General features: G+C 45.1%; 47 protein-coding genes (1 of these 47 only partly in view). 39 read left to right on the forward strand and 8 right to left on the reverse strand.

What is annotated here, in order from left to right; genetic code table 11:
* Positions 1–180 precede the first annotated feature (180 nt).
* The 14 genes from J2T19_RS11115 to J2T19_RS11180 all read left to right on the forward strand — a co-directional run bounded on the left by J2T19_RS11115 (position 181) and on the right by J2T19_RS11180 (position 14,704).
* Positions 181–723, forward strand: coding sequence for a 3D domain-containing protein (locus J2T19_RS11115; protein WP_370874861.1), 543 nt, complete (start codon positions 181–183; stop codon positions 721–723).
* 93 nt (positions 724–816) lie between these two features.
* Positions 817–1,023, forward strand: a complete 207-nt coding sequence (locus tag J2T19_RS11120; protein ID WP_235540651.1) for a hypothetical protein — start codon at positions 817–819, stop codon at positions 1,021–1,023.
* Positions 1,024–1,232: 209 nt separating this feature from the next.
* Positions 1,233–2,276, forward strand: coding sequence for a cell wall-active antibiotics response protein LiaF (gene liaF, locus J2T19_RS11125; RefSeq protein WP_307215642.1), 1,044 nt, complete (start codon positions 1,233–1,235; stop codon positions 2,274–2,276).
* A 3-nt stretch (positions 2,277–2,279) separates the two neighbouring features.
* Positions 2,280–3,317: a sensor histidine kinase gene (locus tag J2T19_RS11130; protein ID WP_307215644.1), complete on the forward strand. Its 1,038-nt coding sequence runs from the start codon at positions 2,280–2,282 to the stop codon at positions 3,315–3,317.
* Positions 3,314–3,976, forward strand: coding sequence for a response regulator (locus tag J2T19_RS11135; RefSeq protein ID WP_307215646.1), 663 nt, complete (start codon positions 3,314–3,316; stop codon positions 3,974–3,976). Before J2T19_RS11130 ends, J2T19_RS11135 begins: the two co-directional genes overlap by 4 nt.
* Positions 3,977–4,125: 149 nt before the next feature.
* Positions 4,126–5,790 carry a S1C family serine protease gene (locus tag J2T19_RS11140; protein ID WP_307215648.1) on the forward strand — a complete coding sequence of 555 codons (1,665 nt, stop codon included), beginning with the start codon at positions 4,126–4,128 and terminating at the stop codon, positions 5,788–5,790.
* A gap of 135 nt (positions 5,791–5,925) precedes the next feature.
* Positions 5,926–6,615 (forward strand): response regulator transcription factor, encoded by a 690-nt coding sequence (locus J2T19_RS11145; protein ID WP_056698500.1) that lies wholly within the window; start codon positions 5,926–5,928, stop codon positions 6,613–6,615.
* Position 6,616: 1 nt separating this feature from the next.
* Positions 6,617–8,077: a sensor histidine kinase gene (locus tag J2T19_RS11150; protein ID WP_307215652.1), complete on the forward strand. Its 1,461-nt coding sequence runs from the start codon at positions 6,617–6,619 to the stop codon at positions 8,075–8,077.
* Positions 8,078–8,146: 69 nt separating this feature from the next.
* Positions 8,147–9,100, forward strand: a complete 954-nt coding sequence (locus J2T19_RS11155; RefSeq protein ID WP_239292848.1) for a 4-hydroxy-3-methylbut-2-enyl diphosphate reductase — start codon at positions 8,147–8,149, stop codon at positions 9,098–9,100.
* Positions 9,101–9,378: 278 nt separating this feature from the next.
* On the forward strand, positions 9,379–10,443 hold the full coding sequence (gene aroF / locus J2T19_RS11160; protein ID WP_307215654.1) for a 3-deoxy-7-phosphoheptulonate synthase: 1,065 nt from the start codon (positions 9,379–9,381) through the stop codon (positions 10,441–10,443).
* Positions 10,444–10,848: 405 nt separating this feature from the next.
* Positions 10,849–12,273, forward strand: a complete 1,425-nt coding sequence (glnA, locus tag J2T19_RS11165) for a type I glutamate--ammonia ligase (protein WP_307215657.1) — start codon at positions 10,849–10,851, stop codon at positions 12,271–12,273.
* A gap of 232 nt (positions 12,274–12,505) precedes the next feature.
* Positions 12,506–13,597, forward strand: coding sequence for a 3-phosphoserine/phosphohydroxythreonine transaminase (serC, locus tag J2T19_RS11170; RefSeq protein WP_307215953.1), 1,092 nt, complete (start codon positions 12,506–12,508; stop codon positions 13,595–13,597).
* A 216-nt stretch (positions 13,598–13,813) separates the two neighbouring features.
* On the forward strand, positions 13,814–14,278 hold the full coding sequence (gene trmL / locus J2T19_RS11175; RefSeq protein WP_239292290.1) for a tRNA (uridine(34)/cytosine(34)/5-carboxymethylaminomethyluridine(34)-2'-O)-methyltransferase TrmL: 465 nt from the start codon (positions 13,814–13,816) through the stop codon (positions 14,276–14,278).
* 171 nt (positions 14,279–14,449) lie between these two features.
* On the forward strand, positions 14,450–14,704 hold the full coding sequence (locus J2T19_RS11180; RefSeq protein WP_024629045.1) for an AbrB/MazE/SpoVT family DNA-binding domain-containing protein: 255 nt from the start codon (positions 14,450–14,452) through the stop codon (positions 14,702–14,704).
* A gap of 115 nt (positions 14,705–14,819) precedes the next feature.
* Here the strand turns inward: J2T19_RS11180 and J2T19_RS11185 are convergent, their stop codons facing one another.
* Positions 14,820–15,734: a serine hydrolase domain-containing protein gene (locus tag J2T19_RS11185; RefSeq protein WP_307215659.1), complete on the reverse strand. Its 915-nt coding sequence runs from the start codon at positions 15,732–15,734 to the stop codon at positions 14,820–14,822.
* A 305-nt stretch (positions 15,735–16,039) separates the two neighbouring features.
* Between J2T19_RS11185 and J2T19_RS11190 the strand changes: the two genes are divergently transcribed.
* From J2T19_RS11190 to J2T19_RS11220, 7 genes are all read left to right on the forward strand, one after another.
* Positions 16,040–16,168 (forward strand): hypothetical protein, encoded by a 129-nt coding sequence (locus J2T19_RS11190; protein ID WP_307215661.1) that lies wholly within the window; start codon positions 16,040–16,042, stop codon positions 16,166–16,168.
* Positions 16,169–16,204: 36 nt separating this feature from the next.
* Positions 16,205–16,969, forward strand: coding sequence for an alpha/beta hydrolase (locus J2T19_RS11195; protein ID WP_307215663.1), 765 nt, complete (start codon positions 16,205–16,207; stop codon positions 16,967–16,969).
* Between the two features lie 10 nt (positions 16,970–16,979).
* Positions 16,980–17,939, forward strand: coding sequence for an ABC transporter permease (locus tag J2T19_RS11200; protein ID WP_056698475.1), 960 nt, complete (start codon positions 16,980–16,982; stop codon positions 17,937–17,939).
* 17 nt (positions 17,940–17,956) lie between these two features.
* Entirely contained in the window at positions 17,957–18,859 is a 903-nt protein-coding gene (locus tag J2T19_RS11205) for a carbohydrate ABC transporter permease (protein WP_145047950.1), read from the forward strand.
* Between the two features lie 92 nt (positions 18,860–18,951).
* A complete protein-coding gene (locus J2T19_RS11210) occupies positions 18,952–20,547 on the forward strand; it encodes a type 2 periplasmic-binding domain-containing protein (RefSeq protein WP_307215668.1) in 1,596 nt (531 codons plus the stop codon).
* A 121-nt stretch (positions 20,548–20,668) separates the two neighbouring features.
* Positions 20,669–22,834, forward strand: a complete 2,166-nt coding sequence (locus J2T19_RS11215) for a glycoside hydrolase family 3 N-terminal domain-containing protein (RefSeq protein WP_307215670.1) — start codon at positions 20,669–20,671, stop codon at positions 22,832–22,834.
* Positions 22,835–22,969: 135 nt separating this feature from the next.
* A complete protein-coding gene (locus J2T19_RS11220) occupies positions 22,970–23,986 on the forward strand; it encodes a LacI family DNA-binding transcriptional regulator (RefSeq protein WP_307215673.1) in 1,017 nt (338 codons plus the stop codon).
* A gap of 374 nt (positions 23,987–24,360) precedes the next feature.
* Here J2T19_RS11220 and J2T19_RS11225 read toward each other — a convergent pair whose 3' ends face one another.
* Both J2T19_RS11225 and J2T19_RS11230 read right to left on the reverse strand, forming a co-directional pair.
* Positions 24,361–25,425: a phosphodiester glycosidase family protein gene (locus tag J2T19_RS11225; protein ID WP_307215675.1), complete on the reverse strand. Its 1,065-nt coding sequence runs from the start codon at positions 25,423–25,425 to the stop codon at positions 24,361–24,363.
* Positions 25,422–25,832: a uroporphyrinogen-III C-methyltransferase gene (locus J2T19_RS11230; protein WP_128101110.1), complete on the reverse strand. Its 411-nt coding sequence runs from the start codon at positions 25,830–25,832 to the stop codon at positions 25,422–25,424. The genes J2T19_RS11225 and J2T19_RS11230 overlap by 4 nt, the downstream gene beginning before the upstream one ends.
* A gap of 433 nt (positions 25,833–26,265) precedes the next feature.
* Between J2T19_RS11230 and J2T19_RS11235 the strand changes: the two genes are divergently transcribed.
* The 3 genes from J2T19_RS11235 to J2T19_RS11245 all read left to right on the forward strand — a co-directional run bounded on the left by J2T19_RS11235 (position 26,266) and on the right by J2T19_RS11245 (position 29,167).
* Positions 26,266–26,922: a response regulator transcription factor gene (locus J2T19_RS11235; protein ID WP_307215677.1), complete on the forward strand. Its 657-nt coding sequence runs from the start codon at positions 26,266–26,268 to the stop codon at positions 26,920–26,922.
* A 144-nt stretch (positions 26,923–27,066) separates the two neighbouring features.
* A complete protein-coding gene (locus J2T19_RS11240; RefSeq protein ID WP_307215679.1) occupies positions 27,067–28,290 on the forward strand; it encodes an aminotransferase-like domain-containing protein in 1,224 nt (407 codons plus the stop codon).
* Positions 28,291–28,540: 250 nt separating this feature from the next.
* Positions 28,541–29,167, forward strand: a complete 627-nt coding sequence (locus J2T19_RS11245) for an FMN-dependent NADH-azoreductase (protein ID WP_056698444.1) — start codon at positions 28,541–28,543, stop codon at positions 29,165–29,167.
* A gap of 135 nt (positions 29,168–29,302) precedes the next feature.
* On the opposite strand, the gene J2T19_RS11250 is transcribed toward J2T19_RS11245, so the two are convergent.
* A complete protein-coding gene (locus tag J2T19_RS11250; RefSeq protein ID WP_307215683.1) occupies positions 29,303–30,151 on the reverse strand; it encodes a DUF2161 domain-containing phosphodiesterase in 849 nt (282 codons plus the stop codon).
* Positions 30,152–30,510: 359 nt separating this feature from the next.
* Here J2T19_RS11250 and J2T19_RS11255 point away from each other — a divergent pair, with 359 nt between their 5' ends.
* From J2T19_RS11255 to J2T19_RS11275, 5 genes are all read left to right on the forward strand, one after another.
* Complete coding sequence (locus J2T19_RS11255) at positions 30,511–32,406, forward strand: PrkA family serine protein kinase (protein ID WP_307215684.1); 1,896 nt, start codon at positions 30,511–30,513, stop codon at positions 32,404–32,406.
* 451 nt (positions 32,407–32,857) lie between these two features.
* Positions 32,858–33,856, forward strand: coding sequence for a globin-coupled sensor protein (locus tag J2T19_RS11260; RefSeq protein ID WP_307215686.1), 999 nt, complete (start codon positions 32,858–32,860; stop codon positions 33,854–33,856).
* Positions 33,857–33,991: 135 nt separating this feature from the next.
* Positions 33,992–34,996: a LacI family DNA-binding transcriptional regulator gene (locus tag J2T19_RS11265; protein WP_239292257.1), complete on the forward strand. Its 1,005-nt coding sequence runs from the start codon at positions 33,992–33,994 to the stop codon at positions 34,994–34,996.
* A 219-nt stretch (positions 34,997–35,215) separates the two neighbouring features.
* On the forward strand, positions 35,216–38,509 hold the full coding sequence (locus J2T19_RS11270; protein ID WP_307215690.1) for an endo-1,4-beta-xylanase: 3,294 nt from the start codon (positions 35,216–35,218) through the stop codon (positions 38,507–38,509).
* A 290-nt stretch (positions 38,510–38,799) separates the two neighbouring features.
* A complete protein-coding gene (locus J2T19_RS11275) occupies positions 38,800–41,262 on the forward strand; it encodes a bifunctional diguanylate cyclase/phosphodiesterase (protein WP_307215693.1) in 2,463 nt (820 codons plus the stop codon).
* A gap of 193 nt (positions 41,263–41,455) precedes the next feature.
* Here J2T19_RS11275 and J2T19_RS11280 read toward each other — a convergent pair whose 3' ends face one another.
* Together J2T19_RS11280 and yhbH are read right to left on the reverse strand one after the other, a co-directional pair.
* Positions 41,456–42,892, reverse strand: a complete 1,437-nt coding sequence (locus J2T19_RS11280) for a SpoVR family protein (RefSeq protein ID WP_307215695.1) — start codon at positions 42,890–42,892, stop codon at positions 41,456–41,458.
* A complete protein-coding gene (gene yhbH / locus J2T19_RS11285) occupies positions 42,889–44,055 on the reverse strand; it encodes a sporulation protein YhbH (RefSeq protein ID WP_056698424.1) in 1,167 nt (388 codons plus the stop codon). Before yhbH ends, J2T19_RS11280 begins: the two co-directional genes overlap by 4 nt.
* A gap of 395 nt (positions 44,056–44,450) precedes the next feature.
* Here yhbH and J2T19_RS11290 point away from each other — a divergent pair, with 395 nt between their 5' ends.
* From J2T19_RS11290 to J2T19_RS11330, 9 genes are all read left to right on the forward strand, one after another.
* Positions 44,451–45,788: an MFS transporter gene (locus J2T19_RS11290; protein WP_307215955.1), complete on the forward strand. Its 1,338-nt coding sequence runs from the start codon at positions 44,451–44,453 to the stop codon at positions 45,786–45,788.
* A 429-nt stretch (positions 45,789–46,217) separates the two neighbouring features.
* Positions 46,218–47,492, forward strand: a complete 1,275-nt coding sequence (locus J2T19_RS11295; protein ID WP_370874859.1) for a sulfotransferase family protein — start codon at positions 46,218–46,220, stop codon at positions 47,490–47,492.
* The gene (locus tag J2T19_RS11300; protein ID WP_307215700.1) at positions 47,489–49,420 is read left to right on the forward strand and encodes an asparagine synthase-related protein; all 1,932 of its coding nucleotides are present in this window, start codon (positions 47,489–47,491) and stop codon (positions 49,418–49,420) included. The genes J2T19_RS11295 and J2T19_RS11300 overlap by 4 nt, the downstream gene beginning before the upstream one ends.
* A 64-nt stretch (positions 49,421–49,484) precedes the next feature.
* Positions 49,485–49,625 (forward strand): paeninodin family lasso peptide, encoded by a 141-nt coding sequence (locus J2T19_RS11305; protein WP_174715277.1) that lies wholly within the window; start codon positions 49,485–49,487, stop codon positions 49,623–49,625.
* Between the two features lie 219 nt (positions 49,626–49,844).
* On the forward strand, positions 49,845–50,789 hold the full coding sequence (locus tag J2T19_RS11310) for an aldolase (protein ID WP_307215703.1): 945 nt from the start codon (positions 49,845–49,847) through the stop codon (positions 50,787–50,789).
* Positions 50,786–51,085 (forward strand): lasso peptide biosynthesis PqqD family chaperone, encoded by a 300-nt coding sequence (locus J2T19_RS11315; RefSeq protein WP_307215706.1) that lies wholly within the window; start codon positions 50,786–50,788, stop codon positions 51,083–51,085. Before J2T19_RS11310 ends, J2T19_RS11315 begins: the two co-directional genes overlap by 4 nt.
* A gap of 3 nt (positions 51,086–51,088) precedes the next feature.
* Complete coding sequence (locus J2T19_RS11320) at positions 51,089–51,583, forward strand: lasso peptide biosynthesis B2 protein (RefSeq protein WP_307215708.1); 495 nt, start codon at positions 51,089–51,091, stop codon at positions 51,581–51,583.
* Positions 51,573–52,760, forward strand: a complete 1,188-nt coding sequence (locus tag J2T19_RS11325) for a nucleotidyltransferase domain-containing protein (RefSeq protein WP_307215709.1) — start codon at positions 51,573–51,575, stop codon at positions 52,758–52,760. The genes J2T19_RS11320 and J2T19_RS11325 overlap by 11 nt, the downstream gene beginning before the upstream one ends.
* Positions 52,761–52,764: 4 nt before the next feature.
* On the forward strand, positions 52,765–54,681 hold the full coding sequence (locus J2T19_RS11330; protein ID WP_307215711.1) for an ABC transporter ATP-binding protein: 1,917 nt from the start codon (positions 52,765–52,767) through the stop codon (positions 54,679–54,681).
* Between the two features lie 167 nt (positions 54,682–54,848).
* On the opposite strand, the gene cysC is transcribed toward J2T19_RS11330, so the two are convergent.
* A complete protein-coding gene (gene cysC / locus J2T19_RS11335) occupies positions 54,849–55,487 on the reverse strand; it encodes an adenylyl-sulfate kinase (protein ID WP_307215713.1) in 639 nt (212 codons plus the stop codon).
* A 341-nt stretch (positions 55,488–55,828) separates the two neighbouring features.
* On the opposite strand from cysC, the gene pdaA reads away from it, so the two are divergent.
* The gene (gene pdaA, locus J2T19_RS11340) at positions 55,829–56,608 is read left to right on the forward strand and encodes a delta-lactam-biosynthetic de-N-acetylase (RefSeq protein ID WP_307215715.1); all 780 of its coding nucleotides are present in this window, start codon (positions 55,829–55,831) and stop codon (positions 56,606–56,608) included.
* A gap of 219 nt (positions 56,609–56,827) precedes the next feature.
* Here pdaA and J2T19_RS11345 read toward each other — a convergent pair whose 3' ends face one another.
* Positions 56,828–57,671: the 3' portion of a DegV family protein gene (locus J2T19_RS11345; protein WP_307215718.1), read on the reverse strand. It continues 5 nt past the right edge of the window; only the last 844 of its 849 coding nucleotides appear in the window; the start codon falls outside the window, past its right edge — the gene reads right to left on this strand; the stop codon is at positions 56,828–56,830.

Consider the following 57,671-nt stretch of genomic DNA (forward strand, 5'->3'; position numbering starts at 1 on the left):
TGTGTGGTAGCCGCCGGATTAGTCTTAGGTATAAATCAGGCAGAGGCGTATACATTCGAAGAGGAAAACGAAGTGAGGCATGTTGAAAACCGCTACAGTAGTAGTCCAAATGTGGTAGAAGTAGAAAAGCAAGAAATCAGACTGCCTGAGAAATATAGTGCTCAAGCTCAGTTAACGACAATGGTCTACATGGGTTTATTGTGGTCTCCACAGCCGATTGTCATTCCTCAACCTGTGGCCCCTGGCAAACAAGTTGTTCTGGATCCGTCCATGCCTGTTATGGCGCCTCGTTCAGAGCAAGTGCTTGGCACACAAAAGGTAACGGCAACGGGTTATACCGCTGGAATTGAGTCGACGGGAAAAGGGCCTAAGCACCCTCAATATGGGATTACATATTCTGGTGTGAAGGTAAGGCGAGATAAGGAGACCGTCTCCACAATCGCTGCCGATCCCAAATTGTTTCCTTTAGGTTCTATCCTTTATATTCCTGGTTATGGCTATGGGATCGTGGCAGATACAGGGTCAGCCATTAAGGGCAACAAAATTGATCTTTATTTCCCTACAACAAAGCAGGTGTACAAGGAGTGGGGTAAGAAGGATGTAGAGGTTCAGGTAATCAAGCAGGGCGGCGGAAAATGTACGGAACAAATGTTGGACGAGCTGTCGCAAGCGATTGATGTGTATAAATCGGTGCCTGATTCATGGCTTGATAAAGCGGTATGATTTTGGAAGTTTCGATCAATGAATAAGCGGGGGGCTCTCTTCACATAATACTCTCTGGGGACGAACCCCACGACTCAGCAATGAGACGTAAATATGAAGAGAGAGGTGATTGTTGTGGCTAAGAAATCCCAAGGTTACAAAACGCCAAACGAGAAGTACAATGCGGAGTTTGGTCAAGAGAACGTAGCGAGCAAAATTAAACAATCCGAGCAAAACAAAGTGAAGGATAATTTTCAAACACCTGATGAAAAATATAACGCTGAGTTCGGCGTAGAAAACACAGGCAAAACACAAAAGTAAGCTGCACAACAAACACCTTGGAGCATGTTCTCCAGGGTGTTTTATTATGTGTATATACTTCAAGTACATATTGGGAAATGACTTAAAAAACCATAAATATCCTGTGGACTCGGTCTAGAGACTGAGATGACTTCCATCTGCCGCCGCTGTTATCAGAGCCTCGTCTGAGGTACACTGGATACAGAATACAGACGAAGGAGACATGAGCGATGAAACGATCTACGCGGGACCGCTGGTGGGTGGGTATACCCCTCATAGCTATTGGTGCAATGATCTTGTTCAGACAATTGGGATATGACATTGATATAGGATACATTTTTAGAACCTACTGGCCGTTGTTTTTAATCTGGTGGGGAGCCAAAGGAATTTCTGAAATCCGGCGCAATGGGGGCTACGCTTTTATCGGTCCTGTTATCGTATTGTTGATCGGGGGTTACTTTCTTGCACGCAACTTGGGATGGATCGACTATTCAATGGGAGAGTTTATCCGCTATTTGATTCCAGTAATGCTGATCGGCGGAGGATTGTTTGTACTGGTCGGACCCCGGCGACGTGATCGAAAGCATCATGACAAAATGCAGTCACCTCCACCACCTGAACAACCTTATCAGCCATTGTCACCAGAAGATCTAGAGATGCAGTCGACATTCGATGAACAATTTGAGAAAACATTTGGCAAACCAAAGCAAGAACAGAAGCATGATCCATATGGTTCTTACCATACAGACCAAGAACATTTGAATTCTTATGAGCATCAACAATATAAAAAGCACAGCACACAAGATTCATCTCACAAAAAATATGGGAAATTCGATTCGAGTGATCCATATGGTCAGCACTCCAACGATTATGGGAACTACGACGGCTATGGCGATACGATTAATAAGTCTGCCTTCATTGGCGATCTGTACATGGGGCAAGAAGTATTTACGCTGAAGCCAATGAACATCTCCGCATTTATTGGGGACACGGTGATTGATTTGACGAAAGCACAGATCCCGTATGGGGAGACCAAGATTGTGATCTCGAACTTTATAGGGGATGTCAAAGTATTCGTACCAGAGGATATGGATCTTGGAGTAACCGTGACAACCAATTCCTTCATTGGTGATATGTCATTGCTCAACCAGAAACGTGGTGGTTTCATGAGCAGTGCTCAAGCTGAAACTGCACATTATCGTGAAGCAGGCAAAAAGGTGAGAATCATTGTGAGCGTATTTATTGGTGATGTCAAAGTTAATAAGGTGGGTTAATGCATGATTCGAACGATTCTCAAAGCGAATAAATGGGAACTAATGATGTATTTTGCACTAACCGGTCTAATTACACTTGGCGGCTTCTACTTATTATATGGAGAAGTGCTCTCCGGAGAGAGCCGTCAACGTGCTTGGACTTATGTTGGTGTAGTTGTGTTAGCCACCATTGTTACTGGATATATTGCCGCTCTGCGGCTACAACGCAAAATTGATCTGTTAGATCTCAACATGCTGAAAGTATCTAAAGGTAACCTGACGGTTCGTATGCCTGAAGCAGACGATGCTTCATTTGGTCGGGTATACCAAGAATTCAATGTAATGATGGATTCTATTGAGAAAAAAATGAGGTTGCTTCAGCGCCTCGGTGAGCAAGAAGTCATTGAGAAGGAACAGGCCTCAGAGCGAGCTGTTATTGAAGAACGCAAACGAATGGCAAGAGACCTGCATGATACAGTAAGTCAGCAGTTATTCGCGATGCATATGTCGGCTTCATCACTGCCGCGTCTACTGGAGATGAATCCGGAACAGGGTCGGAACGTGCTGGATCAACTCATTCAGATGTCCCATATTGCACAGCGGCAGATGCGAGGGCTTATTGCACAACTTCGACCAGTCGAACTGGAGGGACGTGATCTATCTGCCGCACTGGATAGCTGGTTTCCTGATTATTGCAGACAGAATGGCCTCAAAGGTGTGAAAGAGCTGGAACTGGATGGCGGAATTTCGGATGCCATTGAGCACCAGCTATTTCTTGTTATTCAGGAGGCTGTTGCGAATGTGGTGAAGCATGCCGAAGCAGGACTTGTTAGTTTGTCGATCCGAGAAAGTGAACATCAGATCAGCATGAGCATTAGCGACGATGGGCAAGGTTTCTTGCAACAAGCTGAACGTCCAGGATCTTATGGGTTATCCACGATGCGTGAGCGGGCTGAGAAGCTTGGAGGACAGGTACAGATCATATCGAAGCCGGGAGCGGGAACAACGGTACGGGTGTTCATCCCGAAATTCCCGAATGAATCAGAGGGGGAGACCGAATGAGCGGAAAAGTGAAGGTAATGATTGTGGATGATCATGATATGGTTCGCATGGGGTTGAAGACGTATCTCATGTTGGAGCCGACATTTCATGTGATTGGAGAAGCGGGTAACGGGGAAGCGGCACTGCACCATCTGCGTAAGCTGGATGAGAATGAAATGCCGGATCTAATCTTGATGGATCTGATGATGCCCGTAATGAATGGTGCAGAAGCAACGCAGGCCATCATGAATGAATTCCCGACTATGAAAATTGTAATGCTGACGAGTTTCCTTGAAGATGATCTGGTTGTACAGGCCATTGAAGCGGGTGCTGTAAGTTATGTGTTGAAAACGGTATCTGCTGAGGAGCTGATCTATGCCCTGCAAGGTGCTTACCGTGGAATGCCAGTCATGACAGGAGATGTGTCACAGGCGTTGACCCGTGGGATCAGGCAGCGTACCGCTCGGGAAAGTGAGTCCGGTCTCACCGAACGAGAAAAAGAAGTGTTGCTGTTAATTGCAGAAGGTAAGACAAATAAGGACATCGGCGAAGAATTACATATTAGTATCAAAACCGTCAAAACACATGTCAGCAACCTATTGATGAAATGTGAGATGGATGATCGAACACAACTGGCAATCTATGCTCATCGTCAAGGATGGGTGAAGACGAAAGACTAACATGCCGACTGGATGGGGAAAATGAACTTATTATCATAGGCTTTTATCTCCTTTTTAATTGTTTTTAAGGTACAGTTAAGGTTTAAAGTACAAAATAAGGACAGTTAAAGAATATCTCTTACGAAGAAGAGATTGGGAGGTAGAGAGGCATGGACGAACGTAATTATAGATCAAGCCGTCAAGACGAGGAAAACGAAACAAAGCAAACGGAGAACCGCAACTCTTCCGGAACGGACGATTCCTCATATTATTATTCTTATGGACCTTTTCAGTCCGTGAATCAGGAAGATACAGCAAGTCATCAAGGGGATACGAACCAGCGTGCAGAAGGTGACGTGCAGATTACAAGACCTGATCCTGTGAAGCCGGTACCTTCGTATTACAGCCAAGGGTCTTCCGAAGACGCTAGTCGAGGTAAAGCAGGAAGCGGTGGTGGAAATAGCGGAAACGGCGGCAACGACGGTAAAGGTGGGAATTGGAACTATAACAATCGTCGGCCTCGCTCGTCCGTCAGATCCCTTATGTTCTCTTTCATTGCAGGGATGTTAGTTATTACTGTTCTAATGTACGTGGCGGACACAACGAACATGTTTACACCGCAAGCATCGATGACAAGTGCCCAAAGCGAGAGCGCAAGCAAAGAGTCTACAAACACGGGTGGAGGCAACAATGTAACGGCATCGCTCTTGCCTACAGGTAAAACGGATGTGTCATCCGTTGTGACGAATACTAGCCCGGCTGTAGTCAAGATCGAGACATTGGCGAAGCAATCCACTCGTAGTGGTGGCTACCAAGGTGGTTCTACAATGAGTGATCCACTATATCAATATTTCTTCGGTAATGGTGGAAGGAATGGCAGTCAGGACCAAAATCAGCAGCAACAGCAACAAGGCAGCAATCAACTTGTCCCAATGGGCATTGGTTCTGGATTTATTTTTGACAAAGAAGGCTACATCCTGACGAATCAGCACGTAGTCCAAGGTGCAGATGTTATTCAGGTAACTTTAGAGAATAATAGTAAGCCTTATGAAGCTAAACTGCTGGGAAGTAGCTTCGATCTTGACCTAGCTGTACTGAAAATTGAGAAAAACAGTGGCGATGCTGATTTCCCTGTAGCTCCATTAGGTGATTCCAACAGCACACAGGTCGGTGAATGGCTTGTGGCGATTGGTAACCCTGAAGGATTCGAGCACACTGTTACTGCAGGTGTTCTGAGTGCGAAAGAACGTACGATTAGCATTCCAGACCAAGAAACAGGCAAGACACGTGAATACAGTCACTTGCTGCAAACAGATGCATCTATCAACCCTGGTAACTCCGGTGGTCCATTGCTCAACCTTAATGGTGAAGTCATCGGTATGAACGTTGCCGTGAGTGCAGATGCGCAGGGTATTGGGTTTGCTATTCCTTCGAGTGTAATTTCGGAAGCAGTGAAATACCTGAAAGAAAACAAAGAAGTTCCAAAAGAGCCAGTACCGTTCATCGGTGCATCTCTGATGGCACTCACACCTGAAGTTGCTAAACAAATGGGGACTGACATTACTGAAGGTTCTGTAGTAGCAAGCACGATCTATCAATCTCCGGCTTATCAAGCAGACCTGCGGGCATATGACATCATTACAGGTGCCAATGGTACGCCGTACAATACAAGCCAAGACTTGATTGATTTCATCAAGAAACAGGAAATTGGTAGTGAAGTAACGTTGAACGTCGTTCGTGACGGTAAGAAAATGGATATCAAGATCAAGATTGGTAACAAAAACGATTACGACACTTCACAAACTTCAAATGAGCAGCAACAAACGCAACCTTAATCGTTGAAAGACGGTTGTTGCAAAAGCAGATAAGCGGAAGGGTTTGAGGGCCCTTTCGCTTTTTTTGCCTCAAGATGCAGATTGTGCTTCTGCCTGTTACAATAGGAATAAAATGTAGGATAAAGGAGAAAGACCATGCGCTCAACTATTCTGATTGTTGATGATGATGAAAAAATCGTGTCCATGCTTCGTCGGGGGCTGGCATTTGAAGGTTATGAAGTACAGACGGCTTCCAATGGAGCTGAGGGTCTCAGTAAACTGATGGATAAGGAACCGGATATTGTCGTTCTAGATGTTATGATGCCCCAGATTGACGGATTCGAGGTATGCCGGAGATTACGAGAAGCGGGCAGTAAAGTGCCAGTTCTCATGCTAACGGCCAAAGACGAAGTACAGAGCCGGGTAACAGGGCTGGATACGGGAGCGGATGATTATTTGGTTAAACCATTTGCCCTTGAAGAGCTGCTTGCTCGTGTTCGTGCTCTGCTACGCCGTAAAGCGGACATTGTGGATAAACAGGACAACCGACTTGTATACGAGGATATCATTCTCGATAATGATTCCCGTGAAGTGTTGCGTGATGGACAACGGCTAGAACTTACTGCCAAGGAGTTTGAGCTTTTGAATTTATTTATGCAAAATCCAAAAAGAGTGTTATCCCGTGATCTCATTATGGACAAAATCTGGGGCTATGATTACAGCGGCGAATCTAATGTTCTAGAAGTATATATCGCGATGTTAAGACAAAAAACTGAAGAGTATGGAGGCAAACGCTTGATCCAGACGATTCGGGGAGCGGGTTATATCCTAAGAGGTGATTCCTGATATGTCCATTCGGTTAAGATTAACCGCATGGTATTCGGGTATTTTGGCAGCCGTGCTTATTTTTTGGGCCGTTGTGATTTATGCTTTTGTATATTTTAATTCTTACCAGGAAGTAGAGCAGCAATTAAAGGTTAAGAGCCAACGAATTACCGAGCAAATTGGTGTTAATCCGCTCTCCCAATCGCTTGATCTTGATCCGTTTACAGAGAGCCAACTTCAAGAAGCTCAGATCTATATTCAACTGGTGGATTATCAGAGCAGATCCGTAAAAATATCAGGAAACATGGAGAAGGCTGGCATTGACTTTCCCATTGTGGAGCTTCAGAACATTCGAGAAGAGCGGGGTATATCCAAAATATACGTGCATGGTACTCCTTTTCTTGTGAATCAACAGCCGTTGTCCCTTCAAGGAACGAATGAAATTAGGGGACTTCTGCAAGTAGGAGCGAATGTTACTTCCCAGGAGCGGCTTCTGGAAGCACTTCGTAATATCTTGATCTTTGGCTGGCTTGTGGCTATGGCTCTTGCCATTACATCAGGGCTTATTTTGGCTCGTAAATCCATGCGGCCGTTGGTTAATGTCATTGATGCTGCGAATCAGATTCAGTCAGGAAATGATCTTAGTGTCCGTATTCAATACACCGGTCCGAAGGATGAAATCGGTCGTCTCATTGAAACGGTAAATAACATGCTTGAACGAACCGAATTATCCTTCCGGGGTCTGGAGGAGACCAATGCGGCTCAGCGACGATTCGTATCTGATGCATCGCATGAGCTACGTACACCACTTACGACGATACGGGGTAACGTAGACTTCCTCAAGAAGCTGTGGGATCAGGAGAGTACGGATCGTCCGAATCTTGATGAAGAAACAGTTAAAGAGATGTCGCTTGAGGCGATTGAGGATATGGCAGATGAGGGGAAACGGATGAGCCGACTGATCAGTGACATGTTATCACTGGCGAGAGCGGATACCGGTCAGAAGATTGAGCTGAATCCAATTCCATTGCAGATTCTAGTGCAGGAAGTGGCTCGCAGATCCCAATTCCTAGATCGTCAGTCTGAATGGCGTCAGGGCGATTTATCAATCCTAAACGGGATCTATGTCAATGGCAGCAAAGATTATTTGCAGCAAATGCTGTTTATTTTTATTGAGAATGCGTTTAAATACACTCCGGAAGGGTCAGTCACACTTGACGCTATATTGTACAAAGGTCAGGTAGGGCTGCGCATTAGTGATACAGGCATTGGTATGGAGCGAGACGAGGTACCGTTTATCTTTGACCGTTTCTATCGTGCAGATGAATCACGCGGGGCGACACCAGGAATTGGATTGGGGCTATCGATTGCTAAGTGGATCATTGAAGAGCATCATGGCTCGGTAGAAGTCGTCACTAGACGTGGAGAAGGTACCACATTTATTATCTGGTTGCCTGTTGTCTTTGCTCCCCCTATCGAATAAAGGTATAATAGAGTGGACTGCAATTACATCGGCAAGCTTGCCGAAGAAAGAAAGCGGGTGGCAACCAAAGTGGAAGTATTGCGAATTTCGCCAAGGGGATATTGTTACGGAGTTGTGGATGCCATGGTTTTGGCACGTCAGGCTGCACGTAATCTAGATCTACCCCGGCCTATATATATATTGGGAATGATTGTTCACAACAAACATGTGACAGATTCCTTTGAAGATGAAGGCATCGTTACACTGGATGGACCTAATCGGATGGAAATTTTGAGTCAGGTGGAGAGTGGCACTGTTATTTTTACAGCCCATGGTGTATCTCCAGAAGTCCGTAAGCTGGCACGTGATAAAGGATTGACTACAGTGGATGCGACTTGTCCAGATGTTACGAAAACTCATGACCTTATTCGTGAGAAGACGGCTGAAGGGTATCAAATTATCTATATCGGTAAAAAGAACCACCCAGAACCTGAAGGCGCCATTGGTGTTGCTCCAGATCAGGTTCATCTGATTGAAAAGGAAGAAGAGATTGATCAGTTGAATGTACCAAATGGCAAGATTCTGATTACCAATCAGACTACAATGAGCCAGTGGGACATCAAACATATCATGAGTCGTCTTCTGGAGAAGTTTCCAGGTGCCGAAATCCACAATGAAATATGTCTTGCAACACAGGTTCGTCAGGAAGCTGTAGCTGAACAAGCAGGACAATCGGATCTCGTTATCGTTGTTGGTGATCCGCGGAGTAATAACTCAAACCGACTAGCTCAGGTATCCGAAGAGATCGCGGGTGTGACAGCTTACCGTGTGTCTGACGTAGCTGAGATTCAGCAGGAGTGGCTGAAGGGCGTGAACAAAGTGGCGGTTACCTCGGGCGCTTCAACGCCGACACCGATCACGAAGGAAGTTATTACGTATCTGGAGCAGTATGAGCATGATCAACCAGAGACGTGGGAAATTAAACGTACTGTGAATATGAGTAAACTGTTACCACCTGTGCGTGAGAAAACACGTACGACCTAATCCAGAATGAATCTTGCGCTAGTCGTCCATTGCTTTTGGAACCTAGCTCGCAAGATTCTTTTTTTTTGATTAATGTGCAAGCCTATGAGGTCCTTGACGAAGAAGGCAGACTATGATATATTTACTTTAGTGATTAAAAGCTTAAAAGCGAACAAGCGTTTAAGCGTGACAGAGAATTAATAAATAATCAGATGCACTTTATGGAGTGCTTTTATTGTTCGTAATCAGAAACGAACATATTGAACAACCTCACAACCTAGGAAGGATGGGAATATATTATGATCGTTATTGCAGGCAAAGCTACTCCGGAGGAACAGATTCAGGATATTGTAGCCGTAATTGAAAAGGAAGGTCTTCAGGTTCATATTTCACGTGGAGAAGATCGTACAATCATCGGCTTGATTGGCAAAGTAGAACCTAAAATGCAGGAGCAACTTCGTCAAATGAAGGGTGTAGAGAATGTAGTCAAAATCTCGAAATCGTACAAATTGGCAAGTCGTGACTTCCACCCAGAAGATACAGTGATCTCGATTAAGGGCGTTGATATTGGCGGTAAGGAACTTGTCGTCATGGGCGGACCTTGTGCGGTTGAATCCGCTGCACAGATCGATGAGATCGCTGGGCTGGTGAAAGCAGCAGGAGGACAGGTGCTTCGAGGTGGGGCGTTCAAACCACGTACAGGTCCATACAGCTTCCAAGGTACAGGTGTGGAAGGTTTGATCATGATGGCTGAAGCAGGTAAGAAGCATGACCTGTTAACCATCACAGAAGTCATGACGCCAGAATATGTAGATATCTGTGCAGAGTACGCTGATATTCTGCAAGTTGGTACACGTAATATGCAGAATTTTGATCTGTTGCGTAAATTGGGCGAGTGCGGTAAACCTGTACTGTTGAAACGTGGATTCAGTGCGACTTATGATGAGCTGTTAAATGCGGCAGAGTACATTCTTGCTGGCGGTAACCCTAATGTAATGCTCTGTGAGCGTGGTATTCGTACGTTCGAATCGTACACTCGTAACACGCTGGACCTGTCAGCGATCCCTGTATTGCAGTCTCTGAGCCATCTACCGGTCATTTCAGACCCAAGTCATGGTACTGGACGTCGTGAGCTCGTTGAGCCAATGACGAAGGCTTCTGTTGCAGCGGGCGCGAATGGTCTGATCATTGAGATGCACACGGATCCAGATAACTCTATGACAGGAGACGGTGTACAGTCGTTGTTCCCTGATCAATTTGCCAACCTATTGCAGGATCTTGAGAAGTTGGCACCAATCGTAGGTAAAACATTCAACACAGCTAAACAACCAGCAGAGTTCTTCCCAGCTAGAGTTGGCGTATAATTTATAAAAGTCAATAAAATGCGTTTTACCGGGCATCAATAGGGTAATCATTCATATGAATGTATCCTGAGGATGTCCGGTTTTTCATTCTTTTGGGCATTGAATGCATTTATTAATCAATGGTGATAAGAAACATTTATGATGTGAAGTTTTTTCCACAATTTAGGTGTTAATGCACCTGCTTTACCGCATTAAATCGATTAAATATAGCTTGTACTAGTTGTTACATGAAGTTAGAGTATTTATAAAATGTGAGTATAGCTAACATCTTCGCAAAAAATACCTTACATAAGTATTGACGATGTCATGTTTGAGATTTTATAATGACGACAGAAAAAAATTCGAATATGGACATTTTCATTAGTGGGGTTGTTTATTGTTCGGAATATTTGGGAGGACGAATACATGTCGGTTGAAAACGTATTGAAAGCAATTCAAGAGAACAACATCGAGTGGGTAGATTTTCGTTTTGTAGATTTAGCTGGTCGTGCACATCACATCTCGTTGCCAGCTTCGGCTGTTGATGCAGACACATTCGTAAATGGAGTAGCTTTTGACGGTTCTTCTATCCAAGGTTTCCGTGGAATTGAAGAGTCCGATATGGTTATGATGCCAGACCCTGAAGCGACATATGTCGATCCGTTCACAGCACACCCTACATTAAATGTTATGTGTGATATCTTCACACCTGATGGTGAGCGTTATGAGCGCGACCCACGCAGCATCGCTGTTAAAGCAGAAGCTTTCCTGAAAGAAAGCGGCGTTGGTACAGCAGCATTCTTCGCACCTGAGTCCGAGTTCTTCATCTTTGACGATGTACGTTACGAGAGCGGTACGAACAGCTCTTCTTACTATGTTGATTCCGAAGAAGCATCTTGGAACACAAACCGCAAAGAAGAAGGCGGTAACCTGGGCTTCAAAGTTCGCACGAAAGGCGGATATGTTCCAGTAGCTCCAGTGGATACTCAACAAGATATTCGTAGTGAAATGTGTCGTCTCTTGGAAGAAGCAGGTTTGTCGATCGAGCGTCATCACCATGAAGTGGCGACAGCAGGTCAAGCCGAAATCAACTTCCGCTTTGATACGTTGAAGAAAACAGCAGATAACCTGCTTGTATACAAATACATCGTGCACAACACTGCACGTCAATATGGCAAAGTAGCTACATTCATGCCAAAACCATTGTTTGGTGACAACGGTAGCGGTATGCACGTACACCAATCCATCTTCGATGGCGATTCCCCATTGTTCTATGACAAAGCGGGATATGCTAACCTGAGCGAAATGGCTCTGCACTACATCGGAGGTATTCTGTACCATGCTCCAGCGCTGATCGCTTTGACTAACCCAAGTACGAACTCATTCAAACGTCTTGTACCTGGTTATGAAGCGCCAGTTAACTTGGTTTACTCCAAAGGTAACCGTTCTGCAGCGGTTCGTATCCCTGTTGCAGCAGTGACACCTAAAGGTTGTCGTATCGAGTTCCGTACACCTGACTCCACAGCTAACCCTTACCTGGCATTCTCCGCAATGTTGATGGCGGGTCTGGACGGAATCAAACGTAAAATCAACCCAACAGAGCTTGGATATGGTCCATTGGACAAAAATATCTATGACCTGTCCGATGCAGATAAAGAAAACATCCGCAGCGTGCCAGCTTCTTTGGAAGAAGCGCTTGATGCATTGGCAGCTGATAACGAGTTCTTGACTGAAGGCGGCGTATTCACTAAAGAATTCATTGATAACTATATCAACCTCAAGCGTGATGAAGCTAAAGCGGTAGCGATTCGCATTCATCCGCACGAGTACAGCCTCTACTTCGACTGCTAATCCAGTCGGAACGGACTGTTTCTCATTCAGAAAAAGCCTCCGGGATTCGTTCTCGGAGGCTTTTCCTCGAATTGAAATGTTGTAGTGCTTTAACTTTGCAGGGTGATAAAGGAATTTGATAGCTCAGATTGTGTTTTCAGTGCTTATTTCACTTGAAGCATATAGGGAATACTGATATCATAGCGATAATATTTACTTCTTATGTAAGCTATGGATGGAAAGGGCGGGGGATATTTTGACAAAGAGAGCGTATAATTTTAATGCAGGACCAGCGGCACTGCCACTTGAGGTTTTGGAGCGTGCTCAGGCGGAATTTGTTGATTTTCGTAATACAGGTATGTCGATTATGGAGATGTCCCACCGTGGAGCTGTGTACGAATCGGTACATAACGAAGCTCAAGAGCGTTTATTATCTTTGCTTGGCAGCCCGAAAGGCTACAAGGTGCTGTTTCTACAGGGCGGGGCAAGTACGCAATTCGCCATGTTACCTATGAACTTACTCGGTGCGGGTCAGACAGCCAGTTATGTGAATACAGGCAGTTGGGCTAAAAAAGCACTGTCTGAGGCTAAATTAATTGGTGAGGCTCAAGTGGTCGCTTCTTCCGAAGCAGACAAATTCATGAAGCTTCCAGATGTATCGAATCTAAGCCTGCCAGAAAACAGTGCATATGTGCATTTAACATCCAATGAAACGATTGAAGGGACACAGTTCAAGGATTTCCCAGATACAGGATCTGTGCCTCTGATTGCAGATATGTCCAGTGATATCTTCTGTAAGCCATTTGACTTGAATCAATTCGGGATGATCTACGCTGGTGCGCAGAAGAACTTGGGTCCATCGGGGATTACGGTTGTCATTGCTCGTGAAGAGCTAGTGATTGAGTCACCTAAAACAATCCCGACCATGTTCCGTTACAGTACACATGTGGAGAATAACTCCCTCTACAACACACCGCCTTCCTTCTCGGTATATATGGTGAATGAAGTGTTGAAATGGATTGAAGAGCAGGGTGGCCTGGCAGGTGTCGAGCAAAAAAATAAGAAGAAAGCCGAATTGCTCTATAATACGATTGATTCTTCCGGTGACTTCTATCGTGGTTGCGTCGATGTTAATGACCGTTCTTTGATGAACGTTACATTCCGTCTAGCAACAGAGGAATTGGAGAAACAATTTATTAAGGCTTCTGAGCAAGAAGGTTTTGTAGGTCTAAAAGGCCACCGTAGCGTAGGTGGACTGCGAGCATCGATCTACAATGCAGCTCCATATGAGAGTGTGAAAGCACTCACGGACTTTATGAATCACTTCCAACAAACGAACGGGTAAAAAGGAGAGAGTCACAGGATCAACAAGAGTTTGCGCATTAAATTGCGTGTTCAAAAAGGTCGTCATCCTTCGTAATTAAAAGCGGACGTATTGAACAACCTCTTAAAACGTTGCAACTGTACCTTTCCAGAGCCTTCCACATTGACGTGTGGAGGGCTTTTCTTTAAGATTAAAGGATTGTCGTTAAACATGAATGAAAAAGGAGATCGAACCTATATGGCTTTACACATTGTTCTGGTTGAGCCCGAGATTCCTGCGAATACGGGCAATATATCCCGCACATGCGCGGCTACCGGCATCCACCTACATCTGGTTCACCCACTGGGGTTTCGTACGGATGACGCTACACTGAAGCGTGCAGGCTTGGATTACTGGCATGCTGTACACATCGAATATCATGATTCTTTTGCTGAAGTTCAGGAGAAATACCCTGAAGGGCGATTTTTCTATGCAACGACGAAGGCGAAGAATCGGTATAGCGATTTTGAATTCCGTGATGGTGATTTCCTCGTTTTTGGTAAAGAAACCAAAGGACTTCCGCCGGAACTTATTGCTGCTAACCCAGAAACGTGCATGAGAATGCCAATGACAGGTGACGTACGGTCGTTGAATCTCTCAAACTCCGCTGCGATTATCGCATATGAGGCATTGCGTCAACTGGAATTCCCGGGTCTAGATTGACCGGGTTCCATCCTGCTAATAGGTTAGGGATGGTCAAAAAAAACATTTTTCAAAAAAAAGGACAAAAAATGTTTATTTCCAGCAGGATTCGACAAAATGTTGGCGAATCTATAAACTTAGTACAAATGTACCTAGAAATTTAGAGTGAGATAGGAGAGGTGTGCCGTAGCTATGAAGCCAGCTGGAGTCGTTCGCAAAGTTGACCAATTGGGTAGGATCGTATTGCCTAAATCTTTGCGTAAAAGGTATCAAATGAATGAGGGAGATCCTGTAGAAATCCTAGTTCAAGGGGATCATATTATTTTGGAGAGATATCGTCCAAAATGTATTTTCTGCGGATCCATGGAAGAAGTCAATGAGTTCAAAGAGCGTTACATATGCGCACAATGTTTAGATGAAATGACCCAGCTTCCACAGCACGGGTAATAAGATTACGTCATGGAGGAGCACTCCATGGCGTTTTTTCTTTTTGAAGACTAGGCTAACAGATAGATGGGAGAGAGAGAAGTCAAACATATGTAGCTGAGATCCTGAGCATGACTTAAGATAGGATGGGGAGAATCTCAGTCCACACAGCGTTAAGAATCTGTTGCATTTGATCTTCTTCACTATTGATCGAAATGACGGCCTGCTGTGCAGGCAAAATGATACAAAGTTGACCATGAGCACCATCAGCACGGTATGCATCATGCGAACACATCCAGAATTGAAACCCGTAACCTTTACCCCAATCACCGTCTGCAGATGTGATAATCTGTCTACGTGTAGCACATCGAATCCACTCAACAGGTATAAGCTGCTGCCCCTTCCAGTTGCCCTCCTGAAGAAGCAATTGTCCGAATCGACTCAACTCCTCATTGCTAATCCAAAGACCCGCACAACCCAAAGTAACGCCAAGTGGAGAGGTTTCCCAATCGACATCATGTATACCCAGTGGTTCAAATAAACGTGGGGTTAGATAGTCTTTCACGGTTTGGCCAGTTGCTGCTTGAAACAGAGCCGAGATCATGAAGGTGTCCCCACTACTGTAGGTAAATTGTTTCCCTGGCATTCGATCCAAGGGTAGCGACATGTAATATTTGACCCAATCCTTCTCTTCCAAAGAGGTGCGTTCTTCTAAGTGTAGGGGAGGATTGTCATGTCCGGAAGACATACGAAGTAGATCCACTAACATTAACTGCTGTGGCGGAAACATCGTCTCAGTGATGGAGGTGGGACTACTATCGTATGTGAAATAATCGCCAAGTGTTGAATGAAGGTGAAGTAAGCCTTCTTCGATCGCAAGACCAACAGCCATGCATGTAAAGGATTTACTAATGGAATGTTGTAATCGGCGAGTGTCTTGATTGCGATCCCATTGTGCGATGAGATCCCCTTTATGTAATACGCGAGCGGATAACACGTTAAGACGTTCATCCATGATTTTATGAACAAATCCATTTAGCCTATTAGTCATATATAAACCACCTTTCGTAGGATGAAACCCTAGTGAACTAGGTTGGTGAAACGTTTCCGTAATCAAATGCAAAATTAGGGTTTATGTTAGTACATTCCGGGATTGATGTCAATGAATGATGTGCAAACGGTTACGTATAGGCCGTTACCCACCAGAAAAAGTGCCATTTGGCGCAATTTATTGGGTGCGAAACTTGTTTTTTAACAAAAAAAGTGCGAAAAATGTAAAAAGGTTATTGACAGGATTTACTGATCAGGATTATGATTTATTCGAAACGATTCGAAGAAATCGCTTCCAAGTGAATTATGGCTTTTGCAAGTCCATATATATTAAAGTTGATTGAATTTGAAACGATTCGAGAGAATCGTTTCGATAACCCAGCAAACAACAGGGGAATCTACGACATGCTGCAGGCAAGCACCGTAAAAGAGTAGGGTGAAGGCGGCAGTCGATAATGAAAGGGGTTACAAATGGCACATATCACGATCGAAACGGGATCACCTACGTTATGCATGAATACGAGCATACATGTTGTGTCCAGTGACTCTGGAGAGACTTCAGGCGGTACGCTATATCTGCTGCATGGAGCAGGCGATAATGCAAGTACATGGCAGCGTCTGACGACAATCGAAATGTACGCTCAGCAGTATGGCTGTACCATCATTATGCCAGAAGCGAATCGAAGCTATTACACGGATATGGAATACGGCCTGAATTACTTCCACTACATCACTCAGGAGTTGCCTGACTTATGCAAGCGTCAGCTTAATCTGAATTCCGATCCAGCGAAGACGTATGTTGCCGGTTTATCTATGGGTGGATATGGTGCGTTGAAATGTGCACTGACTTATCCAGAACGATATCGCAAAGTTGTCTCCTTATCGGGTGTGACGGATATTCAGAAACGTTTACAAGATCCGATGATGCCTCCAGGCATGATCAAAGAAATGAAAGCGGTTTTTGGTGAACCGTTGGTAGTGAAGCCTAATCAGGATCTATACACCTTGTCAGCCAACTTGCTACAGCAGGGTGGAACTTTACCCGATATTCTGAGTTGCTGCGGCGATCATGATCCATTTGTCGAGATGAACCGAGCATTCGCTGAATATATGCAGGATACCGCTTTTGAATTTCGGTATGTGGAGACACCAGGCACTCATGAATGGAGATTTTGGGAACAGCACCTAAGAACGATGTTTGATTTTCTGTATAACGACAAGACCAAAGTAGAGTGAGGAGATGCAAATGAAACCTGCAGCCGAAGGACCCAGCAAAAAGCTGAAGGGAAACGTGAAAGGCAATTCGCTCTGGAGTGAAATCTGGAAGCACCGAATGACATATACCCTACTGATACCGGGACTTGTCTGGTTGATCCTATTTGCTTACATGCCGATGGGAGGTCTATCTCTGGCATTCAAAGACTACAAGGCAAACTTGGGAATCTGGGGCAGTCCATGGAGCGGATTTGAGAATTTTAAATATGTTTTCCGTGACCCAACCTTTATCGATGCCGTATGGCGAACGCTGTACATCAATATTTTGAAACTGATCATCCAGTTCCCGTTCCCGATCATTCTGGCATTGTTGCTGAATGAATTGCGAATGCGCAGAGGGAAGAAATGGTTCCAAACCGTCCTTACCTTCCCACACTTCCTGTCTTGGATCATTGTATCTGGGGTAGTTATCAACGTGTTGGCGTATGACGGACTGGTAAACAGCGCGCTTGGATTACTCGGACTGCCGACGATTAACTTCTTAGGTTCCGAATCAAACTTTGTACCGATGCTATTATTGACTGATATTTGGAAATCAAGTGGATGGGGCGCAATTATCTTCTTAGCCGCTATCTCCGGTATTGACCAGGATCAGTATGAATCAGCACAGATTGACGGAGCTTCGCGTATGCAGCAGATGTTCCGTATTACACTGCCTAACATTCTTCCAACGATCACGGTTATGTTTATCCTGTCGGTTGGTGGGCTGATGTCTTCCGGTTTCGACCAGATCTTCAACTTGGCCAACGCTGCAACCAAAAATGTATCAGAAGTACTCGATGTATACATCTATCGAATTACGTTCCAGTCTTCAACCGATTTCTCATTCTCGACAGCAGTCAGCCTATTCCGTTCCATCGTGAACATGATTTTGTTGCTTCTCGCTGACCGATTTGCGAAATGGCTTGGCGGAGACGGATTGTTCCGATAGGAGAGGAGGAGTAACGAATGAGTAAGAAAGCGAACAAGAAGCCGAGAATTGGCACTGAAAAAATGACCTTTCTCGATTACATCATATTTGCCATTCTACTTGTGCTTGCCTTGATGATTCTAATTCCGTTCTGGAATGTCATCATGATCTCATTTGCAACACAAAAGGAATATGCTGAAAATCCATTTCTGATGTTCCCGAAAGAGTTCACACTGGATTCGTACCGAGCATTATTCGCTGATGGAAGTATCATTTCAGGGTACAAAAACACACTTATATTGCTGGTGATTGGATTGCCGCTCAGCTTGTTCCTGACAACAAGTATGGCTTACGGCTTGAGCCGCAATAAGTTTCCGTTTAAAAAGTTTCTGTTTTTCCTAGTGCTGTTCACTATGATCTTTAATGGTGGGATTGTACCACTGTATCTCATCATGAAATCGTTGCACCTTACAGGTACATTGTGGTCAGTGATCCTCGCGGGAAGCTTCAGTGCCTTCAATATGATTCTGATGATGAACTATTTCTATACCTTGCCAGAGTCACTGATGGAGTCTGCGAGATTGGATGGGGCGGGTGAATGGAGAATTCTGTTCTCTGTCGTTCTGCCACTGGCGACGCCGATCATAGCTACCATCACGCTCTTCTATGGAGTGGCTTACTGGAACAGTTGGTACGATGCGATGATCTTCTTGCGAAAAGCCGATCAGTTACCATTGCAGAACGTGCTCAGGACGATCATTGTTACGTCTCAGACGAATGCATCGAATGCATCTAGTGTCGATGCAACCCAAGTCAGCAACTTCTCTATGGGTATGAAGATGGCGGCTGTATTTGTAACGATGGTTCCGATTATGTGTTTCTTCCCAATGCTGCAAAAACACTTTGCCAAAGGGGTATTAACAGGGGCAATCAAAACCTGATTATACGTATAGAGTGGTTCAAAATAACGCTGTCTTTTTGAACACTTATGAAACTGATTCAAAATTGAAACTACAAACATGGGGGTAAGAGCATGAACATGAACAAAAAGTTGTCAGTTAAATCGATCTTTGCTATCACACTTTGTTTATTGATGCTGGTGGTGACGGCTTGTTCTAATGGTGGCTCAGAAGGTAGTAACGAAAAGGACGCAGATGGCAATTACAAAGATAACCTGACCATCTCTGTAGCGAACCTGACGGAAATTAAAAACGGAAATTTGGATAATGACTTCCATAAGTTCTGGACAGACAAATTCAATGTAACGTGGGATTACAACTATATCGACTGGGATTCATGGGGCGAGAAGCTTCGTCTGTGGATCAACTCGGGTGACTTGCCGGATGTATCGGTATGGAACTACGTTCACGGGGATGCGCTGAATAACATTGATCAAGGCTTGTTCTACAAGTTCCCGGATGATTGGAAAGAGCGCTGGCCGAATGTTGCCGCAGCTTATAATTTGACAGGGCTTGGCGATAAGTTGGAGGAGCTGACAGGTGGAACGTATCTCCTGCCTAGACCGATTTATTATGAGAACAAACCTGCTGATCCACTTACAAACCAAATCGGTGTCATTGCTCTTCGTAAGGACTGGGCAGAAGCAGTTGGTTTCGAATTGAAGGATGCGTATACCACATCTGAATTGAATGAATATGCGGCACTTGTAAAAGAGAAAGATCCAGGTAAAGTGGGGAACAAGCTTGTACCCCTGTCCTATAACGCTGCTGATGCGATGACAAACATCATTATGCCAAACAGCGTGCATGCGATCACAGACTCTCCATTCTTCAAAGGTGAAGATGGTCAGTTCCACTGGGGACCAGCAGAGCCTGAAACACTTACCGGGCTAAAATTGATGCAAAAAGCATATAAAGATGGTTTGCTTAACCCTGAGTTTTACACATGGAAGAACAATGAAGGTCAGAACAACTTTAAAGTAACAGGCACAGCAGCAGTAACAAGTCTGGGTGGACTTGCTTCATACAGACAAGGTCTAGATTCGGATATTCGCAAAAATCTAGGTGTGGATAGTGATGAGATGGTTCACACGGCAATCGTTCTTGGTGACGATGGCAAATACCGTAACCTGGAGCAAGCCAACTTCTGGTCCGCATTGATCTTCAATCCGGAGATTAGCGACGAGAAATTTGAACGCATCATGGATCTGATTGACTATTCCGCAACCAAAGAAGGACAATTGCTCATCAACATGGGCTTTGAAGGAACCGATTGGAAATACGATGAGAACAATGAATTGGTGAGCTTGCTGCCAGAAGGAACGGTTCTGGAAGATAAGTACCCAGCTCGTTTTGAAGGATTATACCTACTTGGTGATGATTTCAGTGTAGTCAACCCTGCAATCAAAAAGGATTACCGCGATCGTGCCGTGAAACTGTTCGAGGAAAAAGCAAAACTCGGTACAGAGGGTCAATCACTTGCAACATACGACTGGGATGTCAACCTATACGATTCCAAAGCGAAAAGTCAGGCTTCATTCGATTACCAGAACGAATATGCAAACCTGATTCTCAAAAGTGGAGATCTGGAGGCTAACTGGAAAGAATGGGTGAACAGTAAAATGTCTCTGGTTCAACCTTACCTGGATGAGCTGAACGATAAATTTTAAGTGAAGATTCAGGAAGTAGATGGGACATGGTGGAAGTAACCTGTCTCATCTACCCGAACCCGGTGCGTAGTTAAATATGCAGCCGGGTTCTTCAATTCTATGAGGTGTGGAGGAATACATGATGAATAATGAGCAATTGATCGATCTGGTGGGGCAGATGACTTTGGAGGAAAAGACAGCCCAGCTGCTCCAATTAACTTCTAACTTTTATGAAGGGACGGATACGCAGGGGCAGATTACTGGCCCGATGGAAGAGATGGGAATTACCCAGCAGTCTGTGTATGCAAGTGGCTCTATTCTAGGGTTGTCCGGTGCTCAGGCGATTATTGATGTGCAGCAAGCTTATATGGAAAAAAGCCGACTCGGCATACCCCTTTTGTTCATGGCAGATGTCGTGCATGGGTTCAAAACGATTTTCCCCATCCCGCTGGCGATTGGTTGTTCATGGGATACCCAGTTAGCAGAGAAATCTGCTGAGATTGCAGCACGTGAATCCGCGGTCTCTGGTTTACATGTTACATTTGCCCCTATGGTGGATTTGGTTCGCGACCCGCGCTGGGGTCGTGTTATGGAAACGACCGGAGAAGACCCTTATCTGAACAGCTTATTCGCGGCTGCCTTTGTTCGTGGATATCAAGGGGACAATCTACAGGAGGAGACAGACCGACTCGCGGCCTGTGTCAAACACTTTGCTGCATATGGTGCGGCAGAGGGTGGTCGTGATTACAACACGGTGGATATGTCGGAGCGCAATCTTCGTGAGTATTATTTACCAGCTTATAAAGCTGCGCTCGATGCAGGTGTAGAGATGGTGATGGCATCATTCAACACAGTGGACGGGATTCCCGCTAGTGGCAATGAGAAGTTGATGCGTGACATTTTGCGTGAGGAATGGGGATTCGAAGGGGTGCTTATCTCGGATTGGGCTTCCATTCGTGAGATGATTGCCCACGGGGCAGCGGAGGATGATCGTGAAGCAGCATATCGAGCGATTCGTGCTGGTGTGGACATCGAAATGATGACACCTTGCTATGTTCATCATCTACCTGCGTTGATTGCGAGTGGTGAAGTGAGCGAGAAGCTTATTGATGAAGCGGTACTTCGTATTTTGCAGCTCAAAGAAAAATTAGGCTTGTTCGATAATCCGTTCCGTGCAGCCAACCCAGAACGGGAGCGCGAGATTGTGTTCTCGAAGGAACACCGTCAGGTGTCCTATGAGTTGGCTACCAAGTCGGCAGTGCTGCTGAAAAATGCGAATGACATTCTTCCATTAAATCCACAAGCTCACATTGCCCTGATTGGCCCATTTGCCGAAAGTGAAGATATTCTAGGATGGTGGTCATGTGAAGGCGTAAAAGCGGATGCAGTTAAGCTGGGAACAGCATTGCAGGAACGTCTTGGCACAGATCATGTCCATCTTGCCCAAGGCAGTGGTGTGCATACGATCACATCGGAGCAGATTGCAGAAGCGCTAGAAGTTGCAAGCAAAGCAGATCTGATTGTACTTGCGCTGGGTGAAGATTCGGAAATGAGTGGTGAGGGTGGATCACGCACTGATATTCGTTTGCCAGGAGCACAATTAGAGCTTATCAAGCATTTAAGATCCACAGGTAAACCGTTGGCAACTGTCATCTTCAATGGCCGCCCACTTGACTTACATGGCATATGGGAAGAATCGGATGCCGTACTTGAAGCGTGGTTCCCAGGCAGTGAAGGTGGGGCAGCCATCGCTAATGTACTGACAGGTGTGGTGAATCCGTCTGGTCGATTGACGATGTCCTTCCCTCAATCGGTAGGCCAAGTTCCTGTCTATTACAATCATTTTAATACAGGTCGACCATTGAATCCTCAGAAGACGGAGGAGCGCTATGTTTCCAAATATATCGATAGCCCGAATGACCCGTTGCTTCCGTTTGGTTATGGTCTATCTTATACAACCTTCGAGTATGGTTCACTTGATATCTCCAGCCAGGAGCTGAGTAATGAGCTGCCTCTGACCATCAAGGTGAAGGTAACCAATACTGGAGAACGTACAGGCGTGGAGACCGTTCAGTTATATGTGAGGGATGTAACGGGTGAAGTGGTACGTCCAATGCGTGAATTAAAAGATTACGTCAAGCTGGAGCTGGCTCCAGGTGAGACAGGCACTGCAACGTTTACGCTAAGCGAGGCACAGCTTCGCTATCATCACTCGGATCTGAGTTATCGTAGTGACAAAGGCACATTCCACGTCTATGTGGGATCGAATAGCCGTGATACTCAGGAGAGTAGCTTCCAATTAGTGTAGTCCATTAGATGTTGAACCGAGGCTACGGAATGGTCTCGTTTCAACAAGATTCTACTTTGAACATTCAAACAGTATAGAAGACGTCAGGTTCTCTGATCTGGGGAGCCTGATCGATATAACAGAGGAGCGAAGAATGTGGTCAGTATTAAGGATATCGCCAAGAAGGCGGGGGTTTCGATCTCCACCGTGTCGTATGCACTGAATGGCAGCAACAAAGTGACAGATGAAACGAGCTCCAAAATTTTGGCCATCGCCAAAGAGCTGAACTACGTTCCGAATGCTGCTGCACGGACGTTGAAGAAAAGGGAGTCCAAAATTGTAGGTGTATTTCTGACCGATTTTAGCGGAGATGTCTATGGGGACTTGCTTACTGGCATGAAGGCGGTCTGTAATGCACAAGGGTATGACTTAATCGTATGTAGTGGTAGACAGTCTCATCGGATGCTTCCAGAACGAATGATCGACGGAGCCATTATTCTAGATCATACCTTTGCCAGTGAGGAATTGCAGCAGTATGCTGATCGTGGACACAAGATCGTTGTGCTTGACCGGGAGTTAGATCATATGAATATCAATCAAGTTCTGCTGGATAATAAGGCCGGAGCAACGCTTGCGATGGAGCACCTTATTGAACAAGGGCTTACCAAGATATATGTAGTGACAGGTCCGGAAGGCTCATTCGACTCTGTACAGCGTATGAAGGCGGTGAGACAGGTTACAGAGCGTGAACCCAATGTGGAGTGGATGGTGATTACGGGGGACTTCGAGAAAAGTAGCGGAGAAATGGCTGCGAATCAGATCATCCAAGAATATACAAGCCCCGTTGGCGTGTTCTGTTTGAACGATGAGATGGCGATTGGGCTATGTAATCGACTTAACAGCAGTGAGTTGCAGGTTGGACAAGACATCCACGTCATTGGATTTGATAATATTGAACTCAGCAGTTATGTTAGTCCGAGACTCGTTACCATTGATTATTCCAAACGAAAGTGGGGCTCATTGGCGGCAGAGCAATTAATTAAACTTATGGCCGGAGAACCAGTGGAGCATGAACGGATCTATGTGAAACTTGTAGGAGGAGGCTCTGTTCGCAACCAGCCTGAGCATACACCTGTTATAACCGTAGGCGAAAATTCGGCGGCGTACTATTGATGCTGCAGTCCAAAGGTCGCGAGTATATAATCTTTAGCACGCAAAATCTAAGAGACAAGAATTAAAAGAATGATTACATTCTTTATAATCCTTGTCTCTTGTTGTATCGTCTGTATCGAGTCAAGGGCACAAATTTAGACTTGGTAAATTATAGGCAAAGAAAAAAGCCTCTTCACGAAGAGGCTTGGCCATTAGAGACCTTTTGTTTTGTCATTGTTGTAGGATGCAGTTAGGATGCCTGTCATATACAGAGCGAGTACGATTGCGATAATCCAGAATGTCAATGAGAACGACATCTACTTGCCACCTCCTGCACATATCTCAATTTCTTCTATTATAACCAATATGGGAAGAAAAGGAATGCCTATACAGGTTTATTTATAAAATAAAAAGTGAGTAGGTACAGGCCTGAGATTTCCATCCGATGGATTGTTGACCACCCGATTGTTCAGAACCAGTGACGAAGATCCGCCACCGTCTAGATTATATGCGTCAACGACGCCAAGCTTGTACAGCCGACCTTGTAGCTCTTCTAAGGTTGCTCCGGAGCTGCCTTTCTCATTATAACCATCCACGACGATAATCAGTATCTGATCATCCTTGTAATTGCCGATGACAGTACGTGGAGCACGCTTAGGGGATACCTTCCACTTGGCAGGGATAGGCGTTTTACGACCATTTTGAAGCAATACAGGTACAAACGTAGCTCCAAACTGAGGCTGTAGGCGATCTAGGGAGCCTTTGTCAAAAAACTTGCCACCGACGAGCTTACCTGCATCATTCAGTCCTACAAAAAATAAATCTTTAAAACTAGCCTGAAATCCATTCACATACTTTCCATCCATGACGGTTGTACTAAGAGGATAACGTTTGCCCCCGCTATCAGCGAAGCCGCCCGCATTAATTCCAGCAATGGCTCCGGTGCGTCTGACAGCCTGCATGGTCGTCTCTGATTTTCCGGCTTCACTATTGAGAGCCATCTGCATCGCTGTCGGGTCTTTAAGCTTGATTTTCATTGCATAGCCCTTATAAGTGCCCGGATTAACTCGGTACATCTCAATCGTAAGACGGTCACTGTTGATCCGTTCAAATGGTACGCCCAGTTTAGACGAGATCCGTTGATTATAGATCGTCTCTGGGCGAGTGGCTTGTGACGTCGCCTTTTGCACAAGAGCTGACATTGTACTTGTTGTTTGTTTGTATAATTGCGTTGTCTTTTTAATAGAAGAAGATGTTTGAACGGCAGCTTCTTCAGCCCCCGAAAGATCCTGACGAATAGCTTGGGTTTGAGGCGTAATCGTCTCTTCCGGCGGCGTGAGTTCCGCTAGATTAGCGGGCTCAAGCGAAGGACGTAACAACAGCAGACAGAGCATAAGTCCAACAAATGGAGCAAGTGCAAGCATAAAAAAACGATTAACCTGTTTGACGGGTGTAATCATTTGAGCAGATCCATCTTTTTCTGGAGGGTCTCCAGTTGTTTTTTGACTTCGCTCAGTTGGGTATACAATTTATTGCTGTTGTCCGTTTTGTCGCTTGCATTGTCTTTGGTGAAATTCAGCAATTCATTGAAGGATTGCACTTGTCCCTGTAAGTCAGAAACTTCCTTCGAGATCGTTGTTAGCTGCTTTTCATATTCTGATTTCAATGCGTTAATCTGCTGTTGATTATGTGTCTGAAGCTGATCAATCATCTGCCGCTGGAGATGGTTACTATAATAGTAGGTTCCGATTACTCCGAGTGCAATGAGCACAATCCACATGACCAGAAACAGTTTAATTGAAGAACCGGCCTTGCTTTTGGTGCTCCGGGTGTGATGGGTGTCAGAAGGTTGAGCAGAAGGTTTCATATCATCACTCCTGGTTATTTATAGGTACTAAAAAAATTCCAATCCTCATTCTATCACGCCCCTATTGATTACGCAAAAATGAAATTCTTTCAGTAATAGGATAAAAAGAGATTGCATCGGAAGGAAGTCCTAGGATACAATTTCTTATAGATGCAATAAGTAGGAACTTTGGGCAAGTTTTTCGACCTTTTTAGCTAGGAATGCAGGAGAATAATACTATATTGTGATCGTAATAGACGGGATAATTGGGATTTTATCACAATATAGAACGTATGTAGGGCTTGATCAGAGCCTTTTCACTTATTTTTCTTCAAATTTCGACATTGTGCAGCGTATGCTTCTTCTATACGTGGACTGTCGCAGGCAATGGTGAAGAGTGAAGTCGAAGAATAGAAAATCAAATTTGTCCAATACATAACCAGGGGGAACAACAATGAAAAAAGTATGGCAGGTGGTCATCGTAGATATCCACCCCACCAGCATGCTGGGAACGAAATTAATTTTGGAAGAGCAACAGGATCTGCTGGTACGTGGCATGACTTCGACAGGAACAGAAGGACTTGAATTGGTGAAAGCCAATCAGCCTGATCTGGTGCTGATGGATTATCGACTTCCCGAAGGTCAAGCAGATCAATTTATTTCCGAAATAAAAACGGTATCAGCGCACAGTCATATCGTTATTCTCACGGATGAGGATAATGTGAAGTTATTCCGTCATCTAATGAATCTCGGGGCAAGCGGAATGCTGTCCAAGCAGGCTTCCCCTAGCCAACTGATTCATCTGATATCTGGACTGCGCGAAGGTTATGTGTCCATGCCGATGGCTTGGTTGACCAGCGCAGAATGGGCGGAGCCGATTGAATCAAGAGCGGAAGAATTCATCGTAGATTTGACGGAAACAGAACATTTTATTATGGAAAGAATTGTTCAAGGGGTAACCTATGATAAAATAGCGAGTGAGATCAACGTTAGCCGTCGTTCGATCGACAACTATTTGCGTAAAATCTATGTGAAGCTAGACGTGAGCAGTAGAGCGCAAGCTATCGAGCGGTATGCGTTGTGTGCAAGACAGGCCAAATCCATCTCTTGATGAGCCGCATTTTATGACTCTCGCGTTCTAGGATTCGTTAGGTGACATGTACAATCGTCATATTCTATGTTCTTATGGAATAGGTTGTAGTGGCTACGAGCTATGTGCATAGTTCGGAATAGGGACGAAAGGAGAACGAGACCAATGAAATATTTCTTCGCCTCCCGTACAAACAGGCTGTTGTCTTCACCGCTCAGGGATATTCGCAAAATGTCTGACAAGGATTATTTCATTTCTCTAGCGGAGGAGTTGCCAGCAGAGGAATTGTTCCCATTTAAACTGCTGGAAGAGGCGGCTTTGTCTGTATTTAGTTCAGGTCCCTCCGCACTTCAGTATGGTGAGCCGGCTGGATACAGACCCCTAAGAGAGTGGCTGGACAAGGATTGGAACACTCGCAAAGGCATACGAACAGTTCCAGAGCAGATCTTATTAACGACAGGAACGCAGCAGGCCATTGATCTCGTCATGAGATTGCTGTTAGAGCCAGGGGATTCTGTTCTAGTTGAACACCCCACATCTCCTGGCTGCCTCGAAGTTTTGGAGATGCAAGGAGCCACCATTGTGCCTGTGATGGGTGACTCTGACGGAATATTGCCGGATCAATTGGAACGCCATATGCAGCAGGTGAGGCCGAAGCTGCTTTTTGCTGCACCTAGCTTCTGTAATCCTACGGGTACGTTATGGAGCTTGGAGCGACGGGAGGCGGTATTGGACTTATGTTCTCGTTATGGTGTGCTGCTTGTAGAGGATGATTCATACGGTGAATTGCATTTTGATGGACTGCAGACCGAGGATTTCTATCGCAAGTACCCATCGCTCTTCGCGTTGGATACAGCAGATCAGGGTGGACATGTCTTGTACATTGGTTCGTTCAGCAAAACGGTTGCGCCAGCCTTACGCACAGGATGGGCAGCAGGTCATCCAGCTCTGATTCAAGCGATGGCATCGGTTAAACGGATTGCAGATGGACAATCCAGCCCAATGAATCAGCGATTGTTGTATCAACTATTAGCTCATTCTCCTTTTCGCTGGACGGATCATTTATCCTTATTGAACAGGGAATACAAAACTAGGCTGAAGTTGATGCTGGAATTGTTGAAAAGGCCAGGCTGGAAGGGCTCCAATTACGATATACCCCAAGGGGGCATGTATCTATGGGTAGAGTTACCTGAAGGATTGGATAGCGGGGCATTGCTTAGAGCAGCTCTGTTAAAAGGTGTATCTTTTTTACCAGGCTCTCTCTGTTCTACAGGAGAACAAGATCATCGTCATATTCGATTGAACTTCAGTCATCCCGGTCGAGATGAGCTGTTACTTGGCATGAACCTAATCAGCGAGTCCATCGCCGAATTTACGGCGCGTAGTTAATTAAACAATAGAATAAATACAATTATATAGAGAGAGCAAAATATTGGATCTGCACCTGAGATGGTCGTTACACGTACATTTCAGGCTGCGGGTTCTATTCCATATGCGTTCAAAGTAATTACGTTATTGCATCCACTAACATTTTTATATATAATGTGTATTAATAAGTTCTGCTCTTATAAATAGGGGGCGGCAATTTTAATTTAGTGCCTATCGCACTTATCATTTTAATTAACGGGGGAAACCAAACATGGCTAATATTTTATTTGTTAAAGCAAACGACCGCCCTGCGGATCAAGCAGTGAGCGTTAAATTGTATGATGCATTCTTGAGTGCATACAAAGAATCCCACCCAGGTGACACAGTTACTGAGTTGGATCTTTACAATACAGATATCCCTTACTATGGTAACGACGTAATTACTGGTGGTTATAAAGCAGCTAACGGTATCGAAGCAACTCCAGCAGAACAAAAAGCAGCTGCACTTGCTGCACAATTGCAAGATCAATTTTTGGCAGCTGACAAAGTTGTATTTGCATTCCCGCTCTGGAACTTCACAGTTCCTGCTCCATTGGTGAACTACATCTCTTACCTGAGCCAAGCTGGTAAAATGTTCAAATACACTGCTGAAGGCCCTGTAGGTCTGGTTGGCGACAAAAAAGTAGCATTGTTGAACGCACGTGGTGGCGTATATTCTGTAGAGCCTATGGCTTCTGTAGAAATGTCCGTTAAATATGTAACAAACGTATTGAACTTCTGGGGTATTCAAAACCCTGAATTGGTTATCGTTGAAGGACACAACGCTTCCCCTGATAACTCCGAAAATATCGTTAACGCTGGTTTGAAACTGGCTGCTGAAGTAGCTAACAGCTTCTAATTTAGTCGATATGATAAAAAAATGAGCCTGTCGTTCCTTATGAGGAAACGACAGGCTCTTTTTTATAAATGCGGCAGCAATATGCGGCCATTATAATCGTGGTTGAACATACGAGTGGGAGAATCTCCCCGCAGTTCAGTCATTTTTTTGGACTACATAAGATAACATGTCTTCAGCGATGTGCTCCAGCTCCTGTTCCCCCTCATTCGAGAAGGAATTCTCTGAATCATTGTTCCATTCCAATTCATTCATGCGAAGTTCAAGTAGATCCTGTTGGTCAAGCATAAGTGCGTGTGCTGTAAGAGCCTCAATTCCCTTAACGGTGAGCATGTACTTCCCCCGAGACACTCGTTCGAACCAGCCATAATAATTCTTCTGTAGGATCGATGCAGTCGAACCCACGCCTGTCTGTTTAGCAATAATCGCTGGTGAAGCTTCACCTTCATTCCTTAATGCAGTAGCAACACGTAATGCTTTTTCGCGGTAAGCCGTCATTAAGGGTTGGCGTGTGCTACCTCCTGTATTGTAGTCTCCGGTACGTTCGTCGAATTCTCTTAGCAGCCGTTGCCGTCTAACGCCGCCTTTACGAGAAGATGAAGGGAGCACATGATTTAGTATGATGGGTTCACAGAGGACATCAACCAGAGGCGATTTGGTTTTGAAGAATGTAACCGCAATTAAACCGAGCCCCAGTTTGTTGCAGACTGAGGTCAGTTCACTCCAGCGTTGGTTCACCGCTCCTCGTTTACTACGGTTACGTTCTACCGCCAAATATACATTTGGACTTAGTTTCAATCGTTGCATGCCTTGTAGTAGGAGAGAGAGGTTGAAGGACTTTTTCATCTCCACGATTAGAGGCACGTCCTCATTAGCTCGGATACCAACCAGATCACAATGCTTCACTTCGGCTCTCACGGTATACCCTCGCTTCTCGAAGAATGCCTTTATAGGCAGATATAATTCGGTTTCGTATTGAATAGCCATCCTCGCCGCTCCTTTCCTGTGAAGATCCTCTACCTTGCTAAGTGCTGTCCGTTTTCCTGAATTAGAACCTTTATTATAGCATATCCGTTCTTTTTTTTCTGAGGTTCAAGATGTCTGATAGAACAAGGAATGGGTAAAATTAAGACCTGTGAATTGAAAAAAAGAGGTCAACTTATCCAATTTGCCGCATAGGTATGTAATACACTTTTCACAACAATATCAGTCGTTTGGACAGAGGGTGGCGGGACTAATCCGGACCGCAGATGGGTATTCAAGCAGGAGCCGCAATTCTATTGATTTCTTCATACCATTCGGAATGGTTGACAATCACACTAAAGGAGCCATGGGAGGTACCAAGCATGAATATTTTTGAACGCGTTGCGGAACATCGGGCAGAGAGTGACCGTTTGTCATGGAACGGAACATTTGAGGATTACATCGCACTGCTGAGAGAAGATCCGACTCCGGCAATGACGGCTCACGCACGAGTATATCAGATGATTGAATCATTCGGCGTGGAAGAAGTGGGTGGACAAAAACGATACAAGTTTTTTGAACAAGAGATTTTTGGCTTGGATCGTTCCATTGAGAAGCTAGTCGAAGAATACTTCCATTCAGCAGCACGCCGATTGGATGTACGTAAACGGATATTATTACTTATGGGACCCGTCAGCGGAGGGAAATCGACGCTGGTGACGTTATTGAAGCGTGGCTTGGAGAAGTTCTCCCGTACAGAAAAGGGTGCAGTGTACGCGATTGAGGGATGCCCAATGCATGAGGAGCCGTTACATCTCATTCCACTGGAGCTTCGACCAGAAGTAGAGAAGGAAATAGGTGTTCGAATTGAAGGCAACCTATGCCCTTCCTGCCAGATGCGGCTTCGCACAGAATATGGCGGAGATATTAGCCGCGTGAAGGTGGAACGAGTCATCATTTCGGAAGATAACCGGGTTGGGATTGGAACATTCAGTCCATCTGATCCGAAATCTCAGGATATCGCAGACCTCACAGGAAGTATCGACTTCTCCACAATAACCGAGTTCGGTTCAGAGTCTGACCCGCGCGCTTATCGATTCGATGGGGAATTAAATAAAGCAAACCGGGGACTCATGGAGTTTCAGGAGATGCTGAAATGTGATGAGAAATTCCTCTGGAACTTGTTATCGTTAACGCAAGAGGGTAACTTCAAGGCTGGTCGATTTGCGTTAATCAGTGCGGATGAAATGATTGTCGCACATACGAATGAATCGGAGTACAAATCGTTTATTTCCAACAAAAAGAACGAGGCACTGCAGTCCCGGATGATTGTGATGCCAATACCTTACAATCTGAAGGTGTCTGAGGAAGAGAAAATTTATGAGAAACTCATTCAACAAAGTGACATGAAGCATGTTCACATTGCGCCGCATGCGCTGCGGACAGCAGCCATTTTCTCGATACTTACACGTTTGAAAGAAACCAAGAAACAAGGTATGGATCTGGTTAAGAAAATGCGGATGTATGATGGTGAGGAAGTTGAAGGGTACAAGGAAGCAGATTTGCGTGAAATGCAGAATGAGTATTTGGATGAGGGGATGTCGGGAATCGATCCGCGGTACGTCATCAACCGGATATCCAGTGCTTTGATTAAGCAAAATCTTCAGTGCATTAACGCGCTGGATATTCTTCGGGCAATCAAGGACGGTCTGGATCAACATGCTTCTATCTCCAAAGAAGAGCGTGAGCGTTATCTAAACTTTATCGCTCTGGCTCGCAAAGAATACGACGAGCTTGCCAAGAAAGAGGTACAAAAAGCGTTTGTTTATTCATTCGAGGAGTCTGCAAGAACATTGTTTGAGAACTACCTTGATAATATCGAAGCTTTTTGCAATTGGCAAAAAATTAGAGATCCATTGACGGATGAGGAAATGGATCCGGATGAGCGCTTGATGCGTTCAATTGAGGAGCAGATTGGCATTTCTGAAAATGCGAAAAAAGCGTTCCGGGAAGAAATTTTGATCCGAATCTCGGCATACTCCCGCAAGGAGCGCAAGTTCGAATATAGCAGCCATGACCGTCTGCGCGAAGCGATCGAGAAAAAGCTGTTTGCCGATCTGAAGGACATTGTCAAAATTACGACATCAACGAAGACACCGGATGCGACACAATTAAAACGCATGAATGAAGTCATTAAGCGATTAATTGAGGAACATGGCTACACTGCGACGAGTGCCAATGAGTTGCTGCGCTATGTAGGTAGTTTATTGAATCGCTGACGAATATCAGACCATTCCGGATCAGGCTCTTAATGCCTGCTGTGAGGCTCCTTCACGGCAGGATTGAGGGCCTTTTTACATGATTTACATAGAAATGAAGTGAGTTTAATCACAATTCTGTACAAATTTATGACAAAATAGTTCTAATGGTTTATGAAAAAGTAGGTCATTTAGTCTATAATCTATACAATATTTAGAAATTAAAGTTTTTTATAGTACGTGTTCAAAAAGATCGGTTTTCAGTACCGAGAAGGTGGGATGAAGATAGAAATGGAGTAGCGGAGCGTAGGAAAACTACGTGAGCAACTACATGTTACAAGCTTCGTAAGCTCCACTTATTTCGGCTGAATTCCATATTCGATGCTAAGATGCCGCTCGCGCATCCTTCGTAATCAAAAGCGGACTTTTTGAACAACCTCTTATAGCTTACTAAGGAGTCGATTACATCACTATGAGTATTGCTGCAGCAAGACAGAAACAACTCGATTATATTGGACTGACAAGCAAAGATTTGCAGTTACTTGCCGCTCATCGGCCAGTCTTTGAGAAAGTGGTAAATGAAGTTGTTGATCACTTTTACAGACATGTAGGCAACTATCCTGAACTGGTGGATCTGATTGCTCGATTCTCTAACATTGACCGATTAAAAGAAACACAACGCATGTATTGGTTATCCATGACGGACGGTATCGTGGATGACGCTTATATTAATCAACGTATTGAGATTGGGTTGGTACACTCACGAATTGGTTTGTCTGAAGATTATTATCTAGGTACATATATGGTCTATCTAGATATTGCGACAACCATTTTCCAGCAGGTTATTCCTGAGTCATGGCATCCCATCATTCAAGCACTTAGCAAAATGTTCAATCTAGATTCTCAGCTTGTACTGGAAGCCTATGAGAAAAAAGAAAAAGAAAAGCTGCATCATCTTGCGGCGGATCAACAAAATACGTTGTTGGCCATTACGCAAATTACACAACAGCTGACAGGTATGATCAGCGAACTGAATGAAAATGCACGAGCGATCTCTGATGTGGCTATGCAAACGGCAGCTTCCCAGGATCAAGCACATGAACTGCTGGAAGAGTTAACAGGAGAAATGCATCAGATCGGCAAGATGGGGGAGCTCATCCGCGAAATTTCAGATCAGAGTCACCTCGTTGGATTGAATGCAGCAATTGAAGCTGCACATGCTGGGGAGTTCGGTCGGGGCTTTGAAGTAGTTGCAAGTGAGGTGCGTAAGCTTGCAGCGAGTTCTCGGGATGCACAAGGAAAGATTCAGGCTAATCTAGAGCAGATTATGAAGAAGCTCAGTCATGTACAGAAGGAATCAGAACATACGTCTCAGGGGGCACGAAGTCAAGCATCCCGTTCTCAAGAGCTGGCTGTGTTCGCCACAACGATGGAGAAATTGGCAGTGGATCTGCAGAAACTGGATCATTAAGCTGTAGATAATACACTTGTTGGAACCGGTATTACCGTTTCTGGCTGTTTTAAGCTATAATGGGTAGACAAACCTGCCGATACGTTAGCGAAAGCAGCCGGAGACAGGGGATTTATAAGAGGTTGAGGTGATCAGATGGCTTCTATCCATGATGTGGCCAAAGAAGCGGGCGTATCTGTTGCAACCGTTTCCAAAGTGCTGAACGACTATCCTGATGTAAGTGACAAAACTCGAAAAAAAGTCAATATAGCCATCGAACTATTAAAATATCAACCCAATGTGGTTGCACGTGGATTAGTTAAACGTCGCTCTTGGACAGTAGGCGTACTCTTAACCGTACCGTTTACCAACCCATTTGTATCGGAATTGTTGGAAGGGATCAAAACAGCGCTAGAGAATAGCGGTTATGATCTTGTTCGTTTATCTACCCGTTTCGATGACCCTGGCTATTCATTCATTAAGCATTGCCGGAGCCGTAATGTGGATGGTGTTGTTGTATTTGGTGAAGGAAGAGAAAACAAAAGTATTGAGGAACTAGTTCATGCAGAGATTCCAACGATGTTTGTGGATACGGATCTGTTCGGCAAGCGAGCTGGATATATCACAACGGATAATGCGAATGCTATTGGCATGAGTGTTAAACATTTAGTTGAGCTGGGGCACCGCCGGATTGCGTATATTTCGGGGACGTTAGGTTCAGCGGTAGCGAACCTGAGGCTAGACGGATACAAAGAAGGGCTGAGACGCTGTGAGATCCCATATTCAACCATCTACTTGGAAGAATGTGATTATTCTTTTGATGGTGGAGGTAAAGCAGCGAGAAGGCTATTAGCCCTGAAGGATCATCCTACTGGCATTGTCTGTGCTTCGGACATGTCCGCATTTGGAGCCATTCAAGAAATTGAACGGCATGGTCTACGTGTACCTGAGGACATATCTGTTATTGGCTTCGACAATACATACTATGCACAGGTGTTCAAGCCTGGACTAACGACGATTAATCAAAATATATATTCGATTGGTATCAAGTCGATTGAGTATCTGATTGCTATGATCGAGAATCCAGACTATACGCCTCCAGTAGTTACGGAGCCTTCCAATCTGGTCATTCGTCATACAACAGCACCTGTGCCTGAGTAGATGACCATAAGAACAAAAAGAGGACAGCCATTGGCTGTTCTTTTTTGGTATGTGATTAGAAGATATGCCTTATCTTTGGGTAATCGTATTCGCTGCTGAAGTTGATGATGGTAGGGGTGAAAATGGAACAAGATGGTAATTAAATCCTTTAGTGGTCTATATAATGAAAGTGTTTACAAAAGCATCGATGTATACAAGAAATACGAAGGAGGCAATGGGATGCGTTATCGAAAATGGTGGAGCTTGTGCTTAACAATGGTCATGGTCATCAGTTTACTGCCTATGACGAGTCCAGGACATATTAGTGCCGAGGCAGCAGGTGAGGCTGACTTATTACTGTCTCATTCTTATGAAGAGGGTACATCCCAAGGGTGGGCACCTAGAGGCAGTGTTACGCTCGCCGTAACGGAGGAAGATGCGTATGAAGGAACACACGCTCTCCAGACAACAGGCCGAACCGCAGCGTGGAATGGACCTGCCTTATCCGTAACCAATTTATTGGAGAAACACGCTGTCTATGAAATATCAGGATATGTGAAGCTGTTACCTGGGACGACTCCGGCTAATCTTAAGTTTACTGTTGAGCGTCGTGAAGGTACTCAGCCTGCACAATATGATCAAGTAAATACGGCTTTTTCTGTAACTGATCAGGAATGGGTTAAGTTACAGGGACGGTATAGCTATGAGCAAGGAACCGACCTGCTATTGTACTTAGAGAGTGATGACCCAACGAGTAGTTATCTGTTGGATTCGTTCCAGTTGCGACGGGTAACTGCTGCACCGGAGCCTGAGAATCCAAGTGAACCTGGTGAACAGCTGTTTGCAGCCGATTTTGAGAATAATCAGGTGGGAGAATGGCGCCCGCGGGGTTCTGAGCAGCTGAGTGTTGTCACAGGCATTGGCCATAACAGTACGCGTAGCTTGAAGACCTCCTCCCGTACAGAAACATTTCATGGACCGCTCATCGAGGTGTTGAATCACTTGGAGAAGGGAAGCACCGTGCATATTTCCTTTTGGGCGATGTATGATGAAGGGCCAGCCACTCAAGTCATTAATGGTTCCTTGGAGAAGGAGTATCATGGCGACAGTTCAACCAGAGAATATGCTACATTTGCTTCAACCAGTTTGACTAAAGGACAATGGAAGAAAATTGAGGCGGAGGTCGTCGTTCCAAGTGAAAGTAGTGGAATTACCGGCTTTCGATTCTATGCGGAGACCCCATGGAAACCGTCTGGAAATGTGACAGAGGCAGATACGATTCCATTTTACATCGATGATGTTGTTATTACAGCGGCAGACTCACTAGAAATTGAACAGGACATTCCAAATCTAGCTAGCACGCTCGGAACATCTTATGACGTTGGGGCGGCTATTGATTTGTCAGCTCTTAATCCACAAGATCCACATGCACAGTTGTTAGTCAAGCATTTCAACAGCATTACCGCGGGTAACTTTATGAAGATCGATGCGATGCAACCACGTGAAGGTGAGTTTGTCTGGTCGGACACCGATCGATTAGTTGAGTTTGCCGAGAACAACAATATGCAGGTAAGAGGTCATACGTTAGTATGGCATAGCCAAGTCCCCGAATGGTTTTTTACAAGTCCAGATGATGCATCACAGCCAGCAACTAGGGAACAACTTCTTGCACGGATGAAGACACATATTCAGACAATCATGCATCGATATCAAGGCAAAGTTCACACGTGGGACGTTGTCAATGAAGTCATCTCGGATGGAGGAGGTCTGCGTAATCAGGCAAGTGGCTCCAAGTGGAGAGATATCATTGGTGATGTAGATGGTGACGGTGATGACAGTGATTATATTGAATTAGCTTTCCGGTATGCACGCGAAGCTGATCCTAACGCTGTGCTGGTCATCAACGACTATGGGCTGGAAGGTAGTGCTACTAAACTAAATGATATGGTGGAACTGGTCGAAAAACTGCTAGCGAAGGGTACACCGATTGATGCGGTTGGGTTCCAAATGCATGTGTCTATGTATGGACCGAATGTAAAGCAAATCCGTGAAGCATTTGAGCGAATTGTTGCTCTAGGAGTCAATATACAAGTGACAGAGCTGGATGTGTCTATCTATTCAGGTTCATCGGAGCAGGAGAAACCAGTCACAGATGAACTAATGATACAGCAGGCATACCGGTATAAGGAATTGTTTGACCTGTTTCAGGAGTTTGATCAGCGCGGAGTACTGGATAGCGTAACCGTCTGGGGGCTTGCGGATGATGGAACATGGCTGGATAATCATCCCGTGCAGGGGCGAAAAGATGCACCTCTTTTATTTGATCGGAAACTGAAAGCGAAACCCGCTTACTGGGCATTGGTTGATACGACAACACTGCCGGTGGTTCGGAACGAATGGACAGCGAACAAGGCTAGCCCTGCTATGCCGGATCGCAAAGGACAGGAAGATGTGCTTTGGGGAGCCGTGAAAGGTGTGCAAGTTTCCCATAGAGTAGAAGGTACTTCGGATGTTAAGGGGCAAGCAAGCGTGCTGTGGGACAATAAAAAGGTAAATCTTCGCATAGAAGTACTAGACACCTCCCGACAAAAAGGGGATCAAGTGCAGGTGTTCCTTGAAGAAGAATTGAATGACCTAACAGACGAAGGGGTGGCTGATTCTACTACCAAGAAGAAAAAAGAACCTAAGCCAGTGAATGGACAGTATACATTTGAACGACATGGCGGCAAAGGGAAAGATCATAAGTTATACAAAGTAAAAGAGACATCGACGGGTTATATCATTTATGCAGCTATCCCATTGTCAGCCTCTGTACTTGCCGAAGGCAAAACGTTGTCCATGGATTATCGAATTCAGGATCAGCAGGCGCATGGTCGCACCTCCGTTGTTGTCTGGAACGATGTCAATAATCAACAACCGAATGAACCGGGGAATCGTGGCAAATTGAAACTAGGCAGTACCCTGAAACATACGAAGGTCACGTACGGTACACCTGTGTTAGATGGTCAGAAGGATCGTGTATGGAACAAGGCGGCTTCCATTCAAACGGATGTGTGGGTTCTTGGGAGCTCTGGGGCAACGGCGACAGCACAATTGTTATGGGATGAACAATACTTGTATGTGCTCGCTGAGGTTAGAGACCCCCTGCGTAGCAAAGCTAGTGTGAATGCATATGAGCAGGATTCCATTGAAATTTTTGTGGACCCCAATCATAACAAAACGTCGTTTTATCAAGACGATGATGCCCAGTATCGAATTAATTATGATAATGAAACTTCTTTTGGAGGCAATGCGCTTCAGGATCGGTTTCAATCGTATACACGTCTGACGAATGCGGGTTACTTTGTAGAAGCAGCCATTCCATTAGATCGGGTGTCGACCCATAATGAACCGTGGATCGGATTCGATCTGCAAGTGAACGACGATAGTACAGGTGAAGGCAAACGTAGTAGTGTCTCCATCTGGAGTGATGTTTCAGGCAATTCATATCGAGATACCTCGGGATTTGGTAACCTGCTGCTCGTTCGCAAATGATAAAGCATGAGATGAAGCATAATTCGTGTCCGATTCAATGAATTGGCAGACAATAGATATGGAAATAAGTGTTGATTTTCGGGAGTAGGACGATTAGACTATAAACATCAATATTAAACGGGTTTCAGATGTGCATATAGCTAGGGATACGTGATGTATCCGCTTGCTGGAGTTTGTGGTTACAAGTCAAATGAAGTGAAGGGAGTGCCTGTCACCGGGACAGAGCACTCGCTTCTTTTTTTACTTTTAACATACATACAAGACATTTGCCGGTTGAAAGGAAAGACGGAGTGGAGCACATACATGGAACGTACAACTCGGAACTTGTTATTTTATCTTACGTTATTGCAGCAGTAGCTTCGTACGCAGCGCTTGATCTTGCAGGGCGGGTAAGCTTAGCCAAGGGGATGCCAAGAAACGTATGGCTCACCTGTGGCGCGATGTCGATGGGACTAGGGATTTGGTCAATGCATTTTGTAGGCATGTTGGCCTTCACCCTCCCGATGCACGTTTCCTATTCAATGGGTGGAGTAACACTTTCAGTTCTGCTTGCCATCGTTGCATCTGGTGTAGCTTTGCATATCGCTGGCCGGGAGTCAGTGTCGATGAGGCAGCTCATTGTTGCCGGCTTGCTCATGACCGTTGGGATCAGCAGTATGCACTATGTGGGGATGTCGGCGATGTCCGCTTCAATTATGTATCAGCTGTCTAAGGTGATCTTATCGATATTGATCGCGGCAGCGGCTTCCTTTGCTGCACTGTGGCTTATGTTTTTTTTCAGGCATCAACATTCACGTTCGACCTGGGTGTACAAGCTGGGCAGTGGACTCATTATGGCGATTGGCATAACAGGAATGCATTATACGGGGATGTCTGCCGCGCAATTTCAGAATGGGCATGTCATGGTAAAACACTCAGGCATGCAGATGAACCCCGACATGCTCGCTTATTTAATTGCAGCGGGCACGTTTGTTACGTTGGGCTTTACGTTATTCGGTATTTTCTTCAATCAACGTCTCTCTCAAAAAGACCAGCGTATCCATGAGAATGAACAATGGTACCAAGCGCTGTATCACAACCATTCCGATGCTATTATATCTGTAGATCGAGAAGGCTACGTCAAAGGCATTAATGCTGCTGTTACTCGTATAACAGGGTATGAAGAGCAAGATGTGATCCATCGGCGTATTGATGATACTCTCGAACATGTTGAAATCTATTGGCAAAACGATATGCAGGATGTGGCCTGGGGAGAAGGTTGTCTAGATCAGCATAACTACAACGCAACGATGAGGGTCTTGGATGGGCGATTGCGAGATTTGCATATTAGCGTTGTGCCTGTGTTGATCAAGGGGAATCATATGGGTAGTCATATTTTAATCAAGGATGTTACAGAGGAGAAGCAGGCACAAGAGAACATTCTTCATCAAGCTCTGCATGATTCACTTACAGGGTTGCCCAACCGGCGAAAGCTGGATGATGTACTGGCCGCAACCATTGCCTCCTCCGAGTTAACAGGTCAACAATTTGCAGTAATGGTGATGGATATTGATCGTTTCAAAATGATTAATGATTCGCTGGGTCACTCCATCGGAGATATCTTCTTGCAAGAGGTTAGTGATCGGATCATGGATGCGATGCAAGCCTGGGATCCCAAAGCCGAGGATAATGTTATGTTAGCTCGTATGGGCGGCGATGAATTCACATTAGTTGTTGCTAATGATCCGAGGAATGAGATTGGCGTGGCTGAGCTTGCAGAGCGAATCGTCAGTGCGATTCAATTACCATACCGTCTAAAAGAGAATGACTTCTATGTTACCGCAAGTATCGGTATTGCGATGTATCCCAATCATGGTACGGAAGCGGATAGTTTATTGAAACATGCGGATACCGCAATGTATGAAGTGAAGAAAAACGGCAAGAACGGTTTTCAATTCTATACCACCCAACTTGATTCAGAGTTGTATGAGCGAATTGAACTCGAAGGATATTTGCGTAAGGCGCTGGAACGCGATGAGATGGTATTGTATTATCAGCCCCAGATTCGGACGGAGGACAGCCGGATGATTGGTGTGGAAGCACTCATTCGCTGGAACCACCCACACAAAGGAATTCTGCCACCGAATGTCTTCATTCCACTCGCTGAGGAGACAGGTATGATCTATGCGATTGGGAACTGGACGCTGCGGGAAGCCTGCAGACAGATGAAGCAATGGCATGAGGCTGGTGGGCCACTCATTCCAGTCTCGGTTAACTTATCCAGTCTACAATTCCATCAGTCCAACCTGCTAGAGCAGGTGCAACACGCGCTGCTTGAAACTGGGCTGGAAGCCAAATATTTAGAGCTGGAGATTACAGAGAGCATGATGATGGACGCTTCGGTATCAACGGAAATTCTTAACGAACTTACCTCACTCGGCGTGAAGATCAGCCTTGATGATTTTGGTACAGGCTACAGCTCGCTCAGCTACTTGAAGCATTATCCAATCCACAAACTGAAGATTGATCGCTCGTTTGTCACCGATATTACGGAGAATCGGAGTGATCAGGCGATTGTCGCAACGATTATCTCGATGGCTCAACATTTGAAGATGGAAGTTATTGCGGAAGGCATTGAGACCAAGGGACAATTAGATATTTTAATGCAGAATGACTGCAAAGAGATCCAAGGGTATTACTTCAGTCGTCCCTTGCCAGCTCAAGAGGTCGAGCATCACTTTTTTGTTCCACTGCGGTTAGAAGATCAATCTTAGAATTTGTTCTGAAATTGTGGGGTTGAGGCTTCATTAGCTATATTTTTAATTTTATAACATCATGCCAAGCGGCAAGTCCCCCTTATTCTACAGGGACTTGCCGCTTTATTTGTGGATCATACATATTGGATGAAGTAAGGAAGTGAATAATTAAACCCATTCGGATTCATTAAGTCATCAAAGTGAGGACAACTCACAGAAACTTGCGATGGTGCTTCTTGCCATCATAGGTGAACCAGATTGGTTTATCCTCTACACGAGTTTCCAGATGCACTGTGCGACCCCATAGCTTGTAGAGATAAGGAAGGGTGCGCTCCATATATTTAAGATCCAGTTCGATGCCTTCATATTGATGTTTGAGGACAAGCTCGCCAGTTCGCAAATAGTCTGCGTCTTGAACAACGAGGTAAGGAGAGCCGCCGTTCACGCGTGAGAATACAAGCTGATCGCGTATGTTTTCCCAAGACTTGTCGGTAATTTTCCAGTCGGGGCCCTTTTTCTCAAATACGTATAGGTCAAGGTCTTCCGTTAATTGTTTGGTCATGTAATTGCGGATAAACGAGGTGTCTGAATCGAATTCACGAACCTCGAACATTTTGGCACGACCCATACCCGGTTTGCGTCCAAAACGCTCCCGCTCTTCCTTCGATGGATGATCCCATCGGTGTTCAATATCCTCGAATATTTTAAGTCCCAGGTAATATGGATTCAAGCTTTGTTTGGACGGCTGCACGACAGAGGAATTCAGCTTGGCGAATTCAATGGTGTCTTCACTACTGAGGTCCAATTCGCGTATAATGCGTTGATGCCAGTACGAAGCCCAGCCTTCGTTCATGATTTTGGTTTCCATCTGCGGCCAGAAATATAGCATTTCTTCGCGCATCATACTCATGATATCCCGCTGCCAATCGGTTAACACTTCGGAAAACTCTTGAATAAACCACATCACATCTTTTTCAGGCTCAGGTGGAAAGTGATGGACTTTAATTCCATCTGCAGAAGTTGCCTCATCCTGTCTATCGTCCAGAGCCCATAAATCGTCATATCGCCCTTCGGGCCTAGGCGGTTTCTCTCCACGCTGTTCACGTATCTTCATTTCCATGTAACGTTGTTTGTCCAATTGACGGGGCTTGATGAGCTGTGGGTCAACATGCTCCTGAATGGCAATGACAGCATCGATGAAGGCTTCCACGGCCTCTGTACCGTATTCCATCTCATAGTTGCTAATCCGATCTGCTGTCGCTGCCATGCTCTCGACCATATTTCGGTTTGACTTAGAGAAGCGGGCATTGTTTTTGAAAAAGTCACAGTGTGCAAGCACGTGTGCCACAATGAGTTTATTTTGAATAAGGGAGTTTCCGTCGAGCAAGAAGGCGTAACAAGGGTTAGAGTTGATCACAAGCTCGTATATTTTGCTGAGTCCAAAATCGTATTGCATCTTCATCTTATGAAAGGTTTTGCCAAAGCTCCAGTGGCTGAAACGAGTAGGCATGCCATAGGCACCAAAGGTGTAGATGATGTCTGACGGGCAAATCTCGTAACGCATGGGGTAGTAATCTAGGCCGAATCCATCGGCAATCTCCATAATTTCGGCAATGGCATATTCAAGGTCGCGGATTTCATCGGTCATCCTACACTGCCTCCTTCGCGTTTCTGAAAAAAGCTGCGTAAAGCTTTGTATACTTCGCCTTTTTCTTTGATCACATAATACATGAACTGATCCATCTTGATATGGCGATAAGCTGACATGAGTGTGCTGCTTCGATTGTATTGGTTCACTTCGCCATAACCGAACATGTTGCTTCGTTTCATCAATTCACCGATCAGCTTCACACAGCGCTCGTTGTCAGAGGTCAGATTATCCCCGTCAGAGAAATGAAAAGGATAGATGTTGTAGCTGGAAGGAGGGTAACGTGAATCAATAATATCCAGTGCTTTCATATATACGGAGGAACAGATGGTGCCCCCGCTCTCGCCGCGGGTGAAGAATTCCTCTTCGGTGACCTCTTTCGCTTCGGTATGATGGGCGAGGAACACAATCTCAACCTTCTCATATTGACGACGCAGAAAACGAGTCATCCAGAAGAAGAAGCTGCGTGCGCAGTATTTTTCGAAGGAACCCATCGATCCAGAAGTATCCATCATCGCAATAATGACAGCGTTGGATTGTGGAATGATCTTATCTTCCCACGTCTTATACCGTAGATCGTCAGGACTGATGTGATGAATGCCGGGATTGCCCGTGGTTGCATTTCGCCGTAAGTTCTCCAGAATGGTTCGTTTCTTATCAATGTTAGACTGCATTCCTTTTTTGCGAATATCGTTGAAGACGACCGTATGTGTCTCGATGAGATCTTTGTCCTTCTGTTTCAGATCTGGAAGCTCCAGTTCTGCGAATAACATATCTTCCAATTCCTCTATACTAACTTCCGCTTCCACGATGTCATGACCGGGCTGATCGCCGGCTTTTTCGCCTTTTCCTGGCTTCTGTGACGCAGGATCACGACCGATGACGTCACCGACCTGACTGTCACCATCACCTTGCCCCACATGTTTTTGCTTCTGGTAGTTATACACAAAACGGTACTCATCCAGACTGCGGATTGGTACCTTGATGATTTGTTTTCCATCAGACATGATGATGTTTTCCTCCGTGATTAGATCCGGAAGATTTTGCTTAATGACATCTTTAACCTTTTGCTGATGGCGCTGTTGGTCCTGGTACCCTTTGCGGTGAAGCGACCAATCTTCCCGAGATACGACGAACGAGTAAGGCTGGTGTGAATTTGACATGTAGGCACCCCCCATTGATTACGCGGCACAGTTTGGCCTGTCGGTAATTAAGTATATTCACGGGCGGGGACGATATGTGATGAGAGAGCATATAAAATGATACATTTATGAAGCGAGTAGCATTGAATTGTTCGGAATAGTCACACCCTGTGGGACGTCAAGGGCTATTTCAGACTATTTTGATTGGAATACATGTTGTAGCATAATTTCATTACGAATATTTACAAAAAGCGGGAACAAGTATGATAAACTTTCTTTAGTATAGAAAGGTGCGAGTTCAAAAAGTATGTTGTTACAGGGCATGTTTTGTAAGCCATCACGGACATTTGGAACAACCTCGAAATGGAATTGATCCAGCATCCGATATGAGGATGTATGCAAAGGAAGGGTTTTATTTGGAGAAACGGGCGGTTAAAGCTTGGATTATGTATGATTGGGCTAATTCGGCTTATGCAACAACAGTGCTAGCGGCTGTGCTTCCTGTCTTCTATGCTTCAGTAGCAGCAGCGACACTAGATGCGGATACGGCCGCGTCTTATTTGGCGTACACGCATTCCATTGGTATGTTATGCGTAGCTTTACTCACGCCTTTATTAGGCACACTCTCCGATTTATCGGGACGTAAAGGAGACTTCCTGCGAGTATTTGCCTTAATAGGCATAATGGCTACACTGGGATTCAGTATTGTAGGGGAAGGAGACTGGCTTCTGGCATCCGTACTGCTCATTATTTCTACGATAGGTTTTGCGGGCGGTAATACATTTTATGATGCAATGTTGCCTGATCTTGTACCCATTGAACGGCGAGAGATGATTTCTTCAAAGGGGTATGCATATGGTTATATCGGCGGAGGGTTGTTGTTAGCACTTAACTTGTTCATGATACAACAGCCAAGCTGGTTTGGCTTGGACAGTACATTAGCAGGTACTCGGCTTGCCTTTGTCTCTGTAGCGATCTGGTGGTTGCTGTTTTCTATCCCAATCTTCCGCTTCGCTCCACGCCGCCCTGCGGCAAGAGATTTACCACAATCGTGGGGAGGATACGCCAGAGTAGGTGTACGCAGACTACGTCAAACCTTCAAACAGATGTTACGTTTTCCTCAATTAATACGGATGTTGGTTGCCTTTTGGTTTTTTAATGATGGAATTAATACCATTATCTTGATGGCGACCATTTATGGGACAAGCATCGGTATTGGGACTACGGATCTGATGCTTGCACTGTTAATTACCCAATTCGTTGGTTTCCCTTGTACATTATTACTGGGGGCTTGGGCACAGCGTTGGGGAGCTAAACCCATATTGCTCGTAAGCTTGTCGGTGTACATATGTATCGTTATTCTCGGTTATTTCATGACAGAGGCGCTTCATTTCTATATACTTGCCGGGCTTGTTGGTGTGGTACAGGGCGTCAGTCAGTCTACGGCGCGTTCCTTGTTCAGTAATCTGATGCCTTCTGGCAGGACAGGGGAGTATTTTGGTTTCGTCAACATAACAGGCAAATTTTCATCTATCTTTGGGCCGTTTGTGTTCGGACTGGTAGGTCAATTAACGGGTTCAAGTCGCTGGGGGATACTGTCTTTAATCTTCTTCTTTGTTGCAGGCATCGCCTTCTTGTTAACGGTCAAAGTACAACAAGGAATCTCGGATGCCAAGCTTGCAGATCAGGAGGATCAGAAGCAGTGGGGCGGACATGCGCCTAAGGTTGGATCAGATATAAATGTATCAGGATAACTTCAAGTGTAACACTGGGGCAACAGCGATCAGAAGGTTATTCTGTCATCTCATGAATTCCGACCTTGTCACTGAAACCCGTTGGATTCCATGTTATAACTCTACAGAACTTTAGGTCAGTTCATTCGTTGAACAGATCCTGAAGTTTTTTTATTTGTACACAAGTCATAAATGAGAAGAGGGTCGGAATAGGTATGGAGTGGTGATTCCACATCGGCAGAAACGAAGATTAACATGAAAATTATGAAAAAGTGAAAATAAAAGATTGACATGATACATTTTGTATCATAGAGTAAAACTATGAATACATAACGTATCAAAAACGTTGTCGAAAGTACATATATTGTCTAGGCATACGAAATCACGTCTGATCCTCGAGCTTTTCTGAGTATACCAACCACATGCTTATTATATAAACAAAAGGAGAGGATGCCATTGGTAGATATTCAAGGTAACGGACTTGTATTTTTACTTTGTGTCCCTCGCAGTGGAAGTTCACTCTCCACCGTCATGTTACAAAATCACAGCCGCATATTTGCCACACAAGAGATGTGGTTCTTGATGAGTCTGGTCGACCTGGCCAAAGCAGAACCTCGCCCCTATGGTGGAAATGCCATCATTCGTCAGTTCTATAGTGCGATGGTGTCTGAGGATGTATTTGAACAAGCATGTCGAAGGTTCGCCCTAGAAATCTATAATGGTTTTCTACAAGGCAGCGGGGCAGACTTCGTTGTAGATAAATCTCCGCGTTACTATTATATGCTGGAATGGCTTGATCGTCTCTTCCCACAGTCCAAGCGAATTCATCTCCAGCGCAATCCACTTTCCATTGCTGCATCATTCAAAAAAGTTAACCGTAATTCAGGCAATGGATTTGAACTCATTCAGAGTTTACAAAGTCCCGAATTGAATATGAGAGCAGTTGACCTGACCTTAGGTTTGCTCAGACTAAATGATTACTTTGAGGTAGAGCATCCTCAAGCTTATGAGATAAAGTATGAACAACTCGTCGCAAGCCCCAAGGACGAACTGGAGAAGTTATGTACCTTTCTCGGGATCGGCTATGAAGAGGGCATGGAGCAATATGGACGGTTTGTGGATACAACGAAATCTAATATGTTCTACAGCATGGGTGTAGGCGATCCGTTCTTGGCATCACATCAGGAAGCACACAAAGATTCGATTAACAACTGGAAAAGTATACTTGATCGTCAAGAAGTTGAGCTATATTGCCGAACCATTGGAGCAGATTTGTTTCATCGAATGGGGTACAGCCAGCAGTTAGAGGAAGCGGAGCAGTGGACGGGTGTACATTATGAAGCCTGTGCAGATCAAGAGGTTATGGAACGACTTACACGTCAATTCACAAAAGCAACCGGATGTGAGTGGCAGCCTCAATACCGAATAAAGCCTGAAGCCGTAGCAGTACATTCCGAACATGAAAGAACAGATGCCATAGATACAGAGAAAGCATCAGCACCCGATCCAACGCTAGCTGCATTAGCAACGATAAGGCAATTGGAAGCTGCACTACGAGCCGCGGATCATCGGTTAGAGCGAGGATATAACGAGCGCGAGCGATTAAAGGTGCAACTAGCCTCGACGCAAAGCAAGATACAGCGGATCAAATCCTTGATTCCATTTGGTCATCAGCTTAGTGCCTGGGCATCACAGCGCAAGATTCTACGGGGAGGAAAGTCATGAGCGCTATTGCGGGGATTGTTCACACCGAGGGTCAAGAAGCATTGTGGGAGGATAGTTGGCGTTTGTATGCCAGCTTGGGTCATATTCCAGCGGACACAACAGGGGTGTGGAAGGGCAATGAAGCATTCCTAAGCTGTCATGCACAGTGGATTACACCAGAATCAGTTCATGAAAAAATACCTTTCTATGACGAGGCTAACGGCCTATCTATTACCGCCGATGCTATCTTGGACAATCGGGAGCAATTAGCAGACCAATTGCAGATATCCAGAAGAGAATTAGCCGAGTTGGCAGATAGTGAGTTAATTCTAAGAGCTTATCAACGATGGCAGACAGACGTGACAAGCAAGCTACTTGGAGACTTTGCTTTTGCCATCTGGGATGATCGCAAGCGTACGTTGTTTGCGGCAAGAGATATTACGGGCATGAGATCCCTGTACTATCGCCATGATGGACAGCGCTTTGCCTTCTGCACCCTAATGAATCCTCTGTTGTCCTTGGAGGGTGTTTCCAAAGAATTAAGCGAATCCTGGTTATCTGAGTTTCTCGCGATCCCCGCAATGCATGGCGCTGCAGACATTCAATTGACTGCATATCGGGGTGTGAGGCAGCTGCCTCCGGCGCATACGCTGCTTTTTCGAGACGGTAAGGTCGAGTTGAACCAGTATCATCGCTGGGATGAGGTTGAACCACTTCGCCTCAAATCAGATGGAGAGTATGTAGAAGCATTCCGTGAGGTTTTTGCACAAGCTGTAAGCACACGATTGCGGACTCATCGGCAAGTCGCTGCTGCCTTAAGTGGTGGCCTTGACTCAGGAGCAGTTGTTGGTTTTGCCTCAGGTACATTGCGAAGCCAAGGGAAAAAGCTAAACGCCTATAGTTATGTGCCTGTGTCTGATTTCAAAGATTATACACCCAAAACACTGCTTGCAGATGAACGACCTTTCATTCGATCTACAGTGAATCATGTAGGCAACATTTCGGAGAATTATCTGGATTTTGAAGGCAGAAGTCCCTTCAGTGAAGTGGATACATGGCTTGACATGATGGAGATGCCGTATAAATTTTTTGAAAATTCATTCTGGATTCGAGGCTTTTATGAAAAGGCCAGTGAGCAGGATGCGGGCGTTTTACTTACCGGAGCAAGGGGCAACTTTACGATTTCCTGGGGACCGGCACTAGAATATTACGCAAGCTTAATGCGAAGTGGACGTTGGGTGAGACTGTTCAAAGAAATGAAGCAATATAGTGAGCGTACAGGAATGAAATTTTCACGGATTGCTCGAATCACAGCGCAGAAGGCGTATCCAGAGCGATTTCAGTCATCCCGAAGTGGTGGAATTCCACACGCAACCAATCAATTAATTCATCCTGAATTCGCCAAAAAAACAGGCGTGTTGGATCGTTTGGGCTCACTGGTTGTGCTACAAGGTGGCGCACAGGCAGACGCTCTGGAAGTAAGAGCAGAGAAGTTCAATAATCTGGCGATTGCGAGCAAAAATGGGGCAATGGCGACGAAATGTTCACTTCGTTATCGTGCCTGGGAGCGAGATCCTACGAGTGATGCACGTGTGATACAGTTTTGTCTCTCTGTACCGATTGAGCAGTATGTTAATCAAGGTACAGACCGATCATTAATCCGCCGGGCAACTTCACCCGAGTTACCGGATAATGTGAGACTGAATCAGCGAGTGCGAGGTGTTCAACCAGCCGATTGGTTACATCGCATGATTCCGGATTGGGGAGCATTCACAAGTGAAATTCGGGCATTATGTTCTGATAGTCGAGTAGCCGGCATATTAAACACGGATCGAATTTATGCGGCTCTTCAAAACATACCTCAGCCTCGTCCTGAGCTTGCATCGCATCCTGACTTGCGCTTAATGATGCATAGCCTCATTGTGTACCGGTACATCCGACAATTCTGATACCGGTGTGGTGCTAATGACTGGTGCCTAACCCAACATGCACTCATGAAAGGGGGTGAACACAATGCAAATCGAAAAGAAGCAATGGCAAGCTCCAGCACTTGAAGTTTTGGAAGTAAACCAAACCCTCGCGGGTAAAGGTTACAGACAAATCGACTGGATCACAGAACACGACGCTGATCTGTATGATCCACCTGTTTCCTAAGTAAGAAGCAATAAGCATTGTCATTATACTTAAAGGGCGGAAAGGCAATAGCTTTCTTTTCGCCTCCGCCCTTATATTAAGCAACACCAATATAAGGGCTTTTTTTACTTGTTTAAGAGGTTGTACCGTTCAAAAATACGTTAGCTCATTATGCTTATTACTGCAAGCAGATGTTTTGAATATGCATGTTTAATAACTTGTCAAGAGGAGGCGTTTATGTTGTCTCTGCGTTATGAAGCTTATGGATTACACTGGATAAGCCAGATTCACATGCCCGAGCTCCGGATTGTGCCAAGCGGTCATGAACCGATGACGAAGACCACGGACGTATACATAGAGTCCACCGATTTAACTGCCCTGTGGGAGTCATGGGATGTGGGGGAAACTAACTTTGTATGCAGAGAAGGAAGCCTTTTTTTTCGGGTAGCTGGAACAGGACTCTTCTTCATGGAGCAAGGACAGCGTATCCTGGTATCTCCTGAACCGGGAGCTGAAGAGAAAAAAGTTCGTTTATACATTCTGGGCACATGTATGGCTGTAATTATGATGCAGCGTAACATACTTCCACTTCATGGGAGTGCTGTAGTCATTGATGGATGGGCCTATGCATTTGTTGGTCACTCTGGTGCAGGGAAGTCTACATTATCGGCTGCACTTGCCTCACGCGGTTATCCGCTTATGACGGATGATGTAGTTGCACTGACGTGGGATGCAGGCGGAAGAGCTATTGTATCGCCGGGATATCCCCAACAGAAATTATGGCAATCTAGCTTAGATGGCTTCGGGATGAACGAGCAGAACTATGCAACCATTCATGCCGAGGTAACAAAATATGCGATACCTGTTCAGCATTATTTTTATGATCGGGCTGTTCCTCTTGCGGGAATATTCGAATTAGACCCGAGGCCGGAGGAAGCTTCAGCGAGCATTCGAATGACAGAAGTCATGGGATTGGAGCGGTTGCATCTATTGTGTACACATACGTTTCGAAGCACACTTGTAGCACGCCAAGGACTCGCACAATGGTTGTTCGAGACCGTCTCTAGGTTGTCTGCAAGTATAGAAGTTCACCGAATTACGAGGTCAGGCTCTGAATTTACGGCGTTTGAGATGGTAGATCGGATCATAGACCATGTACGCAAAGGAGTGTATACAGAACAATGAATATGACCCAACCAATCCAAGAGCAGGATCGCTTTGTACAGAAGGAAGGCCATCTCGTCAGTGATATGGGCGGTGAGAAGGTCATGATGAGCATCCAAAGTGGCAGGTATTACAATCTGGGCAGTACAGGGGGACACATCTGGGAATTGATTGCGGAGGAGCGCACATTAGCTGAGCTGGTAGATGCACTTGCCTCGGAGTATGAGATTGATCCTGAGATTTGTCGTGCACAGGTTGTTCAGTTTCTGGAACATTTGACCCGAGAGGGATTAATTAACGTCACCCGTGGAGAATAGAGAATGTTTCGGAAAATGGTTCGCAAAATTAAAGCATACTTCTCATTGACACGGACTCTGCGTCTTATGTTGTGGGAAGCATTCTTCTATCTCGGACTGGCGCGCATTCTCAAAGCAATGCCATTCGCCAAAATTGCTCCAGGGCTCGGCATCCCCATGCATGAGACCCCGATGACTGGCCTAAATCGTAGTCAAATCGTTACCTTGCGGAATGTGTCTAAAGCGATTATGCTCGCAAGCAAAATCACACCATGGCAAAGCCGATGCCTCGTTATGGCTATTGCTGCAATGAGAATGCTAGAACGACGCAACATCAGTAGTACGCTCTATATGGGAACTGCTCGGAATAAAGAAGGACAGATGATGGCTCACGCCTGGCTTAGAAGTGGAAAGCTAATCGTGACTGGAGCTGACACGATGGATCAATACACCGTAGTTGGTGTGTTTGGTAAACAATGTTCAGAGAAGGGATCTGGGGAGATTGTCTATGAATCTTGAGTTTGAAGATTATACAACGGGGTTCCCGCAGGAACTCAAGCTGATGTTGTTGATGATCCAAAGTGAACCAACCACTCAAACATCAGGACTAGAAGCGATGGCTGAGAACATCGATTGGAATCTATTTATGCGCTTAGTATACCACCATCGGCTGTATTCGGTGCTATATCTAAAGATCAAACATGGCAATATGTCATTTGTTCCAGCAAACGTCGTGGAGAGTTTCAGGCAGGAGTACACGGCGAATACATTTCGCATGTTACATCTAACAGCAGAGATGGAGCATGTGTGCAGTGCCTTGGGTGGACAAGGAATTCGGAATATCACGCTGAAGGGACCAGCTCTGGCTCATGATCTGTATGGCGAGATATCCATGCGTACATCGAAGGATCTGGATATCCTTATTCCTTTGGATGATGTAGCAGCCGCAGAAGAAGTGCTAGAGACCCTTGGGTATGTAACGAAGGAAGGCACACGTATTACCGCAGTTCAGAGCTGGAAATGGCGAGAACATCATGTGTGTTATATGCATCCGGTCAAACGAACACAGGTAGAGGTTCATTGGCGACTGAATCCAGATTCCGGCAAAGAGTCAGATTTTGAGGTGTTGTGGAAACGAAGCCGATTGAGCGCGTATACTCAAACTCCTGTTCGAATGCTGGAGAGAGAAGATCTGTGGGTTTACCTGGTGACACATGGTGCAAGACACGGCTGGTTCCGATTACGCTGGCTCTTAGATATTGATCAGATGATACGTACGAGGCCTATGGATACAGCTCTTCTAACGAAGCGTTTGAAAGCGGAGGGACGTATGGCGATTGGAACACAAGCTCTGCGATTAGTCTCAGCTCTGCTGAATACACCTCTGAATTCGAGCTATCATTCGCTATTATCCTTGAATTCCAAGACAGGAGATCGGCTTGCAAGACACGGTGTGCTGTTTATGCATGAGATGGTTGAAAGCCCTGCACATGTGAAGAGTTACCCGTCTTATCTGTTTGCACTGAGAAGTCGGAGACAGAAAATGTTTTTTTTCATTGAACGATTATATCCAAGCACTTGGGATGTGGAACAGTTTCCGCTCCCACGTTATTTGCACTTTTTATATTTTCCGTTACGTCCGTTCCTCTGGTTCTGGCGTCGAATGAAAAGGAACACGATGGCGGAAAGGGGATAACACGATGCTCTCAGAACTTCAATTTTATATGCGTAAATTACGTAGTGTAACTGGACCCGTACTCTATTGGAATCTACTTGGGATGATCAGTATCAGCTTGATGGAAGGCATCGGCATTTATATGTTAGTTCCGATGTTGAGCTTGATTGGAGTGTTCCAGCTGAACTCGGCCGGGATTCAGATCCCGTGGATCTCCGATGCATTAAGTGGGTTATCTCAGAACAATCAGTTGCTTCTGGTACTTATAACTTTTGTTGTTATCCTCTCGGGTCAGGCATGGTTGCAACGTCTGCAGACGATTCGAAACACCAAAATCCAGCAGCAGTTTATACGGACACTACGCCTAGAAACCTATCGTTCAATCCTCGCGGCGGGCTGGCCTTTTTTTCTCCGAAAAAGAAAATCCGATTTTAACCATATATTAACGACTGAACTGGCACGGGTTAGCCAAGGTACGAATATTATGCTGCAAATGGCGGCTTCGTTGATCTTTACGGGTATTCAGATTGGTCTTGCTTTCTGGTTATCTGCCAAACTAACCACACTCGTACTGGTTTGTGGATTAGTGCTGTTCTTCGTTCTAAGGAAGTTCGTCAGACGTGCTAAGCAAATCGGAGATCAGACATCTGAATTCTCGCAACATTATTACCACGGGTTAACAGAACATTTTAACGGGATAAAAGATATCAAAAGTAACATGCTTGAAAGTTCTCATATCCATTGGTTTGACGGCATGTGTAAACGAATCGAACGTAATGTTATCCAGTTTAGCAAGCTTAATAGTGGAACACAGTTCATCCACAAGGTATCTTCAGCCGTAATTATTGCTGCGTTCATCTATCTCTCGATGCGTGTCCTAAATGTACCCCCAGCAAGTTTGCTGCTTATTATTCTTATTTTCTCCCGTTTGTGGCCGAGATTCACTTCTATTCAGTCTAATCTGGAGTATATCAGCTCCATGCTACCTGCATTTCGAATTGTTCGTGAGCTACAGCTGGAGACGGAGAAAAGTCGTGAAATACATAATACCCTTACAGGTGCGGCATATCAGCCTGACTCTGATCCGTCAAGTCCTGGTCCGCGTTCCATGCGTATGAAAGCGAAAACCCAAGCCCAGGCCCAAGTGAACACAAATGGTATGGTGGAGGATATGCGTCCCATTCAGCCCTTGGAATTACTGCGCTCCATTAGCTGTGAGCATGTGAATTATCGGTATGAGGGGAGTAATACGTATGCTCTTCATGAAGCGAATGTTACAGTCCCGGCCAAAGGCATGACGGCTATTGTAGGTAAGTCGGGTGCGGGAAAAAGTACTCTGATCGATCTTATTATGGGTCTGATTCGACCGGAAAGTGGTCAGATTCTTATTGACGGTGAACCTCTCACCGAAAGCTCATTGCTTGCATGGCGAAGCTCGATTGGTTATGTGCCCCAAGATCCATTTTTGTTTCATACCAGCATTCGTGAAAACTTGCGTTTGGTTGACCCAGATGCCAGCGAAGAACAGATGTGGCAAGCGTTACAGTTTTCGTCTTCGGCATCCTTCGTACGAAAATTACCACAGGGTCTAGATACCGTTATTGGTGATCGTGGCATAAGGTTATCCGGTGGTGAACGACAACGGTTAGTGCTTGCTCGTGTGATGTTGCGCAATCCTTCCGTGCTGGTATTAGATGAAGCGACAAGCGCATTAGACAGTGAGAATGAACAACATATTCACGAAGCGCTCGAACGCTTAAGAGGGCATGTAACGATCATTGTTATTGCCCATCGTTTGTCTACTATTCGTACAGCCGATCGTGTCATTGTCCTGGATGAAGGTCAGGTTATTCAGCAGGGCGGTTACCAGCAACTGTCCACCGATCCTGTAGGAACCTTCAGTAAGTTGCTCAATATGCAGGCAGGTGTAGTAGGTCAGTAGTGTAGGGCAATAGGTGTTGAGAGATGTAAGCATTGCTTCATGTTGTGCATTGTAAAGAGGCGCAGACTATATCTGCGCCTCATATCTTTAACATGCGTCTGCGAACTGACAGTTACAACCTCATACCTTCTACCTTCAAACTTTGCAACATGATAACTGGTATGAGCTTATCCGATCCGGTTCGTGGTTGTAGACAGGGGAAGTTGTAGAGAATCCGTCTGCTCTAGATGTCTTACGATTTCAGCTACAGCTTCGTCCAAAGAGAGCAGTTCTGTATCGATAACGAGTGAAGGTTCCTCAGGAACATCATAAGGTGCGGAGATCCCAGTGAAATGGGGGATATCCCCGTTACGAGCTTTCTTGTATAAACCTTTGGGATCACGCCGCTCACATTCCTCAATAGAACAACGAACATAGATTTCAATAAAATCACCAGGCTCGAATAACTGCTTGACCATTTCGCGATCCTCTGCGTGAGGAGAAATAAAAGCTGAGAGAACAATCAATCCAGCATCCACCATCAACTTAGATACTTCACCAATACGGCGTAGGTTCTCTTGACGATCGGTGGCGGTAAAGCCAAGATCCCGATTAAGTCCATGACGCACATTATCCCCATCCAGCACATAACAACGTATTCCTGCGTCGTATAGATGCTTCTCTAACGCAAAGGCAAGGGAGGACTTCCCTGCACCGGAAAGACCTGTGAACCACAGTGTACGGCTGCGATGACCATTGCGATGCTCACGTTCTTGTCGATCTAAACTGGATTGTTGCCAGGTAATATTACGTTCTTCTCTCGTCACAGATATCCGCCTCTTCCTATGTAGAATATGTATAATATTTTAACATCTTTTCAAGATTATAGCATCAAATTATACCTATCAATCATAGGCTATGTAAGGTATTTATTCTCAAGTAACAACCTATTTCTGCATTATAATATAGTATGGAATGGAGAGATCATAGGGAGCATGTTAAGTTCAATTTTGATCGCGCTTTAGGTCATGATTTTAATCTGGTAATACATTCATGAAGCCATATCCTGTTACTAAGAACCAAAATACATATATTTGCTGTCCCTAAGGCATATTACCTGTAGGTGTTTGTATTAAATAAACAATACTCAGGAACAGGGGCGAGTTGGATGAAGCGATTGGTGCTTTACGTGCTGTTAGCGATAGTAGCAACCTGCACGCTGCCGGCACAGATTGAAGCATCGCCGGTGACCGGAGCATATCATTTCGGATTCAAAAAAAGTCAAAATGGACAGTTACCTTCGATCGATCAAGAAGGTTTTAAGGCAATTTTAGAGCAAAATGATGCCATCTTCTTGGGAGATACGAAGCAAAAAGAATTGTACCTCACGTTTGATAACGGATATGAAAATGGGTTTACACCAGCGATTCTGGATGTGCTTCGCGACAAGAAGGTGCCTGCCGCTTTCTTTGTTACAGGACATTATCTGAAGGATCAGCCTGAGCTGGTAAAACGAATGGCGGCTGAAGGACATGTGGTCGGCAACCATTCCTGGAGCCATCCAGACATGACTAGAATCTCGAATGATAAGATTCGAACAGAGTTGGATCAAGTCAAAACTGAGATCAACCGGTTGACGGGACAACAGGTGAGTTTTTTACGTCCGCCGCGAGGTATTTTTAACAATCGTACGCTTGCAGAAAGTCATGCACAGGGATATGTGAATGTATTCTGGTCTGTGGCGTACAAAGACTGGGATACCAATGTACAACGAGGGGCGGATTACGCACGTCAGCAAGTGCTGAAACAGCTGCATCCAGGAGCGGTTATTCTGTTACACTCGGTTTCCAAAGATAACACAGAAGCACTCGGTTCCATTATTAATGAAGCGCGTCGGCAAGGATATGTGTTTAAACACTTGGATGATCTCAAAACAAAAAGCTACTAGTCGAGTTTAGAGACAGGTTGAAACAAGATCAACGGTTGTTCTGAGTAAATTTTGACGTTGAGATAAATTGCATCAACTTCTAAGCATTTAGCAACATAGTGTACCTTAGAATGCAGAAGGGCATCCTTAGTTATAACTAAGGATGCCCCTTTACTTTGTAAATATAGAATCGATATAAAAGAAGCAGCTCCACTTCATCTGGAATGTGACATTCAGATGTTACAATGCGGTATTATAAATAATACCGATCGTTTTGGGACCGCAGTGACTACAGATCACACATCCTGCGGTAGCTAGCTCTACACGAGCACCTGTCTGTTCTTGAAGTGACTTTTGCAAATCAAGCGCATCTTCCTCTGCCATCGTATGCACAACGATAATCAGATCCTTATCGATCTGCTCCTTATTGCTTAATGTGTTCTGCAGCATTTGCTCCAGAGCCTTTTCGCGTTTACCGCGAACTTTGTAAGCTGGAGCCATTTTACCATCTGTTACCCGAATCACGGGGCGAATTTTCAGCAGGCTGCCAATTAGATTTTGCATGCCAGAGCATCGACCGCCTTTATGTAAGTACTCCAGCGTATCAATGACGAATTCAGTCCGCACATTGGGTTTGAGGGCTTCGATTAAATGTGTGATCTCTGATAATGTTTGACCATTCTGCGCTGCATGAACTGCTTTCATGACAAGCAGTCCAATTCCGGATGAGAGATTCAAGGAATCTATAACGGAAATTCGCCCTTCTGGGAATTCAGAGCTGGCGAGCAGGGCATTTTGATATGTAGAAGAAAGTTCAGAGGATAAGCTGATATACAGAATATCATCCCCTTGGTCTATGTATGGCTGAAATGCCGTCATGAAATCCGCGGGAGAAGGCGCAGCTGTTTTGGGGAGACGACCATCCCTACTTACGCGTTCATATAGCTGCTCCGGTTTAATCTCAACACCGTCTTTCAATGATTCCTCGCCAAATACAACATAGAGCGGAATAATTCCAACGTCATACGTTTGAATCCACGATGGGGTCAGATCACTGGTGCTGTCTGTGAAAATTTTGATTCGT

Source organism: Paenibacillus tundrae (assembly GCF_030812775.1).
In the GTDB taxonomy this organism is placed as follows: Bacteria; Bacillota; Bacilli; order Paenibacillales; family Paenibacillaceae; genus Paenibacillus; species Paenibacillus tundrae_A.

Bases quoted from the DNA above. Each gene is read 5' to 3' on its own strand.
- J2T19_RS11115 (WP_370874861.1), top strand. From the start codon at position 181: ATGGTCTACATGGGTTTATTGTGGTCTCCACAGCCGATTGTCATTCCT.
- J2T19_RS11120 (WP_235540651.1), top strand. From the start codon at position 817: ATGAAGAGAGAGGTGATTGTTGTGGCTAAGAAATCCCAAGGTTACAAA.
- liaF (WP_307215642.1), top strand. From the start codon at position 1,233: ATGAAACGATCTACGCGGGACCGCTGGTGGGTGGGTATACCCCTCATA.
- J2T19_RS11130 (WP_307215644.1), top strand. From the start codon at position 2,280: ATGATTCGAACGATTCTCAAAGCGAATAAATGGGAACTAATGATGTAT.
- J2T19_RS11135 (WP_307215646.1), top strand. From the start codon at position 3,314: ATGAGCGGAAAAGTGAAGGTAATGATTGTGGATGATCATGATATGGTT.
- J2T19_RS11140 (WP_307215648.1), top strand. From the start codon at position 4,126: ATGGACGAACGTAATTATAGATCAAGCCGTCAAGACGAGGAAAACGAA.
- J2T19_RS11145 (WP_056698500.1), top strand. From the start codon at position 5,926: ATGCGCTCAACTATTCTGATTGTTGATGATGATGAAAAAATCGTGTCC.
- J2T19_RS11150 (WP_307215652.1), top strand. From the start codon at position 6,617: ATGTCCATTCGGTTAAGATTAACCGCATGGTATTCGGGTATTTTGGCA.
- aroF (WP_307215654.1), top strand. From the start codon at position 9,379: ATGATCGTTATTGCAGGCAAAGCTACTCCGGAGGAACAGATTCAGGAT.
- glnA (WP_307215657.1), top strand. From the start codon at position 10,849: ATGTCGGTTGAAAACGTATTGAAAGCAATTCAAGAGAACAACATCGAG.
- trmL (WP_239292290.1), top strand. From the start codon at position 13,814: ATGGCTTTACACATTGTTCTGGTTGAGCCCGAGATTCCTGCGAATACG.
- J2T19_RS11180 (WP_024629045.1), top strand. From the start codon at position 14,450: ATGAAGCCAGCTGGAGTCGTTCGCAAAGTTGACCAATTGGGTAGGATC.
- J2T19_RS11185 (WP_307215659.1), bottom strand. From the start codon at position 15,734: ATGACTAATAGGCTAAATGGATTTGTTCATAAAATCATGGATGAACGT.
- J2T19_RS11190 (WP_307215661.1), top strand. From the start codon at position 16,040: ATGGCTTTTGCAAGTCCATATATATTAAAGTTGATTGAATTTGAAACG.
- J2T19_RS11195 (WP_307215663.1), top strand. From the start codon at position 16,205: ATGGCACATATCACGATCGAAACGGGATCACCTACGTTATGCATGAAT.
- J2T19_RS11200 (WP_056698475.1), top strand. From the start codon at position 16,980: ATGAAACCTGCAGCCGAAGGACCCAGCAAAAAGCTGAAGGGAAACGTG.
- J2T19_RS11205 (WP_145047950.1), top strand. From the start codon at position 17,957: ATGAGTAAGAAAGCGAACAAGAAGCCGAGAATTGGCACTGAAAAAATG.
- J2T19_RS11210 (WP_307215668.1), top strand. From the start codon at position 18,952: ATGAACATGAACAAAAAGTTGTCAGTTAAATCGATCTTTGCTATCACA.
- J2T19_RS11215 (WP_307215670.1), top strand. From the start codon at position 20,669: ATGAATAATGAGCAATTGATCGATCTGGTGGGGCAGATGACTTTGGAG.
- J2T19_RS11225 (WP_307215675.1), bottom strand. From the start codon at position 25,425: ATGATTACACCCGTCAAACAGGTTAATCGTTTTTTTATGCTTGCACTT.
- J2T19_RS11230 (WP_128101110.1), bottom strand. From the start codon at position 25,832: ATGAAACCTTCTGCTCAACCTTCTGACACCCATCACACCCGGAGCACC.
- J2T19_RS11235 (WP_307215677.1), top strand. From the start codon at position 26,266: ATGAAAAAAGTATGGCAGGTGGTCATCGTAGATATCCACCCCACCAGC.
- J2T19_RS11240 (WP_307215679.1), top strand. From the start codon at position 27,067: ATGAAATATTTCTTCGCCTCCCGTACAAACAGGCTGTTGTCTTCACCG.
- J2T19_RS11245 (WP_056698444.1), top strand. From the start codon at position 28,541: ATGGCTAATATTTTATTTGTTAAAGCAAACGACCGCCCTGCGGATCAA.
- J2T19_RS11250 (WP_307215683.1), bottom strand. From the start codon at position 30,151: ATGGCTATTCAATACGAAACCGAATTATATCTGCCTATAAAGGCATTC.
- J2T19_RS11255 (WP_307215684.1), top strand. From the start codon at position 30,511: ATGAATATTTTTGAACGCGTTGCGGAACATCGGGCAGAGAGTGACCGT.
- J2T19_RS11260 (WP_307215686.1), top strand. From the start codon at position 32,858: ATGAGTATTGCTGCAGCAAGACAGAAACAACTCGATTATATTGGACTG.
- J2T19_RS11265 (WP_239292257.1), top strand. From the start codon at position 33,992: ATGGCTTCTATCCATGATGTGGCCAAAGAAGCGGGCGTATCTGTTGCA.
- J2T19_RS11270 (WP_307215690.1), top strand. From the start codon at position 35,216: ATGCGTTATCGAAAATGGTGGAGCTTGTGCTTAACAATGGTCATGGTC.
- J2T19_RS11280 (WP_307215695.1), bottom strand. From the start codon at position 42,892: ATGACCGATGAAATCCGCGACCTTGAATATGCCATTGCCGAAATTATG.
- yhbH (WP_056698424.1), bottom strand. From the start codon at position 44,055: ATGTCAAATTCACACCAGCCTTACTCGTTCGTCGTATCTCGGGAAGAT.
- J2T19_RS11295 (WP_370874859.1), top strand. From the start codon at position 46,218: ATGCCATTGGTAGATATTCAAGGTAACGGACTTGTATTTTTACTTTGT.
- J2T19_RS11300 (WP_307215700.1), top strand. From the start codon at position 47,489: ATGAGCGCTATTGCGGGGATTGTTCACACCGAGGGTCAAGAAGCATTG.
- J2T19_RS11305 (WP_174715277.1), top strand. From the start codon at position 49,485: ATGCAAATCGAAAAGAAGCAATGGCAAGCTCCAGCACTTGAAGTTTTG.
- J2T19_RS11315 (WP_307215706.1), top strand. From the start codon at position 50,786: ATGAATATGACCCAACCAATCCAAGAGCAGGATCGCTTTGTACAGAAG.
- J2T19_RS11320 (WP_307215708.1), top strand. From the start codon at position 51,089: ATGTTTCGGAAAATGGTTCGCAAAATTAAAGCATACTTCTCATTGACA.
- J2T19_RS11325 (WP_307215709.1), top strand. From the start codon at position 51,573: ATGAATCTTGAGTTTGAAGATTATACAACGGGGTTCCCGCAGGAACTC.
- J2T19_RS11330 (WP_307215711.1), top strand. From the start codon at position 52,765: ATGCTCTCAGAACTTCAATTTTATATGCGTAAATTACGTAGTGTAACT.
- pdaA (WP_307215715.1), top strand. From the start codon at position 55,829: ATGAAGCGATTGGTGCTTTACGTGCTGTTAGCGATAGTAGCAACCTGC.